Annotated in this window: 35 protein-coding genes, 1 tRNA gene and 3 pseudogenes (1 of these 39 running past the window's edge); 15 read left to right on the top strand and 24 right to left on the bottom strand. The window is 46.9% G+C overall.

Going from position 1 to position 57,671, the window contains the following annotated elements:
* The 9 genes and pseudogenes from CIK93_RS13825 to CIK93_RS00305 form a co-directional block, all read right to left on the bottom strand.
* Positions 1-128, bottom strand: a pseudogene (locus CIK93_RS13825) (DDE transposase); the annotation flags it as partial.
* Positions 129-306: 178 nt separating this feature from the next.
* A pseudogene (locus tag CIK93_RS13830) lies at positions 307-606 on the bottom strand (energy transducer TonB); the annotation flags it as partial.
* Entirely contained in the window at positions 607-1,515 is a 909-nt protein-coding gene (locus CIK93_RS13835; protein ID WP_254046698.1) for a hypothetical protein, read from the bottom strand. It abuts the pseudogene before it with no gap.
* Between the two features lie 12 nt (positions 1,516-1,527).
* A complete protein-coding gene (locus tag CIK93_RS13840) occupies positions 1,528-2,358 on the bottom strand; it encodes a zinc ribbon domain-containing protein (RefSeq protein ID WP_094446229.1) in 831 nt (276 codons plus the stop codon).
* Between the two features lie 13 nt (positions 2,359-2,371).
* The gene (locus CIK93_RS00285; RefSeq protein ID WP_094446230.1) at positions 2,372-2,974 is read right to left on the bottom strand and encodes a hypothetical protein; all 603 of its coding nucleotides are present in this window, start codon (positions 2,972-2,974) and stop codon (positions 2,372-2,374) included.
* An 849-nt stretch (positions 2,975-3,823) separates the two neighbouring features.
* Positions 3,824-3,896 (bottom strand) — tRNA-Lys (locus tag CIK93_RS00290).
* Positions 3,897-3,967: 71 nt separating this feature from the next.
* Positions 3,968-5,185: an ABC transporter permease gene (locus CIK93_RS00295; protein WP_254046692.1), complete on the bottom strand. Its 1,218-nt coding sequence runs from the start codon at positions 5,183-5,185 to the stop codon at positions 3,968-3,970.
* Between the two features lie 16 nt (positions 5,186-5,201).
* Complete coding sequence (locus CIK93_RS00300) at positions 5,202-6,611, bottom strand: DUF4836 family protein (RefSeq protein ID WP_094446231.1); 1,410 nt, start codon at positions 6,609-6,611, stop codon at positions 5,202-5,204.
* A 41-nt stretch (positions 6,612-6,652) separates the two neighbouring features.
* Positions 6,653-7,240: a thymidine kinase gene (locus CIK93_RS00305; protein WP_371327195.1), complete on the bottom strand. Its 588-nt coding sequence runs from the start codon at positions 7,238-7,240 to the stop codon at positions 6,653-6,655.
* A gap of 328 nt (positions 7,241-7,568) precedes the next feature.
* Here CIK93_RS00305 and rsmI point away from each other — a divergent pair, with 328 nt between their 5' ends.
* From rsmI to CIK93_RS00320, 3 genes are read left to right on the top strand one after another with little or no spacing between them, the layout of a single operon-like run.
* Positions 7,569-8,243 carry a 16S rRNA (cytidine(1402)-2'-O)-methyltransferase gene (rsmI, locus tag CIK93_RS00310; RefSeq protein ID WP_094389702.1) on the top strand — a complete coding sequence of 225 codons (675 nt, stop codon included), beginning with the start codon at positions 7,569-7,571 and terminating at the stop codon, positions 8,241-8,243.
* A gap of 55 nt (positions 8,244-8,298) precedes the next feature.
* A complete protein-coding gene (locus CIK93_RS00315) occupies positions 8,299-9,150 on the top strand; it encodes a lipoprotein (protein WP_094389703.1) in 852 nt (283 codons plus the stop codon).
* A 39-nt stretch (positions 9,151-9,189) separates the two neighbouring features.
* On the top strand, positions 9,190-10,815 hold the full coding sequence (locus tag CIK93_RS00320; protein ID WP_094446232.1) for a C10 family peptidase: 1,626 nt from the start codon (positions 9,190-9,192) through the stop codon (positions 10,813-10,815).
* A gap of 622 nt (positions 10,816-11,437) precedes the next feature.
* Here the strand turns inward: CIK93_RS00320 and CIK93_RS00325 are convergent.
* A complete protein-coding gene (locus CIK93_RS00325; protein ID WP_158215446.1) occupies positions 11,438-11,707 on the bottom strand; it encodes a hypothetical protein in 270 nt (89 codons plus the stop codon).
* Positions 11,708-12,415: 708 nt separating this feature from the next.
* Between CIK93_RS00325 and CIK93_RS00330 the strand changes: the two genes are divergently transcribed.
* From CIK93_RS00330 to CIK93_RS00345, 4 genes are read left to right on the top strand one after another with little or no spacing between them, the layout of a single operon-like run.
* Positions 12,416-15,721, top strand: a complete 3,306-nt coding sequence (locus tag CIK93_RS00330; protein ID WP_094446234.1) for a SusC/RagA family TonB-linked outer membrane protein — start codon at positions 12,416-12,418, stop codon at positions 15,719-15,721.
* 27 nt (positions 15,722-15,748) lie between these two features.
* Complete coding sequence (locus CIK93_RS00335) at positions 15,749-17,329, top strand: RagB/SusD family nutrient uptake outer membrane protein (RefSeq protein WP_094446235.1); 1,581 nt, start codon at positions 15,749-15,751, stop codon at positions 17,327-17,329.
* 29 nt (positions 17,330-17,358) lie between these two features.
* A complete protein-coding gene (locus CIK93_RS00340) occupies positions 17,359-18,402 on the top strand; it encodes a putative zinc-binding metallopeptidase (protein WP_094446261.1) in 1,044 nt (347 codons plus the stop codon).
* An 11-nt stretch (positions 18,403-18,413) separates the two neighbouring features.
* Positions 18,414-19,688, top strand: coding sequence for a DUF4302 domain-containing protein (locus tag CIK93_RS00345; RefSeq protein ID WP_094446236.1), 1,275 nt, complete (start codon positions 18,414-18,416; stop codon positions 19,686-19,688).
* 218 nt (positions 19,689-19,906) lie between these two features.
* Here the strand turns inward: CIK93_RS00345 and CIK93_RS00350 are convergent, their stop codons facing one another.
* The 7 genes and pseudogenes from CIK93_RS00350 to CIK93_RS00375 form a co-directional block, all read right to left on the bottom strand.
* Positions 19,907-21,391: a sodium:solute symporter gene (locus CIK93_RS00350; RefSeq protein WP_094446237.1), complete on the bottom strand. Its 1,485-nt coding sequence runs from the start codon at positions 21,389-21,391 to the stop codon at positions 19,907-19,909.
* Between the two features lie 9 nt (positions 21,392-21,400).
* Positions 21,401-23,668 carry an alpha-L-rhamnosidase gene (locus CIK93_RS00355; protein WP_254046694.1) on the bottom strand — a complete coding sequence of 756 codons (2,268 nt, stop codon included), beginning with the start codon at positions 23,666-23,668 and terminating at the stop codon, positions 21,401-21,403.
* Positions 23,665-26,979, bottom strand: a complete 3,315-nt coding sequence (locus CIK93_RS00360; protein ID WP_094446263.1) for a glycosyl hydrolase family 65 protein — start codon at positions 26,977-26,979, stop codon at positions 23,665-23,667. The genes CIK93_RS00355 and CIK93_RS00360 overlap by 4 nt, the downstream gene beginning before the upstream one ends.
* 507 nt (positions 26,980-27,486) lie before the next feature.
* A pseudogene (locus tag CIK93_RS14060) lies at positions 27,487-27,846 on the bottom strand (arabinosidase); the annotation flags it as partial.
* Between the two features lie 237 nt (positions 27,847-28,083).
* Positions 28,084-28,722: a SprT-like domain-containing protein gene (locus CIK93_RS00365; protein ID WP_094446238.1), complete on the bottom strand. Its 639-nt coding sequence runs from the start codon at positions 28,720-28,722 to the stop codon at positions 28,084-28,086.
* Between the two features lie 231 nt (positions 28,723-28,953).
* Entirely contained in the window at positions 28,954-30,999 is a 2,046-nt protein-coding gene (locus CIK93_RS00370; protein WP_094446239.1) for a glycoside hydrolase family 127 protein, read from the bottom strand.
* A gap of 165 nt (positions 31,000-31,164) precedes the next feature.
* A complete protein-coding gene (locus CIK93_RS00375; protein ID WP_094446240.1) occupies positions 31,165-33,543 on the bottom strand; it encodes a hybrid sensor histidine kinase/response regulator in 2,379 nt (792 codons plus the stop codon).
* A gap of 353 nt (positions 33,544-33,896) precedes the next feature.
* On the opposite strand from CIK93_RS00375, the gene CIK93_RS00380 reads away from it, so the two are divergent.
* Together CIK93_RS00380 and CIK93_RS00385 are read left to right on the top strand one after the other, a co-directional pair.
* Positions 33,897-36,221 (top strand): TonB-dependent receptor domain-containing protein, encoded by a 2,325-nt coding sequence (locus tag CIK93_RS00380; protein WP_094446241.1) that lies wholly within the window; start codon positions 33,897-33,899, stop codon positions 36,219-36,221.
* Positions 36,222-36,274: 53 nt separating this feature from the next.
* The gene (locus tag CIK93_RS00385) at positions 36,275-36,868 is read left to right on the top strand and encodes a hypothetical protein (protein ID WP_144007583.1); all 594 of its coding nucleotides are present in this window, start codon (positions 36,275-36,277) and stop codon (positions 36,866-36,868) included.
* 6 nt (positions 36,869-36,874) lie between these two features.
* Here CIK93_RS00385 and CIK93_RS00390 read toward each other — a convergent pair whose 3' ends face one another.
* The 7 genes from CIK93_RS00390 to purL all read right to left on the bottom strand — a co-directional run bounded on the left by CIK93_RS00390 (position 36,875) and on the right by purL (position 45,805).
* Complete coding sequence (locus CIK93_RS00390; protein WP_094446243.1) at positions 36,875-37,633, bottom strand: helix-turn-helix transcriptional regulator; 759 nt, start codon at positions 37,631-37,633, stop codon at positions 36,875-36,877.
* A gap of 15 nt (positions 37,634-37,648) precedes the next feature.
* Positions 37,649-38,344 (bottom strand): Abi family protein, encoded by a 696-nt coding sequence (locus CIK93_RS00395; RefSeq protein WP_094446244.1) that lies wholly within the window; start codon positions 38,342-38,344, stop codon positions 37,649-37,651.
* 458 nt (positions 38,345-38,802) lie between these two features.
* Positions 38,803-39,009, bottom strand: a complete 207-nt coding sequence (locus CIK93_RS13325; protein ID WP_094449256.1) for a hypothetical protein — start codon at positions 39,007-39,009, stop codon at positions 38,803-38,805.
* A 315-nt stretch (positions 39,010-39,324) separates the two neighbouring features.
* Positions 39,325-40,713 carry a sigma-54 dependent transcriptional regulator gene (locus tag CIK93_RS00400; RefSeq protein ID WP_094446245.1) on the bottom strand — a complete coding sequence of 463 codons (1,389 nt, stop codon included), beginning with the start codon at positions 40,711-40,713 and terminating at the stop codon, positions 39,325-39,327.
* 279 nt (positions 40,714-40,992) lie between these two features.
* Positions 40,993-41,568 carry a chromate transporter gene (locus tag CIK93_RS00405; RefSeq protein WP_094446246.1) on the bottom strand — a complete coding sequence of 192 codons (576 nt, stop codon included), beginning with the start codon at positions 41,566-41,568 and terminating at the stop codon, positions 40,993-40,995.
* On the bottom strand, positions 41,565-42,113 hold the full coding sequence (locus tag CIK93_RS00410) for a chromate transporter (RefSeq protein ID WP_094446247.1): 549 nt from the start codon (positions 42,111-42,113) through the stop codon (positions 41,565-41,567). Before CIK93_RS00410 ends, CIK93_RS00405 begins: the two co-directional genes overlap by 4 nt.
* Positions 42,110-45,805: a phosphoribosylformylglycinamidine synthase gene (gene purL, locus CIK93_RS00415; protein WP_094446248.1), complete on the bottom strand. Its 3,696-nt coding sequence runs from the start codon at positions 45,803-45,805 to the stop codon at positions 42,110-42,112. The genes CIK93_RS00410 and purL overlap by 4 nt, the downstream gene beginning before the upstream one ends.
* A gap of 1,082 nt (positions 45,806-46,887) precedes the next feature.
* Here purL and CIK93_RS00420 point away from each other — a divergent pair.
* From CIK93_RS00420 to CIK93_RS00445, 6 genes are all read left to right on the top strand, one after another.
* Positions 46,888-47,718 carry an OmpA family protein gene (locus CIK93_RS00420; RefSeq protein ID WP_094389716.1) on the top strand — a complete coding sequence of 277 codons (831 nt, stop codon included), beginning with the start codon at positions 46,888-46,890 and terminating at the stop codon, positions 47,716-47,718.
* Between the two features lie 204 nt (positions 47,719-47,922).
* A complete protein-coding gene (locus CIK93_RS00425; RefSeq protein WP_254046695.1) occupies positions 47,923-49,215 on the top strand; it encodes a hypothetical protein in 1,293 nt (430 codons plus the stop codon).
* A 23-nt stretch (positions 49,216-49,238) separates the two neighbouring features.
* Positions 49,239-51,647: a glycoside hydrolase N-terminal domain-containing protein gene (locus CIK93_RS00430; RefSeq protein ID WP_094446249.1), complete on the top strand. Its 2,409-nt coding sequence runs from the start codon at positions 49,239-49,241 to the stop codon at positions 51,645-51,647.
* Positions 51,648-51,673: 26 nt separating this feature from the next.
* A complete protein-coding gene (locus tag CIK93_RS00435; protein ID WP_094446250.1) occupies positions 51,674-53,131 on the top strand; it encodes a glycoside hydrolase family 140 protein in 1,458 nt (485 codons plus the stop codon).
* 45 nt (positions 53,132-53,176) lie between these two features.
* Entirely contained in the window at positions 53,177-57,055 is a 3,879-nt protein-coding gene (locus tag CIK93_RS00440; protein WP_094446265.1) for a family 78 glycoside hydrolase catalytic domain, read from the top strand.
* On the top strand, positions 57,052-57,671 hold the 5' portion of the coding sequence (locus CIK93_RS00445; RefSeq protein WP_094446251.1) for a glycoside hydrolase family 20 zincin-like fold domain-containing protein. The gene runs 2,038 nt beyond the window's last position; 620 of the gene's 2,658 nt are visible here — the first part of the coding sequence; the start codon lies at positions 57,052-57,054; its stop codon lies beyond the right edge, outside the window. Before CIK93_RS00440 ends, CIK93_RS00445 begins: the two co-directional genes overlap by 4 nt.

Genomic DNA, 57,671 nt, shown 5'->3' on the forward strand with positions numbered 1-57,671 from the left:
CCGTTCTCATAGCGGAATGGAACGTATTCCCGCCCTTCCTGCCTGGCGTTTTCCATCTCGTCATTGGCTTCTTGTATGGCATCCCAGCGGTGTCTGATACGCATCTCCTGTACGGCATCACAGGCGACCTCATCAAGAAATACCAAAACGATGACGGCATCGTATTTATGGACGTATTTGATTTCTTGTTGGATAAAGATTCTATATGATAATTTATAAGGAAAAGGCTAATGGCAATCTTGGATATTTCGCCTCCAAGACTGCCATTTATCCCTAAGCAAATCGAGAGTTATAAACTCGAATATTTTATGAAAGCCTAAAGACTATCGGGACAGTATATTTCACCCTGACACAGTTTCCCTTAAGCTTCCCTGGTTTCCATTTAGGCATAGCCTTGACTATTCGCATAGCCTCTTTATCCAAAGAAGGATCAACACTTCTTGTAATCTCAACATCTGTAATTCTTCCATCTTTATCGACAACAAATTTTACTATCACCATACCTTGGATTCCATTTTCTTGTGCAACTACAGGATATTCGAGATTAGCCGCAATGAAGGATGATAAGGCATTAGAGCCACCAGGGAACGAAGGCATTTCTTCTACTTACTCGTAAATTTTATCTGTATCAACCAATTCCGAATTGCCATCTATTGACATCATGATCGGCTTGACAGGTTCCTCTTTTTTAAAAACATAAACATAATTTGCAAGGTACTTGTTTTTTATCCCCAAATCATTAAATTTTACGACCAAAGGCTTGGCATCTTTATACGTTACCTTTGCTGTATCTGCATCTATGAAGAAATCATCATTTATTTCACCATAATACCCTTCTCTATTGCCTCCACGCCAAATCCAATAAGGCTTTCGATTTACGAGTATCGAGGTCGGACAAATCATATTCTGAACATAAACGAACTTGCCAAAACGACGTAGTGGCTCTGCAGTCTGAAATCCCCCATGCTTATTAAAATCCTTTTGAAATTGTGGAGCTTCCGCTGTAGGCACAGATACATATATGGTAGCTCTTATTTCATTAAAATTACATGTAATAGGAAAATATTCTTTGTCGGCATTATACTTTTCCAAATCCAAGCTCCAATTTTCCCCCATTCTATCCTTAATTGCGTCATAGCAAATGGAGTCAAACACAAACTTTGAAGATTGCTGTAAACGTTGTTCGTAAGCTGTAGTCTTCTCGAATTCTCTTATCTCATTCCATGCACTAAATTTTTCCTTCACATTTTTCAAGACTCGTCCTCTGTCGGTCATTTCATATCGTTCGCGTTCTGATTCTTTTGCAGCATTCTCAATAAGTCTTTGCCAAAACAGAGTATTTGAATCCACCGACTTTTTATTTCTTGCACCTCTATTGTTCTTACCAATAGAAGTGGTCTTACCCTTAACCGTTTGAGACGTTTGCCCCATTTTCCTCATTTGAGGCTTTCTCGTTTGAGCATTGCTACCAACCATACATAGCAAAGCTACTATAAGTAAAATAATATGTTTCATAATTTTCCTTTTTTATAGAAAAGCATTAGTACTATTTATTTCCATCTTTATCCCATCATTTTCTCCTCGCGAAAATCTTACGAACCTTTGTCCATCCCACTCTTGAGATTTTCTGACGCAATAAGTTTGGAAGCCATATCCCTTATCTACGATTCTTACCAGAAAAGGATTCCAATCGTAATATGCTTTGTTTATCACTTCTGTTATATCCACGCCATCCAATTCCTTCCGTTCTTTCATCGGAAGTTCCATCACGCAGCTTCCATATTGGTTAAAAGCATCAACGGTATGACGTTCACACTCTGCAGAATGCCAAAACGTTTTACTAGGATACTTCATCTCCATTATCAGAAGCAATCTTCTTTTCAACTCGCCTGATACAATTGCAGGAAAGACAAAATCCTCGTATGATGTTTCATCGTCATAAACGTACACATTATCACCTCCATCCGTCAAATACCAGAAATAGTCATCACCCTCTTTCAGCATTTTAAATGCATATACTTCTTGTGCTTCGTCAGATAAAGTATCACCTTTTGTAGTTTGTGCTTTTGCTGCTTCTTTCACAAGCTCTCTGCCTCCTTCTTTCAGTCCTACCTTTACCCCAACAAACAAAATTACCACAAGTATTGCAGAAAGCACCTTCCAAGACTTTCGCCAGAAAGATGTTTTCTCCTCATGCTCGACAGCGACACTTGCCTCTTCAGGCTCCATACCATCCACTTTTTGAGGTATAGACTTTTCTGCATCAGCATCAAGCCATTCACCGCAATATCTACATTTTTTTGCCACGGCAAGGATTTCCTCACCACAATAGGGGCAACGTTTATGCTTCGTATCCATACATTTCTATTTGTCAACCAAATAAATCTTGATAACCCTTACCCCATTCTCCCCAAGAATAAGATCGAGATGGATGATGTTGACGAATCATTAGTGCCTTGTTTTTACCACCGGTAGAAAACCAACGGGTATAAACCTTATCACCATTGGTAAGAGACATTTCTTCTCCATCCGTTTCCCCGAGACCATAAAGTCTATCGAAGAGACCATAGCCCCAAACAATGATAACATCAGGCTTCAACTCTTCAAGAACCTCCTTGAAGGCAGGAATAGAATCGTTAAATTGTTCATCGGTCTCTTTCACACCAGGAGCCTCAAGATTGAACTGAATGAAATTATAGAATGCTACTTGATTCCATACATATCCTCTATCATCAACAGAAATCTCTCGATTCAACAAAGCTTTGGTTTGACTAGTGAAGCCTTTATAAAAAGCTCCATCCTCTCCACTCAAGAATCCGTCCATCATATCTATTGTAAAACTATGATGGCAAGGACAACCTGCACTATCTGCATCATAGTGACTATGCCCTAATATCAAGACTTTCTTACCACTATTCAAGAATCCTTTCTCGTAATCCTTACCAACAAAAGGATAAGCATTTACATGTTTCATACACTATTCTATTTTAAAGTTATTTGTCGGGGACAAAGATAGTTGTTCTATTTGAAACTATCAAGTCCATAATGGTTCATAAACGAAATTTCTTGATTTCGGCTTTACAATACTCTGTTAATTCTAATGTAATCGTTTGAAAAGCCAGTTAGCCATTATCTCGGCCCAGTGGAAAAGTACTGGGGATTTTTCTTGCTTATAGACTATAGTTGCGCGTGATGAGGACGTCGGTATAATAGATTGAGAAACAAATGTTTCGTGCAAATATGTGGCAGATGCGATTGCAAATCAATTTGTTTTGATGAGAAGAACGACTTTCGTTTGAGACGTGAAGCAGTTCTTTTGTGCACAAATCTCAACGTGATGGTAGAGTAAAATCAATGAAATTGCTGAGTAAAATCATTGAATTTGCAAAACAGCGCACTATCCATTTGACTGTCAAACACTTGCAAAGGCCTTGTTTTTGCTATTCAGTCGGTGGTCGAAGTGTGGTCGAGTCACCATATCTTTTAGGCTTCGAACACACTTTAAAGCTTTAACTTACTGTATGTTATGCTATAGGTGTGGTCGTGTGGTCGAATTTTTCGACAACGCGTGTGCGCGTACGTGTGATCATGTGCGCGTATGCGTGTGTGAAATAATAAGGTTTTTAACGCTCTCCGCTCCTATGGATTTCCACTAACATTGATGAAGAGTTCTTCATTCTGTATAGACTTGCAAAGAGTAATGCTTATCCCCCACAAAATTTCCACTACTGAGCCGGTTTATCGGGTGCGCCCCATTGTATTGTATCTATAGTACATATACCAAAACAAAAGAAGAGAACCATTGCTGATTCTCTTCTTGAGGTGATCCGCTTGGGGCTCGAACCCAAGACCCCAACATTAAAAGTGTTGTGCTCTACCAACTGAGCTAGCGGATCATTGCTTAAAAGCGGATGCAAAGGTACGAAGTTTATTTGAAACTACCAAATATTTTTCTATTTTTTTTGAATTATCTTTTATGCATGTGCCAAATATGGAGTACTTTGCGACGTATTGCAGCGTAATTTAGTATGCCGACAAATATATAAAGTGCGATGCCTGTGAGTAGGCTCGGTGCAAGTGTTGCAGCACTGAAACTTGGATAGAGACTGCCGAAAAGTGGGATGTAATATGTGCGCAGCATGACTATCAGTAGTATGGCAATGACCAGTACCAGCGTATTGACGGTCAGTGTCAACAGGTGGTAAGGACGTGCCACTGTAGAAGGTCGATAACCGATGAGCAGTAGGGTGTCTATCTTTTCCGTGTTCTTTTGTAAGAGCAGGAAGATGCTGAGCAACAAGACATAGAACGCCAAGGCACTGATGAGGAGGCCAACGGCAATGACGATGCCAGTGGTAATGCGCAGAAAAAGAGCAGTGCGTGCTGATTCTGCATCGTCTGCCTCGGTTTCGTATCCTCGGTCGTCAAGGAAAGTAATGAGACGGTCGTCTGTTGGATTGTCAACGCTGACAATAAGACGTGATGGGGTGGCACTGCGGTTGGGTGACAGCCGACGATTCATTTCGTCAATGAAGCGTTGTGGCACCAGAATGGTATTGAGCTTTTTGGAGAAGGCAACCACATGGCCTGTCATCTCTACAGTTTCGTTACTACCGCGCAAAAGAAACCGGATCTTTACCATTTGTACAAGACTCTCAGAAAGTGCGGGAAGTCCTTGGCTGGTAGCAAAGCCGAAATTATAGAGGTTGAGATAGTTGCGTGGCAGAATGATGGGAATATCTGTATCGCCTGGTTGCCATTGCCAGTGAGATAAATCCACATCGATAAACTCATCGGGCACGGCTTCGAAAAACATATCGGTGGAAAACTGTACACCTAATCTTTGGCTACCTAAGGTAGCAACCACCCCAAAGCAAGATGGGGTGAAAGTTCCCACACGAGTGGCAAAAGGTTGTTGGCGCATCTCCTCTATTTCTTCTGGTGAGAAGGTTGGCGCTGTGCCAGTCAACGTGCCGATAGTGTTCACGTGTTTAGCCACCACCATCTGCCCAGGTCGCATAAAGCTGTCTCCACCGGAGAATATCGGAATGATATCGGTGGCAAACTGTATGGCAGCCAATACGATGGTCATGCCACACAGGTTGGCAAGTACAAAACCAGCCAACTGCCATGCATTCATTCCACGGCTGAGCAGTTTGTAGAGCAGATGATGATGGCTCTTCACGTAGTTCTGTTATTTATTAGTTGAGTCCAAATTGTCCGAGCATGGTGTCTGCCAGAATCTCTACAGGATCCTTGTCGGCATCGTTCATATTGACACGGAAGTCAACCTTGGTATCGGCTGTGTCGTAGATCTCGATGCTCTTAATACTCTCCACAGCCGATTGGGCAGCCTTAGCTTGACTGCGGGTGCAGAATCCTTGTATGGCTTTGGCTGCCAGCTGTGCACCGATATGAATATACACGCGGTGGCCTTTGAGGTTGCTTTTCGATACAGCAGGCTTGGCTTCAGCAAATGGCTCGCCACCAATAGCCAAATAGGTAGTACCGTCCTTTTCGCCAAAATTCATCTCTTTGCTGCTCTTGATGCCCAATTGGTTGAGCGCTTCAATAATCTTCTTGTCCTTGGTCTTCAGATAGAGACATACGTTGGGGATGAAGCCTTCCCACTTGCTGATACCTGCGGTGAAGTCGCCATCGATGGTTCCCAGTACACCCTTAGCCATTTCCAATTGGTCGGATTTGATGGTCTTTTGGTTTTTGAAAACACCCATCTTCTCGAGATAGTCGAAATAGGCTTTACCGTCAATATTGCAGAAAATAGACATGCCGTCTGCTGCAATGTAGTTGGCATAGTCGCCGTCGATATTGCGCATCAGCTTCTTTCCTTCTTCAATATTCTGCTTCCAAGCATCACTCTTAGCAATGGCTTCTACGGAAAGCGTAACAGAACCCTTCTCAGAACTCAGGTCAAGGAGTATTGAGAGGGCCTTCATGTCAAGACCGTTAGGCAGTAAGGCTTTCTGTTCTGCGGTCAACTGATTTTGTGCAACACCCATGGGAATGAGCACCTGCATGATGCCTTTTGCATCAGCGAGTTTGCTGAAGTCGTCACTCTCTGCCATTGTACCCTTGGTGTCGGCATTGAACTTCTTAATGACATCGTCGATGGTGCCGTCAGAAACCACGAAACAGTCATCGTCGAAGGCAATCACATTGGTTCCTTCTCCGATATATTGTATGCCGTCTTTTTCTTTTGGAGCCTTATCCAAGGCGGTAAGCAACTTCACGAAATCGTCTTTGTCGAGCAGTTCGCCCACCAGCAATGCATTTTTGCCTTCGGCATTGGTACTTACCCATAAGGGTTGGCGTAGGTCGATACCGGCCTTAGCAGGATCTTCAGCTACAGCTTTCAATACTGCTTTAGCTTCTTCATTCTTACCCATAGCCTCCAGATTCTTTGCCAGCTGCTGTTTTACGGCATCGTTGTCGGCAGCTTTACTCTTGTCGAGAATCTGCTTCACATCGATGCGCATAGTAATGGCATCGTCAGGCAGGAAGCGTGCTGTCTTACTGGATTTCGAACACGAGGTGAATGCCACAACAGCTACAAGGAGCATCAGGGCGAGTTTCGTCGTTTTCTGTTTCATAACATTTAGGTTTAAGGGTTATTGTATAAAAGGTGAATAGGCTATTGTTGTTCGGCTTGAAGTGCTTTCTTGTAACATTCGCGGCAGAGCGGTTCATACTCCATGGTTTCGCCCAAGAGTACACGACGGTCGCTGTCAACGGTGCGGTGGCTGACATACGCCAGTGAACCGCATTTTACACAAATGGCATGTACCTTCGTTACATCATCAGCAATGGCACAGAGTGCTGGCATTGGTCCGAAAGGAATGCCTTTAAAGTCCATGTCGAGTCCTGCCACGATGACGCGCACACCACGGTTGGCCAATTGGTTGCATACGTCCACCAGACCGTCATCGAAGAACTGTGCCTCGTCGATACCCACCACATCGATGTCACTTGATAGCAACAGAATGCTGGCAGACGACTCAATAGGAGTTGATGAGATGGTGTTATGATCATGGCTCACCACCTCTTCATCGCTGTAGCGTGTGTCGATGGATGGTTTGAAAATCTCGACTTTCTGTTTTGCAAACTGGGCACGGCGTAAACGGCGTATGAGTTCTTCTGTCTTTCCTGAGAACATCGAACCGCATACTACCTCTATTCTGCCTGGGCGGCGCACTTCACCAATCATGCTTTCTGTAATCATGCTACAAATGTAGGCATTTTATTTGAATTACACCAATATCTTCTCTTACTTTCGATAAAAAACTTCTATTTTCTCACAAATCGGTCATTAGGATTTGCTTCTGCCTTCGTTTTCTCGCCAAGGCAGAGTTTTAGCAAACTTGCTTAAGTTCATTTGACTTAACGAAAACGGGGCATTGGTTTTTAATTTCTCTCTATTTCTGCTGTGTAAAAGGAGTGTCGTAGGTGATAAGCTTTAGTGAATAAAAGTTACTTTCATCCCGTAACAACAAGAAAAATAATAAATTTCTTTGTGTTTTCCATGCTTATTCGTAACTTTGTCCCCTGTTATGGGTATCCTGTATATCGTTCCCACGCCTGTTGGCAATATGGAGGACATGACTTTTCGGGCAGTCCGTATCTTGAAAGAGGCCGACCTCGTGTTGGCGGAAGATACGCGTACTTCCGGTAACCTGCTGAAACATTTCCAGATTCAGCAGCATTTACTTTCGCATCATAAATTCAATGAGCACGGCACAAGTGCATCAATAGTAGAACGGCTCAAAGCCGGACAAACCATAGCCCTCATCAGCGATGCGGGTACACCAGGTATTTCCGATCCCGGATTCTTCTTAGTGCGTGAAGCGGTGCGTGCTGGCATAGAGGTGCAAACCTTGCCTGGTGCAACGGCATTCGTGCCGGCATTGGTTAGTAGCGGTCTGCCTTGTGATCGTTTCTGCTTTGAGGGATTTCTGCCTCAGAAGAAGGGACGCCAGACCAAACTACAGTCGCTGGTTGATGAAGAGCGCACGATGATATTCTATGAGTCACCCTACCGTGTATTGAAAACTCTCCAACAGTTGGCAGAGGTGATGGGACCCGATCGTCAGGTTAGTGCTTGTCGTGAGATTAGCAAAGTACACGAAGAGAGTGTGCGTGGCACTTTGGCAGAAGTCATTGCCCATTTTCAAGAGCACGACCCACGTGGTGAGTTTGTCATAGTCTTGGCAGGCAAGCCCACATGAAAGTAAAACACTTATGTATAATATAAAATAGGTAATAAGACAAAACACAAGAATTATGAAAAAGATGATAGTTTTGGCCATTGGCGCCATGATGCTTGTGGCTTGCGGACAGAAAGGTCCGAAAGCAGAAGAAGTGAAGATAGCCCAAAAGACCGATTCACTCAATCGCATCATCCAACAGAAGGATAACGAGATCAACGACATGGTTTCCACCATCAATGATATCGAAGAGGGCTTCCGTGCCATCAATCAGGCACAGAATAGAGTTACCGTTGCCCAACAGGGTGAGGGTGCCAATGCTGTGGAGCGCATTCGCGAAAATATTCAGATTATCCAGCAGACCATGCAGCACAATCGCGAACTTATCAATAAAATGCGCAACCAGCTTCGCCAAAGTTCGGTAGCAAGTGATGAACTGCGCCGCACCCTCGACAATCTCACCCGTCAGATGGAGGAGAAGGATGCTCAGATGCGTCAGCTTCGTGCAGAACTTGAAGCCAAGGATGTGCGCATCGGTGAACTCGATAAGGAGGTGACCAACCTCAATACCAATGTGTCATCGCTGAAGGAGGAAAGCAGTCAGAAGTCGCAAACCATCTCTGTACAGGACAAGCAGCTCAATACCGCATGGTTTGTTTATGGTACAAAGAAAGAACTCAAAGAACAGCGTATCATTGTAGATGGTAAAGTACTCCAGTCAAACTTCAATCGCGACTATTTCACCAAGATAGATATCCGTGTGGATAAGGAGATACGCCTCTATTCGCGTAGCGCACAACTACTCACCTCACATCCGCAAGCCAGCTATACGCTCGACCGCGATGCCAACAAGCAGTATGTGCTTCGCATCACCAATCCACAATTGTTCTGGTCCACCAGTAAGTATCTCGTGGTATTGGTGAAATAAAAACACGATATAAACACAATACATACAAATAAAGATTAAATGAAACGGACTTTAGTTCTTCTGTTGGTGGCGATGACAACATCGTTGCAAGGTTTTGCCATTGTTAGAAGCCAACAAGTGATGAAAGAGATTGCCAATCGGCAATTGCAACAGATGGGTATCAATGGAATGGTGACACTTGCCACCGAAACCAATACCTATGCCATCTATCGTAGTGCCATGCAGGGATTTGTCGTCGTGGGAAAAACAAGCGAAGGCAGAGCGGTGTTAGGTTATTCAAAAACCAATTTCGATGCCAAACATCTGCCTTGCGGATTGAAATGGTGGTTGAAAGCTACCGACAAGGCATTGCAACAGCAACATTATTCTGCCGATGAGCAACCAGACTTCACGGTAGTTGATAATCTGTTGCAAACGAAATGGGGACAGGATATGCCTTATAACTACTATTGTCCAACAGTAAAGGGAGAACACCTGCCTTGCGGATGTGTGGCAACAGCCATGTCTCAAGTGCTTCGCTATTATGCCTATCCCACTCATGCAGAAGGTCCTGGAAGTTATACTACTGAGATTTATAATGAAACCTTGAATGCCTATTCCACAAAGACTGTGGTGGAGAACATCAAATCCGACTACGACTGGGACAATATTCCTTATGATCCCCGTGCTGCTGACGTAACAGAAAAACAGCAGCAGAACGTAGGACAGTTGGTCTATGACTGTGGTCGTGCCGTTAATATGAATTATGCCTCAAACGGAAGCGGTGCCTATTCAGACGATGCGGCAGCAGCTTTTGCTACGGTCTTCGGTTATAATGAGGATGCCACCCATTATGTGCTTCGCGACTTCTATTCCGACAGCGAATGGATGAATATTGTCTATACTGAATTGGCAGAAGGACGCCCCATTATCATGGGAGCCAGTGATGACTCAGGCCGAGGTGGACATGCATTTCTGCTGACTGGTGTTGATGCCAACGGTATGATTTATGTTAACTGGGGATGGAATGGTGTTTGTGATGGTTATTATGCCATCGACAAACTAAATCCTGATAACAGCTTTGCCTTTAATTCCGGACAGGAAATCATCACACGACTCATCCCACAGAAAGAGGCTGTGACAGGAATGCCCTTTGAGTCGCACATGGGATGTACCTCGTCGCTCAGCGGTCTCTCGATCACACCCGAAGGACAGCTTAGTGTATCGCGCATCAATCTCTTCAATACAGGCCATCTGGATTTTGATGGTACAGTAGGAGTCCTTTTGGAGAATACCGCAGAAGGTTCCACCGAAAAGCAATATTTCGAATATGTCAATATCAATCTGGCCCCCTATGACCGATACAATGGCTCAGCACGTCAGACCTATGATCTTAGTGGCTTGACAGCCGGCACCTATCGCGTGCGTCTTGTAGCAAAAGATGTAAAGGATGCCGATTATCGACCAGTGCGTGGTCTGGGTGGCAAGTTCTACGAACGCCTATTGACCAAGTCTGCTGATGGCACTTGCGAACTCGCCGAACAGACTACAGGTATTCATCAGGCTAAGGTGGCGACCGATACCAGCGTGCACTATTACGATATGCAGGGTCGTAGCGTATCTGCCAACCACCGCGGATTGACCATTATTCGGCAGAATGGCAAAACCAGAAAGGTGATGCGCTAACACATCAGAAACACGTTTTCGTTAAGCCAAATGGACAGAGTTAAGTTTACTTGTCCTCTGCCCATTTGGCGAGAAAAGATGCCATGAAATGGAACAAATTATAAAAGAACTACATGAGTGTGGGTAAAAATATCTATAATAAAGTTAAAGTATATTAAATATTGAATCAAAGCTGCCAAAACTCTTGCATTTCGGGGGTGTCATGTTGTATCTTTGTGTTTCAAGCCGAGGATGATTTCAAAAACAAGAAAGAAACCTTTAAACCAAAAATCAAACAACTATCCCAACAACTAAAATGCTGCTTATGTTTACAAAATCAACAAATTCCCATGCTATCAGGTCACGACAGAAGGCCCACGATTTCCCGATCACTTCTCGTTCGGTTCTCGTTGACTTCTCGTTAGGTCCTCGTTCGTCTCTCGTTCGTCTCTCGTTGCTTATTCGTTAGTCTATCGAAGACCGATCGAGGACCGAACGAGGAACAAGCGAAAAACGAACGAAAGAGCAACGAACGTCGATCGAGAAACCGACGAGAATCTATCGAAAACTCGACGAAATGCCACCATCATGGCTGGCAAAACACCCTTCTGCAACCACAAACCAGCAATATGCCTTTTTGCTTCTACTCTGCCGATGTAGAACCCCTTGCTTCCTGTCCACACTGAGTATTTTCGAGGCGAACAAAGCCATTTCGTCCATCCTGTGGATCTCTATGGTCCAACCATGTAGAAACCCCTTCACGGGCTTCAAGTGCCTTGTTATTCTCCAGACAACCGACAGAGATAATCCTCTGTCCACCCCAAACACCCTGCCGCAAGCCCAACAGCCCCATCCTCATAGGCCAAACCATAAAAATCATGCAAAGCCACATAAGAGTCCTCCATGTTACCATTTTGTGTAATGTAAGTAAGGTAACTTTACAACGGTAATACAAGGAGCGTCCAATATATTTACAGTATAATAAAAAAAGTATGCTCTCCTCACGGAGAACATACTCTCAAAATTTGGTATGGAAAATATCAATTACATGATCATTTTAAACACCTGACCAATCTTCAGCTCCTGCTGATAAGATCCGTTGTCTGCGATGTTCAGAGAGTAGGTAGATGTGGGCTTATTTTGGTGGTATCGTAGGAAAATGGCGTTGGAGATTATTGGATTCAGGCAAATTTTAATCTGTCGGAAGTCAGGTTTGCAGGTAAAACATCTTGCTTTTTTGTAGCATTGTTGGATGGTGTGGAATCGTGTGAATAGTTAGTATTCATTAGTGTTCTGAATAAACACTTATACCTATATATTATACGCGTGCGCACGTGAAGAGTTATAGTTTCGTTAATAAATTCGCCGAAAATTCGTCAAAACGAAAAAAAATAGGCGCAAATGCTACTTTTTTTAAGAATAACCTTGTTTATTGTGAAAAAATGTTGTATATTTGCACGGAAATAGTGAGCAAAGTATAATAAGTGCAAACTTTAATAAGAAATGAGTGGAAATTTATATGCATAATTAGTGAATAATTAAAGCATAATTCCCGTTGATCGGGTCAAGACGAAATATCAATTATATCAATATTATAACTTAATAATTAACGAGAGTGTTTATGGAAAAAAGACTCATGATGTTTTTGGCAGGCTTGTTCCTCAGCCTTGGAATGGCCTTTGCCCAGACAAAAGTCACTGGTACCGTAATTTCTCAAGAGGACGATCAGCCCATTATTGGTGCTTCAGTTCTCGTACAGGGCCAGCGCTCCGGTACAGTGACCGATGTTGATGGTAAGTTTACCATCAGTGTGCCATCAGGCAAGAAAATCACTATCAGTTACATCGGTATGGAACCCCAGACCGTAACACCTAAGAACGGTATGACCGTGACGCTCCGCTCCAGTGCAGAACTGCAGGAAGTGGTTGTGACCGGTATGCAGAAGACCGACCGCCGACTCTTTACAGGTTCTACTACTAAGGTGGATGCCGAAAAGGCCAAGTTGGACGGTGTGGCAGATATCTCCCGTTCGCTTGAAGGACGTGCGGCTGGTGTATCGGTGCAGAACGTAAGTGGTACTTTCGGTACAGCTCCGAAGATTCGTGTTCGTGGTGCTACGTCTATCTATGGCTCATCACGCCCCCTTTGGGTTGTTGATGGCGTCATCATGGAAGATGTGACCGAGGTTGATGCCGACCAATTGTCATCAGGTGATGCAGAGACATTGATTTCTTCTGCTATTGCTGGTTTGAACGCAGACGACATCGAATCGTTCCAGATTCTGAAAGACGGTTCAGCAACTTCTATCTACGGTGCACGTGCCATGTCTGGTGTGATCGTTGTGACCACTAAGAAAGGTAAGTCTGGACAGACCCGTATCAACTACACCGGTGAGTTTACCATGCGTTTGAAGCCTTCTTATTCAAACTTCAACATTATGAACTCGCAGGAGCAGATGGGTATCTACAAGGAGTTGGAGGCCAATGGTCTGATCAGCTTTGGTCGTACCTACCGTGCTTCATCAAGCGGTGTCTATGGTAAGATGTATCAGTTGATGAACACTTACAATCCTGCAACAGGTTCGTTCATGTTGTCTCAGACTGAAGAGGCTAAGAATGCTTACCTCCGTGAGGCTGAGATGCGCAACACCAACTGGTTTGACGAGTTGTTCTCTAATGCTATCCAGCAGAACCACTCTATCAGCATGTCAACAGGTACCGACAAGGCTCAGTACTATACCTCGTTCTCTATCATGGACGACCCAGGATGGACCGAGCAGTCAAAGGTTCGCCGTTATACTGCATCTATCAATGCCATGTATAATGTGAACAAGAAGGTCTCTCTCAACATGATTGCCAATGCCAGCTACCGTAACCAGCGTGCTCCTGGTACTACCAGTCAGAGCGTCGATGCGGTGACCGGTAATGTAAGCCGTGACTTCGACATCAACCCTTACTCTTATGCGATCAACTCAAGCCGTGCGCTTGATCCTAACGAGTTCTATACTCGTAACTATGCTCCTTTCAATATCCACAATGAGTTGGCAAACAACTTCATGAACCTCGACGTAGTGGATTTGAAATATCAGGCAGAACTCAAGTATAAGCCCATCAAGAAGGTTGAGCTTACTGTACTCGGTGCCTACAAGTACTCTACCACTACTCAGGCCAACGAGATTCACGAGAACTCTAATATGGCACAGTCATTCCGTGCAATGGACGATGCCACCATCCGTGACAACAACCCTTGGCTCTACACCGATCCCGATAAACCCAACTCCAAGCCTGTATCAGTGCTTCCTGTAGGTGGCTTCTATCGTGAGACCAAGTATAAGATGACCAGCTGGGACTTCCGTGCTACTGCACAGTATAACGATGTATTCAACGAAGACCATATCGTGAACCTCTATGGTGGTATGGAAATCAACGATACACAGCGTAGCCGCAGTTACTTCAACGGTGTGGGTATGCAGTATGACATGGGCTACCTCGGATCATACGACTACCTCTTCTTCAAGCAGTCAGCAGAGCAGAACGCTATGTACTACAGCTTGAGCAACAGCTATGGTCGTGAAGTTTCATTCTTCGCCACCGCTACCTATTCTTGGAAGGGCCGCTACGTTATCAACGGAACTACCCGTTACGAAGGTTCTAACCGTCTGGGTAAATCTCGTTCAGCACGTTGGTTGCCTACATGGAACGTCTCTGGTGCATGGAATGCTCACGAAGAGCCTTGGTTCCAGAAGACTTTCAAGACTGCGTTGACACACGCTACCCTGAAGGCTTCTTACTCACTGACTGGTGACAAACCTGCTGTGACCAACTCACAGGCTATCATTCAGTCGTTCAACCCCTGGCGTCCATTCGCAAGCGATAAGGAGTCTGGACTTAACATTTACGACTTCGCTAACCCCGATCTGACCTATGAAAAGAAACATGAGCTCAACATTGGTGTTGACCTCGGCTTCTTGAACAACCGACTCAACGTACAGTTCGACTGGTATCGTCGTAACAACTACGACTTGATCGGTATGCGTACCACCAACGGTACCAAGGGTACTATCAACGAGTTTGCCAATGTCGCTTCTATGCGTTCACATGGTGAGGAACTTTCTATCTCTTCTAAGAACATTATCAGCAAGGACTTCAAGTGGAACACCGACTTCATCTTCTCTCACGTGAAGACTAAGATTACCGAACTCGACAACCGTTCACGTTTGATCGACATGGTAACCGGTACCGGTTTCGCTAAGAAGGGATATGCTTACCGTTCACTCTTCTCATTCGACTTCAAGGGACTTAATGCCAATGGTATTCCTCAGGTAGTTAATGAAAGTGGTGAGGTGGTAACCAGCGACATCTACTTCCAGAGTCGCGATATCGACTACCTCGTTTACGAAGGACCTACCGATCCTACCATTACCGGTTCACTCGGCAACTCGTTCACTTATAAGAACTGGCACCTGAACATCTTCGCTACCTATGCTTTCGGCAATGTGGTACGCCTTGATCCTGCTTTCTATGCCAGCTATTCTGACCTCGACGCTATGCCGAAGGAGTTCAAGAACCGTTGGACCGTTTCTGGTGACGAGAACAAAACCACTATCCCTGCTATTCCTGACCTCCGTCAGCTGCAGGCAGACACTCAGCTCTCTTATGCTTTCAACGCTTACAACCGTTCTACCGACCGCGTTGCTAAGGGTGACTTCATCCGCATGAAGGAGATTTCAGTGTCATACGACTTCCCACAGACTTGGCTCAACGCTCTCAAACTGAAGAGTGCCAGCATCAAGCTGCAGGGTACCAACCTCTTCCTGATCTACTCAGACAAGAAACTCAACGGACAGGATCCTGAATTCTTCAACACCGGTGGTGTGGCTGTTCCTATGGCCCGTCAGTTCACCTGCACCGTAAGAGTTGGACTTTAATCAAACTTAATAGAAAGGAACAATAAGATGAAAAAACTTAGCATATTATCACTGGCCGCAGGAATGCTCGCACTTGCTTCGTGTGACAGCTATCTTGACAAGCTCCCCGATGATCGCGCCGAGGTTAACAGCCTTGACAAGGCAAAGAAGTTCCTCGTATCGGCCTATCCCAACCATTCGCCCAACTTTGTCTTCTTTATAAGTGGCGACAACGTGAGCGACAATGGTGTACTTTATAACGCACAGCCCAACCAGATGAATGCCTACAAATGGCAGCCCATTGAGACTGAGAATAACGACGACCCGAAGCAGGTTTGGAATGCTAACTACGAGGCTGCGGCTGTAGCCAATATGGCACTTGAGGCGTTGGCAGGCGATGAATCTGCTGATGCTCAGGCACTGCGTGCCGAAGCACTGCTCTGCCGTGCATTCGCCATGTTCCAGAATGCCAATATGTTCTGTATGGCATGGAACGATTCTAAGGCTGACGAATACCTCGGTATTCCTTATCCTAAAGTAGCTGGTGAATCTGTCAACGAGCGCGGAACGCTGCGTCAGACCTATGAGAATATCAATGCTGATATCGAAGAGGCTCTTCCTCTGCTCAACGATGGTTATCTCACCGTACCTAAGTATCACTTCAACCAGAAGGCTGCTTACGCCTTTGCTGCCCGCTTCAACCTGTTCTATCAGAACTGGGACAAAGCTATCGAATACGCTACCAAGGCATTGGGTGGAAACCCAAGCAGTCTGATGCGTGACATGGACAGCTATGCTCCTTTGGCTGGCGTTGATGACATCCACAACAAATGGATCCGTTCTGGTGAGAACTGCAACCTCATGTTTGTCGATGCCGTTTCTATCAACGGACGTGTCAACCGTGGTTCGTCAAGTTACAAGCGTTTCTGCCACAACATGGATGTGCTCAAATCACAGACTATGTGGGCTAAAACTCCTTGGTCTGACGTATCCAGTAGTGCAGCAAAGAATGCCCTTCAGGAAGCTCGTCTCATGTATGGTAGTAACCAAGCAGTGTATATGCCCAGCTTGATCGAGGACTTCGAAATCAAAGATAAGATCAACCAGACTGGTTATGCCCACGTGGTTGACCCCGTCTTCACCGGTGACGAGACTATCTTGACACGTGCTGAGGCTTACATCATGAAGAAGGAATACGACAAGGCTCTTGCCGACATGAACACATGGCTCACCGCTCACTGCGATGTGACTTCACCCAAGTTCTTGACGCTCACAGTTGATAATGTTAATACAGCGCTCAATGCCATCCGCATGACCGAGGTTCCCTCACGTGCAGTGAGCGAAGAGAGCATCAAGAAGCCGCTCAACCCACAGGGCTTCACCGTTGAGGAAGGCACACAGACCAATATGATCTATACAGTGCTCCAGATGCGTCGTATCACCACCATCTATCAAGGTCAGCGTTGGCTCGACATCAAGCGTTGGGGTATTGAGTTCACCCACCATCTTGACGGCGAAGACAATCTCGTCTTCAAGGCAGGTGACCTTCGCGGTGCTATCCAGTTGCCTTACGACGTCATAGAAGCTGGACTTGAGCCTAACCCCAGAGAGACAGCAACCCAGAATTAATTATAACGAACGAAAGGAATAAAGATATGATGAAACATATTACAATGTCGCTCGTTGCACTGCTCATGAGTGTTGCATTCGTGTCGTGTGACAACGACGATCCCAATAGCGAATCGATCTTCAAGACCGAAACGAAGAACGAGACCGAGTTCGACAAGTGGCTCAACACCAACTTCGTGGAGCCATACAACATCAAACTCTACTATCTGTATAACGACAAGCTGACGGACAACTACTACAACGTAGTGCCTGCCACCATCACCAACTCGAAGGCTATGGCCAAGATGATCAAACACGTATGGCTCGACGCTTATGTAGAGGCTTGCGGTGCAGACTTCTTGAAGGCAAATGCTTTCCGTGTGTTCCAGTTTATCGGTTCACCAGAATACAACGGTAAGGGTGAAATCGTGCTCGGTACTGCTGAAGGTGGTGTTCAGGTGACCCTGTTCCGACTCAATGAGCTTGACCTCGACCATATCTATGTGAATCAGGATGAGCCGTTCCGTGCGCATGCCAAACTGCCTCTGGACCTCAACTACTGGTACTTCCACACCATGCACCATGAGTTCTGTCACATCTTGACACAGAAGAAGTACTACAGCACCGACTTCCAGACCATCTCTGCCGGTAAGTATCACTCTACCGACTGGATCAACGTGGATGACGAAGATGCTGTTAAAGAAGGATTCGTTACCGGTTATGCCAGTGGTGAATACAATGAGGACTTTGCTGAGGTTTATGCCAACTACGTCACTTCAAGCGATGAATCTTGGAAAGCACGTCTTGACAAAGGTATTGAATATACTGTAACAGGTCTCAATGCCAAGGGTGAGACTATCCAAGTTGCATTCTGGGGCAAACCTACTAATGCTCAGTTGGCAGGTGCAGGTTTTGCAAGTATTAAAGGTGCCATGATCAGTTCAACGCAAGGTGCTGATATCATCAATGCCAAACTTGAAATCGTGCGCAGCTATCTGCAAGACTCTTGGGGTATCGACCTTGAGAAGCTCCGCGCTATCGTGCTCCGCCGTTCGGCAGAGGTTATGAATATGGATTTAACAACTCTTAATTAAGCAATCCGACTATGAAAAAGATCTATAACATTCTGTTCGTCCTTCTCGCTGGTCTGTCGTTCGTGGCATGTTCCAACGAAGTGGATGACGTATTCGATAAGTCGTCTGCCGACAGAATCCAGGAGGCTATCAATGCCGACATGAAACTGCTGGTTGATGCACCTAATGGTTGGCTGATGGAGTATTATGGCGCCAGCAAGTATGGTGGTTACAATATGTTCGTCAAGTTCAATGCTGACAACACCGTAACAGCTGCCAACGAGTTCTTTGAAGAGGGCACTCGTGCTACCTCTCACTTCAAACTTGAGCAGAGTCAGGGTGTACTGCTCTCATTCGACGAGTATAATGAAATCTTCCACATCTTCTCTGATCCTGCCAACATATTGCAGGTAGGTGACAAGGGTAAGGGATTTGAAGGCGACTTTGAGTTCCGTGTCATCAAGGCAGAGGCAGACCGCTTCGAACTTCAGGGCAAGAAGCACGGTCAGAAGATTGTGATGACCCGTGTGGCAGAAGACCTCAACTGGGACAACTACTTCAAGGCTGTAGAAGACATGGAAAAGCTGTTGACCTACAAGACCTATGCCATCGAGTTTGGCGGCGAGGCTCCGCTGACCATCGTAAAAAGCGATCGTACCTTCACCTATCACGATGCTGAAACCGATAAAGATGTGCTTATCCCATACATCGTTACCGATCAGGGCTTGAAATTCAAGAAACCAATTGTGATTGGTACTGATTCTATCAACATGCTGACTCCTGCTGCTGACGATACTTGGAAGACTGACGGCAAGGGTTGGACCGTGAACTATGTATTGCCTACTCTTGTAGAGCAGCTCACTGATCCTAACACATTCTGGTCGTTCAAGAAGGGTAAAATGAGCAGATTGGCTGCTCTTTACTTTGCACAAGCTGAGAAAGCCAGTGCTGCAGAAGGTGAGGACGTTATATTTATCGCATTCGGTGTGAATCCTAATGCTCCTAATCTTGGATGGGGTGTATTCTTCCGCAGTGGTAACTATATAGGAACGCTTCTTCCAACAGTAACTCCGATTGATGGCACTCACCTCTCATTGGCTATGAAGGGTTACGACCAAAATGGTCAGTACTATTTTAATAAAGGTTATAATTACATCACCAATGGTATCCTCCGTGGAACATTCGAATTGAGCACCGACAATCCTAAGAACCCATCATACATCCGCTTGACTCGCACCGATGCTAATGCTCCAGGTGAATGGATGGATGTATTCCCCGGTCTGGATTACTACGATGCAGACGAATAAGAGAAATTCTCTTTAAGTCTATAAATGAATAAAGGTGTGACTCCTATATGGGGTCACCCTTTTTTCTTGCCTATATGCCAGATTATCATTACCTTCGTCTCGCACTATCAAACATGATACTCAAACGCTGAAAGATGACACGCGAACAATGTCTGGAACTCAACATGATGGCAGAAACGATTTGCCGATAAATCATGATATGAGCGAAGTGTGGTACTTCATGATTTGCTGCACAACAGGGTGATGACGAAACCAACAATGAAGATGACACACGTGCCGAGCACGATAGAGAGATAGGGATGGAGATGTGGTCCAGGCAGATTGAGTGGTCCAGCCAACGATATCCAACCGATGACAAGGATGCCCGACAGACAACCGATGAAGGCGGCACGACGACCGATGTGTCGCGTGCAAGCCAAGAAAAACAATCCCAACATGCCACCAGAGAAAATGCTACTCAACGTCCACCAAGCATCGATGATACTCTCTACCTGCAACATGGCAAGCGCTACCAGGGCACCCAAGACGCCCACGACAACTGAAGCGATGCGCAATACAACGAGTTCGGGACCCGACGCAGTGCAGGTGTTGCCCTTGCGACGACGCCAATGGGGCAATAAGGGACGGAAATAGTCGGTCAGAATGATGGTGGCTGCCGATGTGACACTGGTCGATACGGTACTCATGCCCGCAGCAAAGATACTGGCAATGAGCAGCCCGCGCAGTCCCAAGGGCAAACTATCCACTATGAAATAAGGGAATACATAGTCGGGTTTGGCAGCAATAGCGTCGGGCAGATAACCTGTGCCCGACTCGTAGAAAGCATAGAGCGATGTGCCGATCATGAAAAATAGTGCAGAGACCGGTATGAAGAGATAGCCACCGAATAGGGCAGAGAAGCGTGCATCGCTGTCGCTCTTGGCAGCATGATAACGCTGCACGTAGTTTTGATCGATGCCATAATTCTGCAGATTGGTGAAGATGCCATAGATGAGACATACCCAGAAGGTGCTCTCGGTGAGACTTGCACCGAACGATCCCAACGACAGTTTGTTGCCTTCGGGAGAGTGGGTGGCAATGTCGATAATCTGCATAGGACCCTCAGGCAACGAGAATATCAGTATCAGCAAACACAATAGTGCACCACCGATGAGAATGAAGCCCTGTATGGCATCTGCCCATATCACCGCACGCAAACCGCCCAGCATCGAATAGATGACGATGGCAACGGTGGTGGCGATGATGACCACATGGAGATTCCACCCCATCAGAATATACATGGGTACTGCCAACAGATAGAGGATGCTGCCCATACGGGCTATTTGTGTGAACAGATAGCATGCCGAAGCATAGAGGCGAGCCCATGGACCAAACTTCTCTTCAAGGAAACTGTAGGCAGATACCGAACCGCTCTTGCGGTAGAAAGGTACGAAATAGCGAGCTGCAATCCAACTGGCTATCGGTATGGATAACGAGAAAACGAAAGCGTTCCAGTTGCTGGCATAGGCTTTACCGGGATAGCCGATATAGCTGATGCTCGATACATAGGTGGCAAAGATAGACATGCCCACTACCCATCCGGGCAGCGATTTGCCTGCAGAAGTAAATTCATCGGCAGAACTTCCTCGACGGAAAAAGGTACAGCCGAAGACTACGATGCCGATGGTGAATAGCAGAAATACGATGAAGTCGATAATATGCATAGGGTATAGTTAGTGTTGTAGAATCTGTTGTGAACGATGGTGACTGCCGCCTTCCAACTGTTCGCTACCTCCGTAGGGCAGTTGCAGCGTGGCATGGTCACCCTGCGGAATCATGATGTCGATATAGAAAGTGTGTCCCTCAATTCGCCAATCTACGCTTACGGTGCCGTGTGCCGATGCCGTAGAACCTTTACACCAGTGGATGTCGCCCACGGGGTGAGGCGCTATCAGCAGGTCGTTGCCCCGTCGCTGTATGCCCAGCAGGTCGGGTATGAGGAAATTTTCAATATGAGCCATCATGAAGTGGTTCATCGATGCACCATGCTTCGGATTCCACTGTTCGGTGAGTGTTGTCATGCCTTGCTTGATCTGATAGCCATAGCCTGGTACCTCGTCGTGGTTGAGCATGCGGTAGAGCAACTCCCGTTGTCCACCGTCGATGAGTGCTTTGAAGAGATAGCGGTTGCCTATATCGCCCGTGGTCAATCGGTCACCATGCTGATGGATATCAGCCACGAGTTGATCTAACACCGCCTGACGGTCGCCATCGGGAACGAGATTCATACAGAGTGCGATGGCTTGGGCACACTGGCTGCCAGAGGCATAACGATGGGTTTGCGGATTGTAGAATTCGCGGTTGAAAGCCTCTCGGATGCTATCGGCACGTGCTTCTCCCATCAGATGGTTCCACCAGTAATAATGTGCGGTAGATACCAAAGGCATGGGAGTGTTGCGCGCAAAACCAGCACGCCAGGGACCATAGTCATACCAATCGCCAAGTCCCATGCGCAGTATGTAACATGAGTCTTGCGACGCCAGATAATCGACATAGCGCTTCATCGGCTTGTAGTACTGTCGGATGAGACTATCGTCACCATAGTATTGCTGATAGAGAAACGGCAGCGCGATAAGTGCCCCGCCCCATTCAGGCGATTCGAGGAAGGGTTTTGCCCAGTCGCCGGTAAACACGGTATATTCTGGAGCTGTCTCAGGCATAGCTCCATTGGGGTGTTGGGCATCTGCCATGTTCTGCATGGTCTGTTGTATCATCGTTCTGCAGTCGTAGTTGTAGAGCAATGCCTCGCCGTTGAGCCAGTCTTGTTCGAGCCATCCCAGTTTCTCACGGTGCGGGCAATCGGTCCATACCGCCTGCCAGTTGCTGCGTATGGCACGGTCGATGATGCGGTGGGTGGCATTGATGCGTGGGTTGCTACACTCAAAACTGCTGGTGCGTGGTGCTGCATTATAGACAAAGCAAGATCGGATATGGCGTAAAGTCTCGATGTCGCCCTCTACTTGGAGGTATCGGAATCCATAATAGGAGAAGACAGGATGCCATGTCTCTGTGCCCTTTCCACTAAGCGTGTAAGTATAATAATGTGGGCGACCGGTTTGCTTCTGATTGCAGCGCAGGTCGTCGGTGAGTGTTTCTGCCGGTGTAATCTTGATGTGTTGACCACGCTTTCCCTTGACGGTAATCTCAGGAAATCCCGCAAGGTTCTGCCCCATATCGAACACCAATATAGAGTCGCGACGCAAAGTTTGCGCCACTTCATAGTGTTCCATCACTTTGACAGGATATGCCAACTGAGGACGCAGGATTCCTTTGGGTGCCTGTTGCACCACAACAGGATGCCATGTGGAGGAGATGCGTGCATCGTAGTCTTCGCCACCATACAGGCTGTTGAAGGTGATGGGCGATAGACTCCACTGCCATGCGGCATCGCTGACAATCGTCTCTTTACTGCCATCGTGATAGGTGATGTGTAGTGCCAGCAGTAGTGTGGGTGGTCCAAACGAAACCTTTAGTTTGTGATAGCGTCCGCCCTGCTCGTTGTAGAATCCGTTGCCCAATAGCACCTGAACGGTATTCATGCCACGCTGCAGACAGGTATCCACTTCATAGGTATTGTAGAACACCGTCTTGTCGTAGTCGCTCCATGCTGGTGAAAACTCAGCATCGCCTACTGTGCGGCGGTTTATGGACAACTTGTAGCACCCCAGTCCGGCAATCTGCACGGTGGCATGGGCAACCCGTTTCTTGAGCTGGAAGTTGCGTGCGATATAGATGCTGCGGCGCGACAACGTGTCGGCAGCGTTCCATAGTGCGCGAGTTTGTTTCAATATGCCTCCCGTGTAGTGTCTGCCTTCTGGAATGTTTGCCTGCTGTCGGGTGATGGCACCAATCCATTGTGCCTCGCCGAAGCAAGTTGGCGACTGGGCAGCCATTCGGAGGGTGATGGCGAACAGTAGGAAGAGTATGCCGCGCTTAGTCATAATGCGTTGTTGATGGTGAGTTTGCCGATGGTGTCACGTTGTCCTGCCAACTGTCCGTCGATATAGACGCGCAGTCCTTTGCCTAAGTGGTAGCGAGATCCGTCGTGGTCCCAAACGATGGTGATCCAGCGACCGTGATAGGCTACGTTGTCGAGACAGAAGTAGTTCCATTTTCCTTCAGGCAACAAGGGGCGCACCTCTAATGTTCCGTCGGTGCGTGGACGCAGACCGCAGATTCCCGTGATGACCAAGTCGCAGAAGGTGGAATGGTTGTAATAGCGGCTGCGCTCTTGATCGCCTTTAAGCCAGTAACCCGTAGTCTCGTCGAGATATTCGCCGATGTAAGGGCGTCCGCGCATGTGTTGACTTTCTACATATTTCTCCATTTCACGGAAGTAGAGCGAGTCGCCCACTACAGGGTCGGTATAGTCGTTGATATAGTTTGCCATGGCAGTAAGCGTCTGACTGGTGGCAAAGGGCCACACGGCACCGTCCCATTCACATTTGCCCACACCGTGAGTACGGAACAAAGGATGGCGGCGCTCGGCAGTAGTCAGTCCGTAGGGAGCAGAGAATCCCTTGGTGTCAGCAGCCTGCAGCCATGCCACACCATAGCGATTGTCATCTTTCGCCATGTGTGTGTACCAAGGCAGGAAGCCGATAGCCTCCCGAACACATGCCGAAGAATCGATGCGGTGGGTTTCAAAAAACTGTTGGTCGGTGTTCCACAGCAGGGTGTGTGCAGCCTTTTGTAGTGAATCGGCTTTGGCATAATAGCGCTCGGCTTTGGCTGGGTCACCGCTGAGTGCTGCAATATTGCCGATGGCTTGGGCATTGCCAAACATATAGGCATTGATGCTGGGACGCAGATATTTCTTCCTACGTCCGCCGCTGATGGTCTCTTCCATGGCATCCTGCACGTCAGCCTGCCAGTAGAGTTGCTGTCCTTGGACCTTTCGGGTATGGGTAGATTCCCAATGGTTGTATTCCCATTCGAGTGAAGGCAACATGTTGCATATCCAGTCTTTGCGTCCATCTACGGCATAGCGTTGCCATAGGGCATGTGGCATCCACGAGGAATAGTTGGCAATCTTCTTCATCGGTTCGCCATTGTTGCCTTTGTACCAGGTGTTCATGATTTGGTCGAGGTAGTCGGTTTGGCGCAACCAACGACTCTCCATGATATGATGACCTACGGCAGAGGCAATCAGATTGTACTGATCGGCATAGGATCGAGGCACAAGAAACTCGGTCATGGCATAGCCCACGGGAGTGAGTCGGATGTGCTTGCGGAGTGTCCACCAACGGTAATACCACATCTCTTCGAATTGTTTCTGCGGACAGTCGAACAGCGGTACGTTATCGGTCATCCACTGCCATGCCTTGCTGTTGGGTATTGCCTGAATGATATTTTCATCCTCCATGCTGTTGAAATCATCCACATAGTGCTTGTAGTCGGCATAGCGTAATGCCACGGCATGGGCATCAGCATCGTCGGATGAAGTCTGGAAATGGCTGATGCGATAGGTGGCAAGCGGTTCATCGTCGCCTGCATGGTCGAGTGTGCCATACCAGTCGGCATCGGTGTCGATATCAGGGAAGGTGCGGCGTGCACCGGTGCGGAAGAGAATACGCTCGATATGTGCTACGGGTGAAAAGAACATGCGCTGTCCTGCCTTCTTGCCGTTGACATAAACCTGTATCATCCGGTTGTCGGTAGAGAGTACGGCTTCGATATGATAGGTCTTGCCAGCTTCGTATTTTCCCAAATTGCCGTAGCGTGCACCACCTTTACAACGCATCTCTCCTTGTGGTGTCAGTTCGATACGCGAGCAGGCGGTACCCTGTTCGTCGAGAAATTCTATCTGTAGGAGACCATGGTCGTTTTGCAGTGCCTCGATGTCGAAAGCCACACGCAGACTCTTCGATGCAGGAATCTTACGTTCTATGCAGGCATAGTCGAAGGGATTGCTGTCTGCCATGGTGAGCCATCCGTTGACCAACGAAACCTCGGCACGCTTAGGCGAATAGATGTTCCACTGGCGGAGTTGGGCGAGTTGTCCCACGTTGAATTCCCCATCGTGGGCGTGCGCTGATGCTTTGGTCTGTACTGGCACGGGGATGTGGCTCACCCAGATATCCTCCTTATTCATAGAGTAGGTCAGCCAGAGGTCACCATCTTTGGGCACTCCGTTGCCTTCGAGAATTCCTCTGACATACTGTGGACCATAGCTCTTATAGTTGCCACCGTAGCGCATGGGCGGCACTTCGCCCACCACGAGATTGAGCGTAGTATATTCCAGTCCGTCGTTGGAGAGGGAAATGCCCAACGGCCAACGGTATTCCGATGGGTTGTAGATGGTGGCATAGGACCCGTCGGAAAGGCGTTGTCCCCATATCTTAGCATTGCTGTTGACAAAACCGCGAGCACGTGCCACAGGCTGTGACCACGTCAGACCGCCATCGTCGCTGATACTGGTCAGCGCATGTTTCCATAAAGCCGCTAAGCGTCCGTCGGGCAAAGTGTAGTCGCAGTATGCCTTGTAACCTTTGTTGAGTGGGATGAGCGGATCGTTGCGGTCAGCCTCTTCCACCCATTGCATGCGGTATCGTGGATTGTCGAGAATCTCTCGGCACACCTTACGTAAGTTTTTGTCGGCTTGGGTGCAAAAAGGAAACGGCAGGGCACCTTTCTTGTTTGCCAATGGTTTGCAACCATGGTTGAGATAGATGAAACAGATGGGTCCCAACGAACCATCGGCTTTGACTTCGCGAATGACACGGCCGATGCCGTTGCCATCGTTAGGATCGTCTTTGCGGTCGAAAGCCACACCGTAGTTGCCTAAGGCATAGAGGCGACGGTCTTTGCTGACATACCAACCTACACGTTGATGCATGATGGCTACCAGATTGTGGGCACGTTCAGAGCGTCCTGGCTTCTGGAATCCTTCGGGAACCTGTATTTCAGGAAAGAGAATCTCAGGTTCGCTCCATGTATAACCATCGGCAGACGTCTGATACATGGTGCGTGAAGGTGGTATGTGTTCGTCGCTCGGATCGCAAAGGAAGTTGAGATGGAACCGATTGTTCCAATATGCCAACATGGGTTGGTGGTTGTAGGTCCAACCATCGTTGTTGGCTTTAGCAGGATATTCGCGGTTGGCTTGCATCACTTGGATGTTGTGTACACCAACCACGGGCGACAAACCGCCATCGTGGCGGTAGGGGGTGCTCAGGGTGCTGCCGGTGAAGTGGATGGCATCTGAAGCGTTGAGCAAGTTGCGCACAATGGCTTCGGAAGCACGGAAAATGGTGCCGTGCTTATGGAGAACAGGCACGCTGACCTTGTTGGAAACATCTTCAAAGGTTTTGAAATCGGTGGTGAAATGTGCACCGAAATCCTTCAACCGATAGCGATCATAGTAGATCAGCCATCCACCATCGACCTTAGCGGTAGTAGGACCTTCCATCAGTTTGCCGGTGAAAGGTTCGGATGCCTTCGACCATGGACCGTAAGGTGACTTGGCATAGGCCACCTTGATATCGCGTTCAGGACGTGTATTGTCTTTGAGCACCATCACATAATCGCGCTTGCCCCGTTTGACGAGGGTAGCATCAATACAACTGAAGCCAGGGTCTATCATCAAGCGAGCAGGGGTGAAGGTGCGGAAATCCTTGGTGGTGGTATAGTAAAGACGATGGTTGTTGTTCTCATCCTCTATTCCTCGTGGAAATTTGCCCGGCACACACGATGCCCATACGATGACAGCCTGTTGGCGGTCGTCGTCCCAGAAGAGTTCGGGAGCCCATACGTTGACGGTGGTGGTGTCGGTCATGACCTCGATGAAACGTTGCTTGCTCCAGTGCTTTAAGTCTTTCGAACAAGCATAGCCGAAGCCTCTGTCACCCTTCCAACTTGATGTCCATACGAGATGGAACATGCCATCAGGAGTGCGGATGATTGATGGATCGCGCATGACACGTTGTTTACCTACCTCAGGTTTAAGCCAGATGCCAGGGATAGAGTCCCAATGCCATCCATCGCGACTGTAGATGAAGCGCAGTCCGTCGGTGGCTGGTTCGTGGAAAGAGGTGGATACATAGAGGTCGTGTTGTGCCTCTACTGCCATGGTAGAGAGGCAGCACAAGGAGATTAGAGCGAGTAGTGTCCGTTTCATGATTTGCTTATACTTTACTGAACTATCGCATGTGGGGAAGTTAAGGGAAGTTAGGGAAGTTAGAGAGAAGTTAAGGGACAAATGTCCTACGTCTTACGGCAAAAGGCTATTGTCTCTTAACTTCCCGAACGACCGTAGGAAGTGATAACTTCCATTTACTTCAATCAATTCCCTCAGTTGCGAACTTGAATACTTTATAATATAGACGCATCAAGTGGCATTTTGTAATGCCAAAGGTCAGAGAATCACAGTTTCGCTCATGAGTCGTTCCCATTCATCCTGGGTGATGTGCCTGCCCCGTAGCGTCCTGACGGCAGACCACCCGGCATAGCGGCTGTCGTTGGTACGCAACCAATGGAACTCGTCGGCTTGACAATGGTTGTGGATCATCTGCTCAAGGTGGTGGCGATAGGCAGGATTGACCACCGAGAGGTAACATTTGCCGTTCGACAGCCGGATGGCAAGCAAGAGATATTGTTGCTTGTCGGTAGTGGGAACAGTGGCAAGCATGGCATTGCGAGAGGTGATGGTGATGTTCCATCCGTCGGCATTGAGCCGTTGCATCCATTGGCGGAATACCTTCCCGTGGGCAGAAGTATCGCGAGTCTGGGTGTAGGCAATATAGAAGTGGATCATCTCGTGGAGCAAAACAGATTGTCTGTCGTGGTCGCTCGTATGGTAGAACTCGCTCACCTTGATGGTATAGTCTGTGGTTTTCCACCGGCCAGGCAACAAGCCACGCCGCACCTTGTGACAGCTGAACTGTCCCAAGGTGCGCTTGGCATGATTGACCACAAAGTGGGGTTCCGGCAGAGTATTGCCGAAATACTGGGCGTTGAAAGTGGTAAACCACTCGCGAAGCGTTTGCGCAGTCATGCTACTCCGTGTTTGTTATACATGTGGGGAAGTTAGAGAGAAGTTAGAGGGAAGTTAGAGGGAAGTTAGAGGGAAGTTAGAGAGAAGTTAGAGGGAAGTTAGAGAGAAGTTAAGGGACAAATGTCCTACGTCTTACGGCAAAAGGCTATTGTCTCTTAACTTCCCGAACGACCGTAGGGAGTGATCACTTCTTTAACTTCAATCAATTCTCTCAGTTGCGAAACTTGAATATTAGCGATAGTTGCCCAATGCCTCGATACTCTGTGGCAACCATACTTCCATGTCATCTGCCCCACGGTGGTTCCATGCGTAATAGGGTATGAGTGTGAGGCGCGTGTCGGAGACTTTCACCCTGCCGTCGGCATCGGTATCAACGGTCTGACCATCTACTTCGATGGCTTTCACACCAAACGAAACCTGATGTTGACCGTTGATAGTGCGGTCAACCACGTTGAACTGTGGATTGGTGGGCATGAGGAAACGGAAGATGCTGTGGGAGGTGTTGTCGGCAGCTTCGGCACAATAGACCAAAGGACCGCGTTCTACAGCCACTCGGCCACGGTCGTCGGTCACCTGTGGATTGGCAACTACGGTACGTACCGGCATATCGAGATGGAGCGAAACAACATCGCCTTTCTTCCAAACGCGGTTAATGATGAGATATCCTTTGTCGGTCTTCACCCCATCGACAGGCTTTCCGTTGACGGTAATCTGATAGTTGCGTGTCTGACAATCAGTATAACGGTAGAGGTCGCTGGGTACTGGTGTGTTGACAGCCCAGCCAGGAATACGGATAGCCATGGCAAATGCTTTGGCTTGATTCTTCTGAATGCGAAGGTTGATGTCGCCATTCCATGGATAGTCGGTCTGTTGTTCCAATACGACGGTTTTACCTTCTATTTCTACATGCGCCGTATTGCCGGTGAAGAGATTGACATAGAGTGTGCGGTCTTTGACAGCATAGACATAACCTGGGAATGACGGGATGAAACGGCATATATTGCTCGGACAGCAGGCACATCCAAACCATGGTTGGCGCTCGGTGTTGCCATCGCTCGACAGGGGATTGGGATAGAAGAAGCGACCGCCGTCAACCGACATGCCGCTGATGACACCGTTATAGAGCGTGCGCTCCATGCAGTCGATATATTTTGCATCGCCTTGCATGAGGAACATGCGATGGAAGAGATAAACCATGGCAATGGCGGCACATGTCTCATTATAGGCAGTAAGGTTGGGCAACTCATAGTCGGCACCAAAGGCTTCGCCTTCATGGCGTGCGCCAACACCTCCGGTGATATAGTATTTGCGGCTGACGATATTATTGCAGATGGCGTTGAGGGCATTGATATAGGCGGTGTCGCCCGTAAGGGCTGCCACGTCAGCCATTCCTGCATACATATATCCGGCACGGACAGCATGTCCCCATGCTTCGGTCTGCTCGATGACAGGTTTGTGGCTTTGGGAATAGATGGTGTGGGTGGAAGTCTTTCCACGATAGTCGAGCAGGAATTTAGCCTCGTCGAGATAGCGTTTGTCGCCGGTGAGCAGGTAGAGCCGGGTCAATGCCATCTCGGCAATCTGATGACCTGGAGTGACACAGACTTGGCCGGGACGTGGTCCGACTTCGCGGATGACGCAGTCAGCATAGCGGCGAGCTATGTTGAGAAACTTATTGCTACCTGTGGCTTGATAGTGTGCGCAGGCGGCATCGACCATGTGACCTAAGTTGTAGAGTTCATGACTGAGCGCTTCTTCCTCGACCCATCGTTTCGCTCCGGACCATTGGTGTGGATGCGCAGGATTGACGGTGCGTGAGGTGTAGAGGTAACCGTCGGGTTCTTGTGCGGCAGCTACAATATCGAGGATGCTGTCGATATATTGTTTGAGGCGGTTGTCGGGATAGGTTTGGAGTATATAGCTTGCTCCTTCGATGGTTTTATAGACATCGGTATCGTCGAAGGGTAAACACTTCAGCTTGCTGACGTCCCATTGGGGAGTTTGCAGACCGTTGTGACCAGGGTGTTGCAACGTATAGGCAGCCATTTTGAAGTTGTCGTAGCGATGGGTTGCTTCGCATTTTTCGAAGGCCAAAGGGATGGTTACTTCGCGTGCCGCTTTGATGCGTTGACCCCAAAAAGTCTGTGCATTAACCTTCACCGCGGTAAAGGGCACTTGGGTGATGGGGTAGCCATTGGCTTTTGGTGTGGTGATGTTTTTGGCTTGTGTGCTGACTATAGCGATTGTTGCCATTGTCAAGAGTAGTATTTGTTTCATTGTAGTAAAAAGTTTAGGATTATATCTTGCAAAGGTACGATTAAGCGAGCGAAGTACAAAAGAAAAACTCGTTTTTTCTTTGCTTTGCTGCTTATGAGAACCTTCGGCGCTTGTATTCCAAAGTTCTTTTCCTTCACACTTCTTCGCTCAAAAGCGATGCTGACATTATTTGTCCTGAAGGATGTTGTGCAGGTCGGTCATGATGATTTGCAGGTGTTCCCGAATTTGTTTGTCATCCAGTTTATCGATGTTTTCGGGTGTCAGGGCGGTTAGCTGATCAAGAGATTTCATCTGCATCATGGTGGCAATTGGCAGTATTTTATGAATCACCTGCTTGATTGGTGTGATGGACGATTTGATATCAGGAGTATCAGCGGCATTGGCAGTAGGATTGTTTGCCTCGAGCAATATGTTTTGCAGGCGTTGCAGGTGTTCGTTGAGTGCAAGTTTTACATTCTTGATGATTTCCAGCGCAGCCTCTTCATCATCATCTGCAAAGGCTGTGAGTTGTCGGAATTGTTCGGGAATGACTGTGTTGGTTTTTTGGTCAGACGGTTTTTCTGATGTATTGCCGTTGATGCCGATTACCGCTTGGAGTGCTTCGGTATGGAATGGTTTGAAGAGGCAATCGTCAAATCCAGCTGTTTTCAACTCGTTGGTAATACTGCTGTCGTGGGCTGTCATGGCAATTACTTTCATATTGCCGTGGTTCAGATGTCTGATGATCTCCATACCGTTCATCTCTGGCATTTCGATATCCATGAGCATGATGGCTGGTTGTTCGTTGTGTAAGGCAGTAAGTGCTTCGGTCACGTGGTTGCAGACGATGACCTTCCACGACTCATCCAATACTCTGTTTAGCATCTCTTGTAGGAGTTGCAGTTGCAATTTATCGTCATCGAGGATGAGTATTCTGTGGTTGTTGTATTGGTCTTTTGAAGAAACTCCGTTGGGACTGTTGTTCACATCTTTTTGAATCGTGTTGTCAACGGATTCGTCATTTTTTTCTTCTATGGGGATTGATACTGTAAATACAGAGCCTTTGCCTTCTTCAGACTTAACGACTATTTTTCCACCCAGGAGCGTGACCAGTTCGTGGGTAATGGACAGTCCGAGTCCAGCACCGGCAATACTTTGTGCATTCTTAAGTCGTGTAAAGGCTTGGAAGATGTTTTTTATTTCTTGCGGTGGAATACCTTTGCCCGTATCTTCAACAGTAATGGTGAGATTATATTTTGTATTCGAGTGGTTGGAAACTCTTGTAACGGTTGCTGTGACGCAAACTTGACCTTGATCTGTGTATTTGATGGCATTGCTGACCAGATTGTCTAAGATCTGACGAATGCGGAAGGCGTCAGCGTGGTAATATGCATCTTTTGGATGGGTGTTGTCTTTTATTTCATACGACAGACTCAATCCCTTCTCTTCCGCTTTCAATTGCATTCCTTTCACGCTTTGCTGAAACAGTTGAGATGGAGAGAAATTGACTGGATGAATCTTCATGAGTCCGTTTTCCAACTGATGGTAATCGAGCAAGGAGGCTACGAGATGTGAGAGATGGGTGGCAGAACCCTTGATATTGTTCAGACACTCCTTGCCGCGAGGATGGTTGACATAGGCTTCCATCAGATCGATGAAACCAGAGATAGAGGCTGCGGGAGCTTTGATGTCATGGGTGATGGTGAGCAGAAGACGCTCACGTTGTTGCATGATGCGGCGTATTTCCTCATTGGCATTCTCCAGATTTTCCCTGTATGTACGTTCTTTCTTCGTATCTCGCCAGATGTACCAAACCAAGATGACGGCAATCAGGATAGTGACCAAAGCCAGTAATCCTATCTGCCATAATAGTTGTTGACGAGTGGTAATGGCTTTGTTGATAGCGTGTTGCATGGTTTTATGCTCACGCTGATGGATTTCGTTGAGTTGTTTGGAAGAACGGAGCGCGAGTTTTGTGTTGAGCATCTGCAAATCCGCCATTTCTTTATTGACGGTTTTGTGGTGGTGGGCAGAGGTCACTTTCTCTCTATTGTCGATTTGTTCAAGGATGTCAGCCACATTTCCTGCCACGTTTACTGGAGTTGCGACCGAGTCTAAGGTGGCATGTATGCTATCAGTCTTCACGCTGATGGTTTCCGCATGTTCTTTCTTGAACGCATCGGAAAGACGGTTGAAGAATCCCTTGCGTGTCTTGACAACCTCTACCGTGGTGTTTTTGGCTTGTTGGGTTTGGCGCATCTTTGGATGTACCACGATAGATTCCTCACCATTGTTGAGGCTTCTCACTTTATCGCGCAGATAGTTTGTTCCACCCTTCCCATTCATAGCATCAGAGAGTTGTTGCAGATTGTGTTGCTCCTCTTTGAGCAAGGCAGATATAGTGCTGTCGGCAGCATCTCTTTTCTGCATATATTCGCGCGAAGCTTGATTGATGGCGACAACCGACTTGGTATTGCTATAAATCAAACTGATGGCCAGAATCAGTACGATGGCAACCACACCATAGCCAACGGCGACTTTGAAAGGGATGTCGTTATGAAACATAATTCGGATGTTACTTGTTTTCGGATGCTAAGATAATACAAATAAGTGATTCGGCAAAATTTTACCAGTATAATTGAGAGGAAATACCTGTGAATATCTTCAACTCCCTATGTACGTCCCATTCGCCTTCCATGATTGTCTGAAAGGAATGGGACTTACTTGGGACTTACTTGGGACTTGTTCGGGACTTGTTCGGGACTTGTTCGGGATGCGTTCGGGATTGGCTCGCTTGTTTTTTACATACACAAAAGTGTAATTCTTAGGCCACACTCTTCAGAAATACACTTTTGTGTCAAAGGCTTTTTTGTCATTTTCTTTACTTTTGCCCTCAGAAAACCATAAGTAAAGGGATTATGAACAAGAAACTGATTATAACAGCGTTGTGCCTCTCGGCTATGACTCCGATGATGGCGCAGAATATCATCGGCAAGGTGATGAACACCAAGGGAGAACCTTTGGCGTTTGCCAATGTAGTATTATTGAATAGAACAGACTCGGCTTTCGTCAAGGGCGCAGTGAGTGGAGAGGATGGCAGCTTTGTCATCGACTCTTCCTGCAACGGCGGAATCATCAAGGTGACATCCGTAGGCTATAAGACAATCTGCAAGGATTGCACAAGCGAGAATGTGGGCATTATCAAGATGGAAGAAGACTGCAAGATGCTCGGCGAAGTAGTCGTGAAGTCATCCCTGCCTAAGACTATCCTGAAGAATGGCGGAATGACGACAACCATTGTCGGATCCGTACTTGAGAAGGCAGGTACCATGGAGAACCTGCTCGACCGCATCCCTAACGTTTCTGCCCAAAATGGCAGCATCAAGGTATTCGGTCGCGGTGAGCCTGTTATCTATATCAATGGACGACAGATGAGAGACAAGAGCGAGCTGGACCGTTTGCATTCCGACAACATCAAGTCGGTGGAAGTCATCAGTAATCCTGGTGCTCGTTACGCAGCCAGCACCAAGGCGGTCATCCGTATCACTACGAAGAAGATACAGGGTGAAGGATTCGGATTCGATGCGAAGACTACTGGTGAATATGATGAAAAGAAAAACTTCGGCGGGTTTAGCCAATTGAATATGAGCTATCGCAAGAATGGCTTAGAGCTGGGCGCATACGCCTTTGGAGCAAGACAATACCAGCCAGACAATAAAGACTTACAGCAGAAGACTTATCTTGACAAGACTTGGAACCAGAAAAGTGAGATAAGACAAGTAGGTATTATCGAAGCCATGAACTTTCGCCTGGATGCCAGCTACCAGTTGGATGCCAACAACTCTATAGGTGCCAACTTTGGTTTTCTTAGAAATCCTAAGCAAACATGGAACGGCGATATGAGTTCTTCTATATTGCAAGACGAAGAATTGTCTGAAAATTCTGATAGTCATGCTGATTTCTTTTGGCAGAAGAATAATCTTTCAAGCAATATTTACTATGTAGGAAAGATTGGTAAGCTCAGCATCGATTTCAATACAGATTGGCTATGGTCGAAGGAATACCAGAACGATGTTACCAAAGAGCAATACCAGGAAGTGGGGATGAATGCACAAAGCCAAACGGCTCATAGCTTGACTAACAAGGACTATCATCTGCTCGCTTCCAAACTGGTGCTTTCTTACCCATTATTAGGAGGTAATTTGTCTTTGGGTGGTGAATATTCCAATACCCATCGTACCTCAAAGTATCAAGTGGTGCCAACTAACTTGGTATCGGATGACGACAGCCGTATTACAGAAAGTATGACATCTTCATTCTTGACCTATTCAAGAGATTTCGGTAATCTGAGTTTGGAGGCAGGTATGAGATACGAGTACATCGACTTCAATTACTATGAATATGGCAAGTATGTGCCTGGGCAAAGCAAGTCGTACGGCTATTGGTTCCCATCGCTTAGCTTATCGATGCCTGTAGGCAAGATACAGATGCAATTGAGCTATGCAGCCGACATTAATCGTCCTTCCTATCATAATTTGCGCAGTGGCATTCAGTATGACAACCGATACACGTATGAAACGGGAAATCCATTTCTGGTATCTCAGATAAGTAGAAATCTCAACTACGAGTTGGCTTACAAATGGTTGACATTCGATATGACCTACAGCCATACTTCCAATCCGATTATATCCACAGTGGAGACTTATAAGGATAATCCTGCAATAGGCTTGATGAAGCCAGTAAATGGGAATTCGTATAATGACGTAGCTGCATCCATCAACTTGCGCCCTTCGTTTGGCATCTGGCATCCTTCGCTTACAGCATCCGTTGACAAGCAATGGTTTGATATGGAGACGCACGATGGGAAATCGCTCAATAAACCAATGGCTTCATTCCGTTTTGACAATACGCTCAACACCAAATTAGGAATGTTTACGTTGATGATGTCGTATATCACGAAAGGCCATGAAGAGAATCAGTATCTGTACAAGCCAATGTTTTGCACGAATATTTCCGCATATAAGGCTTTCTTGAAAGACCATTTGTCGTTTCAGCTCTTCATCTATGATTTGTTCGGGACAAACGATAGCCACATGATTGCTCATTATGGCAAAATGAAGGAAATGGTGTATGATGGACTGTCAACAAGCAAAGTGTCGCTTACTGTACGGTATAAGTTCAACACTACAAGAAGCAAATATAAGGGTACGGGTGCAGGAGAAAGCCAGAAGAACAGAATGTAATCTGTCATCTGCAGCATCCAGTAATGGTGTAATGACAATAAATCTCTCTATAAATGAACAACCCAATAAAATTGTTGATTAGCGGCGCAGACATGGGAAGCTTGATAGCTTCCTGTGCCTTGCGCCATGACTTCCATGAAAACCCTCTGCAGGAAGATAGATTTCAAATCTATCGCATAGAAAAGGATACGCTGACGATGGAAGATGTGGATGCATGCGACTTGTCGGGCATCCGATATGCGGTGAATACAACCTTACATGACAACGAAGCCTCGTTTGCTTTCGATGAAAAATGCAAGGAACGGGGCATCACCGTTATCCATGTTGTCAATCTTGGCAAGGCTGCCTTTCTCGCTGTAGAGAAACCGAAAGGCTATCCATTCAGCGAAGTAGTGAAAAAAGGAACGGATGATTTCCGTTGCTCACTGGGCAAGTATATCTCGCAGTACGGTATGTTCTGGCAGATGCCTGTGCCTTGGGTGGATGAAGCCATCAGACATTATTCCAATGAGTCTTTCCCGCAACTGAGCATCGGGGCATATATTGCCGCTGGCTATTGTGCCAACATTCTCGCAAACCTTGCGGAATGCAAGGAGGTGAAATACTTCCCCAAGTTCTATCTCTCGCCATTGTTGGAAGAGGTATGATTGCGATTATATCATCTGATAGTTCGTGGCATGAAACAGCGCTTCGGCAATGTTCTTCACGCCTATCTTGGCGAAAAGGTTGCGCTTGCAAGCCTTTATCGTATCCACCGACTTGCATAGTCGATCGGCAATATCATTCATCGTGTAACCTTGGGCAGACAATCTCAAAACATCTCTCTCAGTCTCGCTCAAGGTTATGCCTTCTTTCTTTTCCCACTTGTGGCGCAATGTGGAATATTCAAAATAGCTACGCTCACCATTCTTCTGCATGATGATATGTCCCGGTTCATCGGTTGCCGCCAACGATACAGTGCAGAGGGCAAGCCAGATTCTTCCATCATCAGAAAGAAGTATCGGAGTAAGGTGATGATGAATCAATCGGCTATGTCTGCCATTGGTAAGATGAAAGTCGTACGAGATGGTATAGTCCAGGCGGTCTCCCACAGGCAATTCGTTGAAAAGATCAAAACCTTTCTTGTTCACTTCGAGCAGCATCTGCAGGTCGGCATCCGGAACATGGTCGATATACATCTGATAGCCTGCCTCCATCAACTGCTCCGGTTCCAATCCGCAGAGATAAGCAAGGTTGTCTGATGCATAGATGAAGTCCTGATGAAAATAATCGATGATGTAGACACACTGGTAGGTGCTGCGGGCAAAGGCCTTTGCCGCATTCACCAATAATTCTATCTTGTCGTAATCCTCCTTGCTGATATGATTCACCTCGTTGGAATGGAGGAAGAAATCGTCTTTTTCTTTATTCATTAGCTATTCTGAATATTACTCTTTTAAACTGTTAATCTTGGCACAGACACTCTGCACATGGTCGAGTCCATATAACATTGAACGAGAATCTATTCCCATCCAAGAGAATAATGTCTGAATTTTCTGGTATTCATTAACGATGTAACTTGTATCTATTTCCGATGTATGAAGTCTGAAACAGATAGGTTCATGGTGCGCAATTCTGTTTCTCAAACTGTTCACCTTGTCAAGTTCATTGAATATATAGGTGTTATTGTATTGAATGGCAGCCGATGAACGGGGTTTGTTTGGGAATGCCCTTAACAGACATTGCCCTGTCGCACGATATTGTAGAGAGGAATACATATATTTCCATACTCCGAATTCCATTTCAGCTATCAGTTTAGAATGTGAGTATATGCCTTGTCTATCCAATCGGTTGTATGCTTTTTCTATTATTTTTCTTGTCTCGTTCATGCGACCGTTGGTGAATATTCCATTGATTTGAACAGAATCTTTCAGCCAATTCTCTCCCAAGGTCGTCACCAAAAGACCATCAATTGCATTACGCAATGCCACTTCAAAGCAGCTGACTATTGTAAACATTTCCTGCGACAGACGTAAGTTGTAGCGATACAAAGCCATAGCCTTGCGAGTGTCACCATTCGCAGCATCCTTATATCTCTGCATTCGCTTGGCAGACAAGATTCGTTCAAATTCTAAATATTCCATAAAAATTCGTTCATTTACTTGGTTATAACAAGAAAAAGCACTATCTTTGTAGCGTTGATTCCCGGTAGCCTCTGATTCGTCAAGCTATCGGGTCTTGTTTTTATACGATTCTTGCCTACAAAAATACATTTTTTTTTGCAATTACGATAATGCCACATGATATAATTACAGAAAATTAACCGTAAAAAGTTGATAAAACGATAACGTTTTTGTTGTATTTGTGCAACACGAAAAGAGTTGTTTGACAGCAAACGTATGAAAATTGTAGAAATGAGAACTGTTGCCATATCATTATCTCTGTTGAGGTTGAAACTCTTGTAAATAGCTCTTTTTTAGTTGCTCGGCAGATTTTTAGCGTAATTTTTGGACATAAAAAAAGGAGTATGTCATTTCGCAATGACGTACTCCTATGTTGATTGAACATCACGTGCTTTGTTCACGCTTGCCAGAAGAATGTCTTACTCAGCTACAACGGTTGTGTCGGGCTGTGTTGCCGGAGCATCAGGAGTTGCTGGAGTTGCGGGTTCTGCCTTAACGGTATCTTCTGGGATGACGCTGTCAATAGCTGTTGCGTATGATACATTCTCCATCTTGTTGCTTGCGAAAACGTTGCTAACTGAAACCATAACCATAGCTGTGAGAGCTGCAAATACTAATTTTTTCATAATCTTGTTTTTTTAATTGTTAATATAATGTTTTGTTTTTTGCGAACCTGTTTGTTGCATTGCTTATTGCTTTGCGAGTTCACTATATTATATCACAATTGTCGTGCCAAACTATGCGTAATGAATGTAAGTGGTTGATATGTAGTGCGTAAGCTGTTGTGGAATGGATTGTGGTATGTGTGGAAAGTGTGGCGATAGTGTGGAAAAATTCCACAAAAAAGTGTGGATATTCCCTTGGGAGTATCCACACCTATGATTTCATGCCACACTTGATTATGCCACAGAAGGAGTTTCGTCCTTCTGTTACGAAAGCGTTCAGCCTATTCCATACTTCTTCATCTTATTATATAAGGTCTTACGGTCTATGGCAAGAAGTAGAGCCGCCTTGCTCTTATTGCCATCAGCCGCTTTAAGTGCATTTTCTATCCTCTGGCACTCTGTTTCTTCGTCGTGGAGCGTGATGGGTTCTGAAGGTTGAATATGGGCCATACTTTGTTCCAATTCAGCCACTCCGATATGGTCGCCCTTGGTCAGCAAGGTGGCTCGCTTCATCACATTGTTGAGTTCACGAAGATTGCCTGGCCAGTTGTAGGCTGCAATTTTTTCTGCCGCTTTCTTGTCGAGCCCCACTACATTCCTACCTAATTCTTGGTTGGCAATTCTTATAAAGAGGTTGGCGAAAAGGAAAATATCGGCGCCACGGTCCTTCAGCGCAGGCATATAGATAGTAAACTCGTTGATGCGGTGGTATAGATCTTCGCGGAAAACACCATCTGCCACCCTCTGCGCCAAATTCTCATTGGTGGCGCAAATCAGTCGGATATCGATATTGATTTCTTTAGTGCTTCCCAATGGGCGAATCTTACGCTCTTGAAGTGCACGAAGCAATTGCACCTGCACCTCATAGTTCAGATTACCCATTTCATCTAAGAACAGCGTGCCGCCGTTAGCAGTTTCAAAAGCGCCCTTCTTATCTTGGTCAGCGCCCGTAAAGGCTCCTTTAGTATATCCGAAAAACTCAGAGGCAGCAACCTCTTTAGGTATTGCACCACAGTCAATAGCGAAGAAAGGCTTGTCGGCTCGTGCACTCAGTTCGTGAATACGTCGGGCAATATATTCCTTACCCGTTCCGCTTGCACCCAGAATGAGTACCGACATGGGGGTAGGGGCTACCAACGAAACAAAACTATAGAGTTGTTTGGAGGCTTCACTCTCACCTTCTATGTATTTGGATTTATCGTTTTTCTTAGATATTGTCGTAGATTTGCTGTTTGCAGAAGTAGCGACTGTAGTTGCTGCAGTAGAACCGGCTGTAGCTGCAACATCAGGTTGTGAAGTATGTCCCGACTTCAACGCATCTTGTATCTTTTCCAAGAGAATGTCGGGTTGGAATGGTTTGGCAATATAGTCCGTCGCTCCCGACTTCATAGCAAGTACCGCATTCTGTACTTCAGCATAACTTGTCATGACAATGAAAGGAATCGGCATGTTGTGTTTCTGAATCCATTTGAGTAGCGTCAGACCATCATGATCGGGCAATCGAAGGTCAGACAATATCAAGTCTTTCTTGCTGTCTTCATTCAACAATTGCAAAGCGGCCTTAACCGAAGTGGCTCTTACCACATCGAATCCCTTCTTCTTCAACCATGTTTGAATCAGCGTTCCAAACGCCAAATCATCTTCTACCATCAATATCTTTATCATACGCTTTCTATCTCTTTTCTTCTAAAGGATATGGAGTATTCAACATGCAACTGCAAAATTACTCAATTCTTTTGTAAAAGCACACTTAATAAATCCAAAAGATTATAAAGCGGCAGCATTCTTACTCCTATAAAAACACCAAATTGCTGATAGACAAATGCGCTCTCGCACATGTGTATTATCAATAAGGTGCGAAACGACATTGTAGCCGTTTTGCACCTTATAGTTTCCATCGCTTATTTACCTCATTCGACGATATGGGAGATCGTCTGAATAGGGTCAATAAAACAGGATAATGCCTGCAATGGCACAGCATCCAATCATCTTGATAGGATTGATTTTTACAACCTTGGTGCCAAAGAAAGTGGCAAGAAACAAGGCGATGCTGATATAAAACTGCCATGCATCCTCTGATGGAGTTGAGAAGTTTTCGGGAGTCATCAACAGTAATGTTGCTGCCGCCAATAGTCCGACAACGGCAGGACGCAGTCCCGTAAACACCGATTGCACCGTATGGGTGTTCATGTAGCGCATGAACATACGACTGATGAGAATCATCAGTATGAGCGACGGTAATACCAAAGCAAACGTGGCAACCGCTGATCCAAAGACTGCCATACTGCTACTATAGCCTGCATTGCTTACAGCAGTATAGCCGCAATAGGTGGCAGAATTGATGCCGATAGGTCCCGGTGTCATCTGTGAGACGGCAACGATATCGGTAAATTCCGATGACGACAACCAATGCCAATGTTCCACCGTCTCATGTTGGATAAGTGACAGCATGCCGTAGCCACCGCCAAATCCGAAGAGGCCAATTTCGAAGAATGTGATGAAGAGGTATAGGAATATCATGCTTTCTTATTCTTTTGTGTCAAACCATAGAGATAGCCGCCCACACCCGCAAGAATGATAATCCAGATAGGCGATACTCCCAATAGCCATATTGCCAGTGCCGACACGATGGGAATCCATAGGGTGTAGCGATTGAGATGGGCACGCTTAGCAAGATTGAAAGTTGGAACGGCAATCAGAGCCACAACGGCAGGACGTATGCCACGAAACATAGCAGCCACAACCTTATTGTCTTCAAACTGATGGAAGAAGATGGCTATGGCAAGAATGATGAGAAACGAAGGCAGAGCCGTACCTAATGCCGTGACCAGCGCTCCCCGTGTCTTGCGCAACTTATATCCGATGAATATCGAAATATTGATGGCAAAGACGCCCGGACAGCTTTGGGCGATAGCAATCAAGTCGAGCATGTCTTCCTTTGACACCCATTGGTGCTTGTTGACAACCTCTTCCTCTATAATTGGAATCATGGCATATCCACCCCCAAGGGTGAACATGCCAATCTTAAAGAAGGTACTGAATGTGCTCCAGTATATGTTACTCATTGTTTTTCAATCCACTTGCGGGCATTGACAAATGCCTCAATCCACGGTGTTACCTCATCCATGCGACGAGCCTCAGGATACCAAGCGCACTGCCAAGGGAAGATGGCGCGCTCCAAGTGTGGCATCATGCAGAGATGACGTCCGTCCTCTGAACAGATACCTGCAATATCGAAGGCTGATCCGTTGGGGTTGGCTGGATAGCCGTGGTAATTATACTTAGCAATGACATTGTAGGCGCTCTCTGGTTCGGTCAGAGCAAACTTGCCTTCTCCGTGGGCAACCCACAAGCCGAGTTTATTGCCGCTCAGCGATCCAAACATGACACTGTTGTTCTCGGGGATAGCCAATGAGATGAATTCACTTTCAAACTTATGAGAGTCGTTGTGCAGCATCTTAGCTCCCTTAGCACCGGTCAATCCCAGTTCTACCATCAGCTGACAGCCGTTGCAGATACCGAGTGAAAGAGTGTCTTTGCGAGCATAGAACTTGTCGAGTGCCTCTTTTGCCTTGGCATTGAAGAGGAATGCACCGGCCCAACCCTTAGCAGAACCAAGTACGTCGGAGTTTGAGAAGCCACCGCAGAATACGATCATGTTGATGTCTTCCAGTGTCTCGCGACCACTTACAAGGTCGGTCATGGTCACGTCTTTCACGTCGAAACCTGCCAGATAGAGTGAGTAGGCCATCTCGCGATCACCGTTAGTACCCTTTTCACGGATGATGGCAGCCTTTATGCCTGATGGAGTGCGGCGATCTGCCGATAGTCCATACTGAGCAAGTGTGCCGGTGAAAGAGTCGTTGAATTTCATCTCCAACGGTTGCTTCTTATAGTTTTCATAGCGCTCGGCAGCCTTGCCGTTGTGGCTCTGCTGACGATCGAGCAGGTAAGAAGTCTTGTACCAAGTGTCGCGCAATGCGTCAATGTCGAAGGTATGCTCGCTGTCGCCAGCTTTAACAACGATGGTGCGGTTCTCAGGAACGGCATAGCCAATCTTGGCAAATGCCACGCCTTGTTCTTCCATATAGTCGATAAATTCCTGTTTGTGGGCATCGCTGATTTCCACAACCACACCGGGGTTCTCTGCGAAGAGTGTCTTTACCACGTCGCCATCGGCACAGAGGTCGTGCAGATTGATGTGGAGACCGCCCTTCTGGTTGGCGAAACACATTTCCAATAATGTGGTGATAAGACCGCCGGCAGAGATATCGTGACCAGCCATAACCCATCCTTTCTCTATAAGGCCCTGTACTGCCATGAAAGCATCGGCGAAGTATTCGGCGTTTTTCACTGTTGGCACGTCGCTGCCTACCTTGCCGAGGCTCTGTGCGAAGGCAGAACCACCGAGATGCTGCTCATCGAATGAGAAGTCGATATGATAGAGAGAAGCGTTCTTGTCGTTGACGAGAACTGGGCTTACCACCTTGCGGATGTCGGAAACCTCGCCTCCAGCGCTTACGATGACTGTTCCTGGAGAGATAATCTTCTCGCCGTTGGGATACTGCTGTGTCAGCGACAGCGAGTCTTTACCTGTAGGAACATTGATGTGGAGGTCGCAGCAGAAGTCGCTCAGCGCCTTTACAGCACTGTAGAGACGTGCATCCTCACCCTCTTGTGAGCGGCAGGGCCACATCCAGTTGGCACTCAGCGACAGCGAATCCATGCCGTCGGCAAGTGGTGCCCATACGATGTTGGTAAGTGCTTCTGCTACCGACAATACGCTGCCAGCCTCTGGAGATGCCAGGCCAGCCTGTGGTGCATGACCAATGGCGGTGGCAATACCCTTACGGCCACGATAGTCGAGGGCTACAACACCACAGTCGCTCAGTGGCAACTGAATTTCGCCTTGACACTGCTGACGTGCAATCTTACCCGTCACGCTACGGTCAACCTTATTGGTCAGCCAGTCTTTACAAGCCACAGCCTCCAACTGGAGCACGCGCTGCAGGTATTCGTCTATCTTGTCTTGAGTATAGGTTACGTTTTCATATTTGCGCTCTACGGTATTGTCGCGCATGATGGTTTTGGGTGAGTGGCCAAACATTTGTGCCACGTCAAGGTCGAAAGGTTTCACGCCATCGGCTTGCTTGAATGAGAAGTGGGCATCGCCTGTGGTTTCACCTACTACATACATTGGGGCACGTTCGCGTTCAGCAATCTTCTGTACGTGGTCGATATGCTTTTCGTCGATGAGCAGACCCATGCGCTCCTGACTTTCGTTGGCAATGATTTCCTTGCTCGATAGGGTCTTGTCGCCAATGGGCAACTTAGCCATGTCTATCTCACCGCCACATTCCTCAACGAGTTCCGACAGACAGTTCAAGTGGCCTGCACTTCCGTGGTCGTGGATTGACACCACTGGATTGGTTTCTTCTTCACAGAGTGCGCGCACCAAGTTGTAGGCACGCTTCTGCATTTCCGGGTTGGCACGCTGAATAGCGTTCAGCTCGATGCCGTTGCTATAACGACCAGTATCTACTGACGATACCGAACCGCCACCCAGTCCGATGCGATAGTTGTCGCCACCAACCACAACAACCTTGTTGCCTGGCTGTGGTTCTTTCTTCAGACAGTCGCGCTTGGTGCCGTAGCCTACACCGCCAGCCAGCATGATGACTTTGTCGTAGGCATATTTCTCCTGACCCTCCTGATGTTCGAAAGTCAGCACAGAACCGGTAATCAGCGGTTGTCCAAACTTGTTTCCGAAGTCGCTGGCACCGTTTGAAGCCTTGATGAGAATCTGCTCAGGAGTCTGATACAACCATTTGCGAACGGGCATGAGTGTTTCCCAATCGCGGCCTTCACCCTCGATACGAGGATAGGCGGTCATATATACGGCAGTTCCGGCAATAGGCCATGAACCAACACCGCCACCCATACGGTCGCGAATCTCACCGCCAGTACCTGTGGCAGCACCGTTGAAAGGCTCTACGGTAGTGGGGAAGTTGTGGGTTTCAGCCTTCAGCGAGATGACGCTCTCGATGTCTTTAACCTGAAAATAGTCGCTGGTAGATTGGTCGGCAGGTGCAAACTGCTCCACTACTGGACCTTGTGCAAAAGCCACATTGTCTTTGTAGGCCGACAGAATCTTGTTGGGATTCTCCTGTGTGGTCTTTTTGATCATGGCAAAAAGACTCGACTCCATCTCCTTGCCGTCGATGATAAATGTGCCACCGAAAATCTTATGGCGACAGTGCTCAGAGTTGATTTGTGCAAAACCGAAAATCTCTGAATCGGTCAGCGGACGGCCGTTCTCTTTCTCAATCTTATGGAGATACTCGATTTCCTCAGGTGAAAGGGCCAGACCTTCCTGTTCGTTGTATTCCTCCAAGTTATCAACATACTTGATGGGTTCGGGCTGGATGTTCACGGTGAAGATGTCTTGGTCCAGTCCGTGATACATACGTTGCAGCATGGGGTCGTGCTCAGCATCCTCACCCGCTACTGGGAAGTATTCTTCTATACGCAGAATGCCGCTGAGTCCCATGTTCTGAGTTATCTCAACGGCATTCGTTGACCAAGGAGTCACCATTTCACGACGCGGTCCTACATAGTAGCCAGTCAGTGTTTGGTCACTCAATAGCTCAGCATTGCCATAGAGCCAACACAGTTCCTTTACTTCGTTTTCTGCGAGTTGATGATCTGCCTGAGTGGCAATCACACTCGTCTGTGGAGTCTTAAAAAAGAGAATCATGTACTTTGTTCCTTTATAATTAGAATTTTGGTTGCGAAATTACTAATTTTTGGGCGAATAACCAAATTTATCCGTATGTTTCCGAAACTTGGTGTGAATTATCTCCTTTTAGTGTTCTCAGTAAACGTGATATTGTTTGTAAATTGACGGGATGTGGTCGGGATGGTATCGAGAGGAGTCGCACGGAATAGGGGAGCGATTCTCTGAATTCTCTCTCGCGCACGCACACGCGATGTCTTAAAAATCGACCACTCGACCACCAATGTGTGTAATGTGTTGTTGGAATGATTGTTATGTGGTGGTCGATGGTTTTGTATTCGACCACCATCGACCACCATCGACCATCAATTTTTATATGAACAATATATTTTTCTTTCTTTATCCAACGTCTGATAATACTTTTATCCAACGTTTGATAATACTTTTATCCAACGTTTGATAATACTTTTATCCAACGTTTGATAATACTTTTGTCCAACGTTTGATAATACTTTTGTCCAACGTTGACAATACTCTTATCCAACGTTGACAATACTTTTGTCCAACGTATGGCAATACTCTTGTTCAACGTTTGGCAATACTTCTATGTAATATTGGTGAGAACGATAATATAATTTTTGTTGAGAAGGAAATATAGGTTATTGCATGCTAAATGATTGATATTCAGTCGTGTGATGTTACGTTTGTGGTTCTCCTTTGACGATGGTTTAGTTAAAATAACAAAATGTTTTTTGACTTTCTGCGTTTCTGTTTGTCACATAACAAAAACAACTAAACATGATGGGCATGACGATAGGCTGCACCTCGGAAATAAAAGAAAAACTCCGTTTCTCTTTGTATTTCGCTCGGTTTGCACTATCTTTGAGACTGCGTCTCTTAGATAGGCTGCACCTCGGAAATACAAATAAATCCTAATTTATTTTGTATTCCTCTCGGTTTGCACTATCTTTGAGACTGCGTCTCTTAGATAGGCTGCACCTCGGAAATAAAAGAAAAACTCCGTTTCTCTTTGTATTTCGCTCGGTTTGCACTATCTTTGCAACATCAATATACGAAGTACTCACTAAAAACTATAGAATGAAATGAAGAAGATTAACATTGTAACGACATTCGCAATAGCATTGCTGTTGTCCAGTTGTGCTATGAAAAAAGACCTGGCTGCATGTCAGGAGGAGAATAAAGCGTTGCAGACTAACTATGTGGATACCAAAGAGAAATTGGCCGCTGCCAATGTTCGCGTAGCCAGTTTGGAAGAACAACTCAAGCGTCAGGAGCAGGCTGTTAGTGCATTACAGCAGTCGCTCGACAAGAGTTTGAGCAATGCCAATCAGAACAACGTAAGCATCGACAAACTTGTAGATCAGATCAATGAGTCCAATAAGTATATTCGTCATCTGGTGGAAATCAAGTCGAAAAGCGACTCGCTCAATGTGGTTTTGACCAACAATCTGACTCGTTCGCTCTCGAAAGAAGAACTCAAAGAAGTGGACGTGCAGGTGCTCAAGGGTGTTGTCTATATCTCATTGGCAGACAACATGCTCTACAAGTCTGGATCGTATGAAATCAACGACCGCGCAGCAGAGACACTTTCGAAGATTGCAAAAATCATCAAAGACTACAAAGACTATGATGTGCTGATCGAAGGAAATACTGACAATGTACCCATCAATCGTGAAAACATTCGCAACAACTGGGACCTCTCTTGCCTCCGTGCGTCAAGCGTGGTACAGGCACTTCAAAACCAGTATGGTGTAGATCCTAAGCGTCTGACCGCTGGTGGTCGTGGTGAGTATAACCCACTCCAGCCCAACACCACCGAATTGGGCAAGCAGCGCAACCGTCGCACACAGATTATTATCACTCCGAAACTCGACGAATTCATGGAGTTGATAGGACAGGCTCCTGAAGAATAATACGATCAAGAAATATAGCGTAGGAGGGCAACCGTTCAGATGGATGGTTGCCCTCTATGCTTTTCATACGGCAATAAATAGAGAAAATATACATTCAAGGAAACGTTTCATCATTTCTTTTTCTTTCATTCACTTTCCACCGATGACAAACAGACCCTTTGTGCGTCTATATAATAAGGTATATATACTATCTAATAGAAAACAATGAAAAGAATATGGACAACAGTCTTTGCTACCATACTATGCACCATGGTCATGGCACAGACTTTCGAAACAAACTACAAACGCCCAGTGGGCGATTTGATGAACGATGTGGCTCAGCGTTTCGGCGTGCGATTCAAATATAATGTAGATACCGTAGGACGACAATTGCCCTATGCCGACTTCCGTGTGCGCCCTTATTCCATAGAGGAAACACTCGACAATATCTGCAAATACTTCGATTGGAACTGGTGGAAACAAAGTGACAAACTCTATAAAATAAAGCCCTACGAGTATCCACGCCGACATGTGGAAGAGGGACAGCAGATGCTCAACTACCTCTCAACGCTCTATCAGAACAAGGAACAATGGGAGGCGCGTCGCGACACACTTCGTCGCGAAGTGAGACAAAGGTTAGGTCTCGACGCCTTTCTCGATTCATGCGTATTGGGCAAACCCATACTTTCCAAAATCATCCGACACGATGGATATACTACCCAGAATATCTGTATCGAACTGACTCCGGGTCAGCATCTCTTCGGCACCATATATGCTTCGACCGCAAAGGGGAAGCATGCACTCATCATTTGTCCAGACGGACACTGGCCCATGCGCTATCGAAAAGACGAGCAACAACGCCTCGGAACACTGGCACGCATGGGAGCCGTATGTGTGGATTTCGATCTCTATGGATGGGGACAGTCGGCTGAAGAAGTGGGCGAGGCAGCCCATCACACCAGTCGTGCCCATGTCTATCAGGCAGCTTGTGGCTATGTATTGCTCGACTATATGCTGACCAACCGGAAAGACATCGACCATCAGCGCGTAGGCGTGATGGGTGGAAGTGGCGGCGGAACCCACACCGTACTGCTGTCGCTATTGGATAATCGGGTGACAGCATCGGCACCTGTAGTGCATCTCGCCTCCCATTTTGATGGCGGATGCCCCTGTGAGAGCGGAATGCCTGTGCAGTTGAGCGCAGGAGGAACGTGCGAACCCGAACTGGCTGCCGTTATGGCACCGCGCCCCATGCTTATTGTTAGCGACGGTGGTGACTGGACAGCATCGGTACCTACCGTAGAAATGCCTTATCTACAACGCATCTATGGATTCTATGGTGCGAAAGAACAAGTACGCAATGTGCATCTTCCCAATGAGCGACACGACTTCGGACCCAATAAACGCAAGGCGGTATATGACTTCTTTATCGATGTGTTCCATCTCGACCGCTCTAAGCTCGACGAGAGTAAAGTGGCCATCTTGCCTGATGAAGCTCTGAAAACAAAATTAAAATAATACACACAATACCCTTTCAAACTATGATGAAACGTAATCTGCTATTACTCCTGCTGTTTGTAGGATGCGTCACTATGAAAGCCCAAGACTATCGGCTGTGGTACGACAAACCGGCCATGACATGGACACAGGCATTACCCGTAGGTAATGGCGTAGTGGGTGGCATGGTGTTTGGACAACCTGCCGTGGAGCATATCCAACTCAATGAAGAGACAATCTGGGCTGGACAGCCCAACAATGTGGTCAATCCTGAGGCAAAAAAATATTTGCCACAGGTGCAGCAGCTTATCCTTGAAGGTAAATATCGCGAAGCACAAGACTTGGCCAATGCGAAGGTTATGCCCAATGCTGCGGGACAAAACATGGGAATGCCCTATCAGCCCTTCGGCGATCTCTATATATCAATGGCTGGACATGCAGACTATCAGGACTATGAACGATGGCTCGATCTCAGCACCGCACGGTCTATGGTCAGCTATACATCGGGTGGTGTGCGCTATCAGCGTGAAGTGTTTACTCCCATTGGCGGTCCCGCAGTAGTGGCAGTACACTTGACTGCCAGCAAACCGGGACAACTGACGTTTACCGCACACATGACCTCACCACATGATAATGTGTTGACTGCCAGCGAAGGACAACAAGTCATTCTCCACGGCGTATCGGCCAAACACGAAGGACTCAAAGGTAAAGTGCGATTCATGGGACGCCTCGCGGCTGTCACACGTGGCGGACACATTCATTGTAGCGACGGCAATCTCAGTGTCGTTGGCGCCGATGAGGCTACGCTATATGTGGCTATTGCTACCAACGTGAAAAACTATAAAGACATCACAGGCGATGAGGCGATGCTGTCGAAACAACGCCTCCAGCAAGCCATTACAACGGGATGTGAGGCTCTGCGCGAACAGCATACAGCTCGTTATCGCCACTACTACGACCGCGTGTCGCTGAATCTTGGTGCCGATGCCTTTGCCAAAGAGAGTACCAGCCGACGCGTGGAACACTTCGGTGAACGTACCGACAACTATCTCGTGGCTACCTATTTCCAGTTTGGCCGCTATCTGCTTATCTCATCGTCACAGCCTGATAATATCAATCCCGCCAATCTGCAAGGCATCTGGAACGAGAAGATGTTGCCTTCATGGGACTCGAAATACACGACCAATATCAATCTTGAGATGAACTACTGGCCTGCCGAACCTACCAATCTCACCGAGATGAATGCACCATTGTTCCGATTGATAGAGGAAGTGAGCAACACTGGACGACAGACAGCACGCGAGATGTATGGTGTAGATGGATGGGTGCTCCACCATAACACCGACCAATGGCGCATCACAGGACCTGTGGATCGGGCGCAGACAGGATTATGGCCCGTAGGGTCGGCATGGCTTTGCCGCCACTTGTGGGAACACTATCTATATACTGCCGACAAGGATTTTCTCAAGAAATCCTATCCTGTCATGTTGCAGGCTGCGCTATTCTATACCCAGACTATGATACCTGACCCACGTCATCATAATTGGTTGGTGGTGTGTCCTGGCGAATCGCCTGAACATGGTGGCAAAGGGCGCCCATCACCACTCGATGCCGGTGTAACGATGGACAATCAAATTGTCAGCGAACTCTATACCAATGTGTTGGCTGCTGCAAAACTACTGGGCGAACACAACGATACACTTGATCTGATCAAGCAACAACTCTCGCAGATGCCTCCGATGCAAGTGGGACGATGGGGACAATTACAGGAGTGGCTCGACGATGTAGATGATCCTAACGACAACCACCGACATTTCTCACACCTCTTTGGACTCTATCCCAGCAATCAGATTTCTCCATACCGCACACCTCGTCTGTTTGATGCTGCAAAGGTGTCGCTGACGCATAGAGGCGATGTTTCGACCGGTTGGTCGATGGGATGGAAAGTATGCTCATGGGCACGATTGTTGGATGGTGACCATGCTTACAAACTCATCAAAGACCAACTCACACTGACTGCCGACACCTTCTTGATATTCGGCACTGTCAAACAGCGTGGCGGAACCTATCCCAATCTCTTTGACGCACATCCCCCATTCCAGATTGATGGCAACTTCGGATGTACGGCTGGTATTGCCGAAATGCTGTTGCAAAGCCACGATGGATTCCTTTATCTCCTGCCCGCACTACCTTCAGTATGGCCAAACGGCAGCGTGAAAGGACTGGTAGCGCGAGGCGGTTTTGAGGTCGATATGGATTGGCAAAACGGTCGTATCACTAAGGCTGTTATCCATTCGCGACATGGCGGTAAATGTCTGATCCGTAGTAAAGTGGCACTCCATCATAAGAATCTGAAGCGCATCAAGGACACCCAGAAGGGCGCTGACGGTATCGCACCGACACAACTCTACCAACTGACCACTGTGGCAGGAGGTGAATATATACTGAAATAATCATCGATACAAAAACAATAAACGATATGAAAAGACTCACATCCATTCTCGGACTGCTGCTGCTGGCTATCGGCATGCAGGCTGTCAAACCATGGAGCCATGGCGTATTGAAAGTGGCAGACAACCAACGCTATCTGCAATTTGCCGATGGAACTCCGTTCTTCTGGCTTGCTGACACAGGATGGCTTTTACCCGAACGTCTCGACCGCAGTGAGGCGGAATATTATCTGCAACGCTGTGCTAAAGCGGGATATAATGTGATTCAGGTGCAGACTATTGATGGTGTGCCTGCCTATAATATCTATGGACAACCCTCCAATATCGATGGATGGAACTTCCAACACATTGACCGTAAAGGGGTTTATGGCTATTGGGATCACATGGATTATATCATAGACCAAGCTGCAGATAAGGGTATATATATCGGTATGGTATGTATCTGGGGCGGACTGGTTAAGGCCGGTAAACTATCGGTGGAAGATGCTAAACGGTATGGTACATTTCTTGCCAACCGTTATAAAAACAAGCCAAACATTATCTGGATCATGGGTGGAGATATACAGGGAAATATCCGACCAGAGGTATGGGAGACTCTCGCCACAACGATTAAAGCAATCGATAAGAACCACCTGATGACCTATCATCCACGTGGACGATACACTTCTGCACGATGGTGGAGCAAGGCTGCATGGCTCGATTTTCACATGTTCCAAAGTGGGCACCGACGTTACGGACAGCGTATGGGCAATGCTGACTATCCTATTCCTGATAACACAGAAGAGGACAATTGGATGTATGTAGATTCTACATGGGCACACAAACCCATAAAGCCTGTGCTTGATGCAGAACCCTCCTACGAGGACATTCCTGTAGGATTGCATGATGCCAATGAGGCTCGATGGAAAGATTATGATGTCAGACGTTATGCCTATTGGAGCGTTTTTGCCGGTAGTTGTGGCCACACTTATGGACATAATGCTATCATGCAGATGCTCAAACCGGGTTATCCCACATCCTATGGTGATGCTGGTGATGTGAAAACATGGTATCAGGCACTCAACGATCCTGGCTTCAATCAGATGCAATATCTGAAGCGTCTGATTCTTTCCTTCCCTTATTTCGAACGGGTGGCTGACCAAAGTGTCATTGAAGACAACGGAGAGAAATACAATCGCCTTATTGCTACACGAGGCAATGACTATTTGTTGGTATATAACTACAATAGTAATGCCATGCGTCTGAATCTGACAAAGATTTCCGGAGATAAGAAGAAGGTGTGGTGGATGAGTGCTGCAAATGGACAATTGCGCTATTTGGGTGAATATGAAAACAAAGTCATGACATTCAGATATCACCCACAGACTACTGGCATAGAAGACGGTGTCCTTATTGCTGTGGATGCCTCCAAAGACTATCTTAAAGAAGACCAACAACAACTCTCTGCCGATGGCTATCAGCCGAAAGCACGCGACCTGAACGAATAAGATGACGCGATGATGAATCATACCACTACTATACGCAATAAAAATATGAAAACACTTCTCGTTCTTGTCATGGCTTTTTTTGCTTTTGGCGCAGAGGCGAAAGTCGGACTGACAAAGCTTCGCGTGGAGAATATGGATCAGCCTGCTGTCATAGCAACATCGCAGCCACACTTCTCATGGCAGATAGTTTCCGATAAGAATAATGTGCGACAAACGGCCTATCAGATTGTTGTGGCAGATGCACAAGGGGAGGTTTGGAATTCTGGCAAAGTCATTTCAGACCGCCAGCTATGGGTGGAATATCAAGGAACCCCACTCTCTGGAGCTGCCGATTATACTTGGCAAGTGAAGGTATGGACTACTGCTGGCGAGAGTGCATGGACGGATGCTACTCCCTTTGCTATAGGTCTGCTTAGCGAAGCCAAATGGCGTGGTTATTGGATAGGATTGGAGCGTATGATGCCTGGAGAGCAACGCACAATCCATACACGCATGGCTGCTCGCTATCTGCGTAAGGAGTTTGAACTGAAAAACAAAACGGTGCGACGCGCTACAGCATACGTTGCCGGTATAGGTTTGCATGAGTTTTATGTGAACGGACAACGTATGGGTGATGGAGTTTTGAACCCTATCCCATCAGACTATCGTAAGACTATTTACTATAACACCTACGATGTAACGTCGCAAACTACAGCGGGCAAACGCATCTGTCTGGCTATTGTATTGGGCAACGGACGACTGTTCCCTATGCAGCAACACAAGCCGTATAAGATTCCTGTGTTCGGCTTCCCTAAGTGTCGTATCAATGTCAAGGTGGAATATACAGATGGTACCACACAACTTCTACAGACTGACGATAAGGGGTGGAAGGTAACTGCTGAAGGACCAATACGCGCTAACAATGAATATGACGGTGAGGAGTATGACGCCCGTAAGGAACTGACGGGATGGGCTTCTGTAGGTTTTGATGACTCGCAATGGATGAAAGCTGAACGGACTGATATACCCACCGGAGTGCTTCGCCCACAGGGAAAAGGCATGAAAGTCAACGGTACTGTCGATATCCGTCAACTCAACGGACGGATCGTTGATGTGGGTCAGAATATGGCTGGATGGCTGAAAGTCAGAGTACGTGGTCATCAAGGCGACACCATTCGCATCATCTATGCAGAGCGATTAAATGCCGATGGTACGCTCTATCGCGATAATTTTCGCAATGCACAATCTACAGATATCTATGTTTGTAACGGAAAGGAAGGTAAAAACGGAAGATGGTGGACACCCACATTCGTATATCATGGCTTCCGTTATGTAGAGATACAAGGATTGAAAAATCTTACGCTTGCAGACTGTAAGGCAGAAACTGTAGGCGATGAGATGGCGGTACTTGGACATTTCGAGTGTAGCGATACGATATTAAACAAAGTCATGCATAATGCCTTCTGGGGTATTGCCAGCAATTACAAGGGGATGCCTGTGGATTGTCCGCAACGCGACGAACGACAGCCGTGGTTGGGCGATCGCACAATGGGGTCGCTTGGTGAGAGCTTTTTGTTTGATAACGAACACCTTTATGCAAAGTGGATGCGTGACATCTGTGAGGCACAGCGATCTGATGGATGTATTCCTGACGTGGCACCTGCATTCTGGAATTACTATAGTGATAACGTGACATGGCCTGCTGCTCTGCCTTTCACTTGTGATATGTTGTGGCGACAGTTTGGCAATCGGCAACCCATTGACGATTCTTATCCTACTATTCGCAAATGGGTATTGCACATGATAGAGGAATACTGCCAAAATGGTATTATCACCAAAGATAAATATGGTGACTGGTGTCCGCCACCTGAAAAACTTGACTTAATCCACGCTCAAGATCCCAATCGCATTACTGATGGAAAACTGATAGCCACGGCTTATATGATTCGTGTGCTACAGTTGTTGGAACAATGGAATTGTGAGCCAGAGCGCTGGAATCCTATCCGAAAGACAATGACAGAGGCCTTCAACCGCAATTTTCTGACGGTTCGTAAAGGTACTTCGCTACGTCCGGGACATGTGCTCTTCCCTGATTCTACCTATTATGGTAATAATACCGTGACAGCAAATATCCTGCCTTTGGCATTGGGCATAGTACCCGATAGTTGCAAGAGTGACATTGTTCGTCAGGTGGTGGAGAATATTTGTGTCAAGAACAAAGGTCATGTGTCGTGTGGTGTCATAGGCATATCATGGTTATTGCGCACACTTTCCGACAATGGATTTGCCGACGTGGCATATCTTCTCGCCACTCAGAAGAGTTATCCCTCATGGGGATATATGGCAAACAATGGGGCTACTACCATTTGGGAACTATGGAATGGTAATACTGCCAACCCCCGAATGAACTCAGGTAATCATGTGATGCTCTTGGGCGACCTATTGCCTTGGTGTTACCAGTATATTGGTGGAATCCGTACTAATGATGCTTTCCGCCATTTCACACTTCGTCCTTCATTCGATATACAGGACTGTGAATGGGCAAACGTAGATTACGAGTCGCCTTACGGTCGCATTAGCAGTCATTGGAGAAAGACCTTACAACATTTGGACTGGGAGGTGGAAGTGCCTTGTAATACTACAGCAGAGGTTTATCTGCCTGATGGTACAGTCAAAACTGTAGGTTCTGGACATTACCAGTTCCGTGTTGAGATTCCCACAGCACATGCCGCTATAATGAAAGATGAGTTCCTTTATGAACATACACTTTTCCCTGAGGCACATGCCGGAACTATTGTAGAGACCAAGAAAGGCGATCTTATCACCGCATACTTCGGTGGAACGCATGAACGCGACCCTGATGTTTGCATCTATGTCAATATCAAACGCAAGGGCGAGAACCACTGGTCAACCCCTATACTTGCTGCAGACGGTGTGTTCCAAATAGGAACTCCACAGGCAGCATTAGCAGGACTGTCGGGCATCAACGCAGAAACAACCTCTGCAGAAGCCGGTCCGGTGAAGACGCTCAGTGATCAACGTGGCGCATTGACCTATGATTATCTCACTAAGAAGACGCTTGTCACGCTTCCGAAAGGTCTCAAACGCAAGGCATGTTGGAATCCTGTACTCTTTGAGATGCCTGATGGCGAACTTTGGCTGTTTTTCAAAATAGGATCAACGGTAGGGGATTGGACCGGATGGCTTACAAAATCGAAGGATGGCGGCCGTACTTGGAGTGACAAGGAACCGTTGCCGAAAGGTTTTCTCGGCCCTATTAAGAACAAGCCCGAACTGATTGACGGTCGTCTGATATGCGGTTCTTCTACCGAAGGAAAGGGTTGGCGCTTCCATGTGGAGATTTACGACATAGCTACCAAGACTTGGAAATACGTGGGACCGATAGAGGCAGCCAACGAACCAGCCACCATTGACCTGGCTGCAGATACTAAAGATCTTGCCCATCCCATATATCATGAAGGCAAATCGGCATTGCCCATCTATAGCATACAACCCTCCATTCTTCGTCTGTCTGATGGACGCTTGCAGGTGTTGATGCGCACGCGCAATGGTCGTCTTGCCACCTCTTTCTCCAATGATCATGGAGATTCTTGGTCGAAAGTGGTGTTGACAGACGTGCCCAACAACCAGAGTGGCACCGATGCTGTGACTCTGCGTGATGGTCGCCATGCTTTGATTTATAACGATTTTGAGACGCTGCCCGATACAAAGAAAGGTCCGCGCACACCTTTGTCGTTAGCGTTGAGCACCGATGGCTCTCATTGGCAAAAGGTGTTGACCTTAGAAGATTCGCCCATCGACCAATATTCCTATCCCGCTATTATACAGGGTAAAGATGGCACGTTGCATTGTCTCTATACCTGGCGCCGACAGCGGATGGCCTACAAACAAATCAATCTGAAGAAACTGAAACAAGACAAATGAAAAAACTACTCACTATGATTTTGCTGGCTGTCAGCATAGTATCCTATGCTCAGACATTCAGCATCACCACTCGCCGAGAGGCTTCCAACCGCGAAAAGTTTGCAGCCGAATATCTGTCGCGCAAGCTCTCTGCGTTGGGTTATTCCTTTGTCAAGGGTAAAGCAGACTATCGCATCTCTCTGATAATATCGAAAGACAGCACCGTTTTGAAGCAAGAAGGCTTTCGTCTTTCACAGCGCAAACGCACCATCACGATAGAAGGTGGCGATGCCACGGGAGTCATCTATGGATGCAACGAACTGGTGGAACAGGTGAAGAAAAACCACATGTTGATGGTTTCGCCTACCATGCAACACCCCGAAATGGTGATGCGTGGCACTTGTATCGGTCTGCAGAAAACCGTCTATCTACCGGGGCATGGAGTCTATGAGTATCCTTATACTCCCGAAAACTTCCCTTGGTTCTACGATAAAGCAGAGTGGGTGAAATATCTCGATATGATGGTTGAGAACCGTATGAACTCGCTCTATTTATGGAATGGACATCCTTTTGCCTCCTTAGTAAAACTGAAAGACTATCCCTTTGCCTTAGAGGTTGACGAGGCTACGTTCCGTAA

The sequence above is a fragment of the Prevotella sp. P3-92 genome (assembly GCF_002251205.1).
GTDB lineage: Bacteria > Bacteroidota > Bacteroidia > Bacteroidales > Bacteroidaceae > Prevotella.

Coding starts and splice junctions, on each gene's coding strand:
- CIK93_RS00335 (WP_094446235.1), top strand. CDS start 15,749: ATGAAAAAACTTAGCATATTATCACTGGCCGCAGGAATGCTCGCACTT.
- CIK93_RS00370 (WP_094446239.1), bottom strand. CDS start 30,999: ATGAAACAAATACTACTCTTGACAATGGCAACAATCGCTATAGTCAGC.
- CIK93_RS00350 (WP_094446237.1), bottom strand. CDS start 21,391: ATGCATATTATCGACTTCATCGTATTTCTGCTATTCACCATCGGCATC.
- CIK93_RS00320 (WP_094446232.1), top strand. CDS start 9,190: ATGAAACGGACTTTAGTTCTTCTGTTGGTGGCGATGACAACATCGTTG.
- CIK93_RS13325 (WP_094449256.1), bottom strand. CDS start 39,009: ATGAAAAAATTAGTATTTGCAGCTCTCACAGCTATGGTTATGGTTTCA.
- CIK93_RS00420 (WP_094389716.1), top strand. CDS start 46,888: ATGAAGAAGATTAACATTGTAACGACATTCGCAATAGCATTGCTGTTG.
- CIK93_RS00435 (WP_094446250.1), top strand. CDS start 51,674: ATGAAAAGACTCACATCCATTCTCGGACTGCTGCTGCTGGCTATCGGC.
- CIK93_RS00405 (WP_094446246.1), bottom strand. CDS start 41,568: ATGATATTCCTATACCTCTTCATCACATTCTTCGAAATTGGCCTCTTC.
- CIK93_RS00385 (WP_144007583.1), top strand. CDS start 36,275: ATGAACAACCCAATAAAATTGTTGATTAGCGGCGCAGACATGGGAAGC.
- CIK93_RS13840 (WP_094446229.1), bottom strand. CDS start 2,358: ATGGATACGAAGCATAAACGTTGCCCCTATTGTGGTGAGGAAATCCTT.
- CIK93_RS00345 (WP_094446236.1), top strand. CDS start 18,414: ATGAAAAAGATCTATAACATTCTGTTCGTCCTTCTCGCTGGTCTGTCG.
- purL (WP_094446248.1), bottom strand. CDS start 45,805: ATGATTCTCTTTTTTAAGACTCCACAGACGAGTGTGATTGCCACTCAG.
- CIK93_RS00325 (WP_158215446.1), bottom strand. CDS start 11,707: ATGGTAACATGGAGGACTCTTATGTGGCTTTGCATGATTTTTATGGTT.
- CIK93_RS00305 (WP_371327195.1), bottom strand. CDS start 7,240: ATGATTACAGAAAGCATGATTGGTGAAGTGCGCCGCCCAGGCAGAATA.
- CIK93_RS00315 (WP_094389703.1), top strand. CDS start 8,299: ATGAAAAAGATGATAGTTTTGGCCATTGGCGCCATGATGCTTGTGGCT.
- CIK93_RS00375 (WP_094446240.1), bottom strand. CDS start 33,543: ATGTTTCATAACGACATCCCTTTCAAAGTCGCCGTTGGCTATGGTGTG.
- CIK93_RS00300 (WP_094446231.1), bottom strand. CDS start 6,611: ATGAAACAGAAAACGACGAAACTCGCCCTGATGCTCCTTGTAGCTGTT.
- CIK93_RS00440 (WP_094446265.1), top strand. CDS start 53,177: ATGAAAACACTTCTCGTTCTTGTCATGGCTTTTTTTGCTTTTGGCGCA.
- CIK93_RS00400 (WP_094446245.1), bottom strand. CDS start 40,713: ATGATAAAGATATTGATGGTAGAAGATGATTTGGCGTTTGGAACGCTG.
- CIK93_RS00430 (WP_094446249.1), top strand. CDS start 49,239: ATGATGAAACGTAATCTGCTATTACTCCTGCTGTTTGTAGGATGCGTC.
- CIK93_RS00380 (WP_094446241.1), top strand. CDS start 33,897: ATGAACAAGAAACTGATTATAACAGCGTTGTGCCTCTCGGCTATGACT.
- CIK93_RS13835 (WP_254046698.1), bottom strand. CDS start 1,515: ATGAAACATATTATTTTACTTATAGTAGCTTTGCTATGTATGGTTGGT.
- CIK93_RS00425 (WP_254046695.1), top strand. CDS start 47,923: ATGAAAAGAATATGGACAACAGTCTTTGCTACCATACTATGCACCATG.
- CIK93_RS00340 (WP_094446261.1), top strand. CDS start 17,359: ATGAAACATATTACAATGTCGCTCGTTGCACTGCTCATGAGTGTTGCA.
- CIK93_RS00395 (WP_094446244.1), bottom strand. CDS start 38,344: ATGGAATATTTAGAATTTGAACGAATCTTGTCTGCCAAGCGAATGCAG.
- CIK93_RS00355 (WP_254046694.1), bottom strand. CDS start 23,668: ATGACTAAGCGCGGCATACTCTTCCTACTGTTCGCCATCACCCTCCGA.
- CIK93_RS00390 (WP_094446243.1), bottom strand. CDS start 37,633: ATGAATAAAGAAAAAGACGATTTCTTCCTCCATTCCAACGAGGTGAAT.
- CIK93_RS00285 (WP_094446230.1), bottom strand. CDS start 2,974: ATGAAACATGTAAATGCTTATCCTTTTGTTGGTAAGGATTACGAGAAA.
- rsmI (WP_094389702.1), top strand. CDS start 7,569: ATGGGTATCCTGTATATCGTTCCCACGCCTGTTGGCAATATGGAGGAC.
- CIK93_RS00410 (WP_094446247.1), bottom strand. CDS start 42,113: ATGAGTAACATATACTGGAGCACATTCAGTACCTTCTTTAAGATTGGC.
- CIK93_RS00365 (WP_094446238.1), bottom strand. CDS start 28,722: ATGACTGCGCAAACGCTTCGCGAGTGGTTTACCACTTTCAACGCCCAG.
- CIK93_RS00330 (WP_094446234.1), top strand. CDS start 12,416: ATGGAAAAAAGACTCATGATGTTTTTGGCAGGCTTGTTCCTCAGCCTT.